The organism is Allobosea sp. FG18 (genome assembly GCF_057809495.1).
The window spans coordinates 1-57,314 of the sequence record NZ_JBMDKB010000012.1 but is presented as its reverse complement, the minus strand read 5'-3'; the positions used below and the strand labels follow the sequence as shown (position 1 = coordinate 57,314).

Below are 57,314 nucleotides of genomic sequence, written 5' to 3'. Positions count from 1 at the left end.
GGCTTGAAGTCGACGAACTTGTAGGCGCCGGTGCCGACGGGCTTCAGGTTGGCCGGAGCCTCACGGGACTTCGCGCCCTTGTACTCGCCGAAATGGTGCTTCGGGATGATCATCCCGGCGACGCCGACGAAGGGGTCAGCCCAGAACGGGGTCGCTTCCTTGAAGATCACCTTGATGGTGTGGCTGTCGATCTTCTCGACCTTGATGTTGGCATAGGAGCCGGTGGTGTAGGCGGCCGTCGCCGGGTCGGCGGCATATTCCCAGGTGAAGACGGCGTCATCGGCTGTGAACGGCTTGCCGTCATGCCATTGCACGTCCTTCTTCAGCTTCCAGATCACTTCCTTGCCGTCGGCGGAAAGACCGCCATTGGCCTTGCTCGGGATTTCCGCGGCGAGCTGCGGAATGAGGTTGCCTTCCTTGTCCCAGCCGGCCAGCGGCTCGAAGAAGATGCGCGAGGCGATCTGGTCCTTGGTGCCCGAGGCGAAGTGTGGGTTCAGCAGCGTCGGAGCCTGCCAGAGCAGGATCTTGAGCGGCCCGCCGCCGCCGGCCTTGGTCGGCTTGTAGCCGTCGGCCGGCTGGGCCATCGCAACGTCGTTCCAGGCGAGGATCTGGGTCGCCATCGGCGCCGTGATACCTACGGCCGCCATCTTCTGGATGAAGCATCGTCGCGACAACGAGCCGTCCTTCACACCCGCGACGAGGCCGCGGATTTCCTGTTCCTTCATGGGTTTCCCTCCACTTTTCAGCAAACTGGTGCCCCGGCATTCGTTGCCGTGTTTTCGTTGGCGCGTCAGCAATGCATGGCCGGGCGCGGGCGTCCAGTCGGCGAATGGCCGGAGCATGCCGGCAATGCCGGCAATGCGTATCGTCATCCGGCAGGGGTCGCTGCGTCCTAAGATGTCCCGGAGTGACGCGTTGCCGGCGCAAGCAGTCGACCCGATGCAGAGAATGCGCGGATGTGCGCAATTTTACGCTCCGGATTGAATGCAATTTGAGGGTTCCGGCCCGATGGTCTTCCCGCGAACAGTTGGCTGCGGGGTTTGATGTTCACGCGATACTTAACGTTCGTCTTCCTGGTGGGGCTGAGCGCGCTGTTCTTCACCAGCGGACGCTCGGCACCGATAGGCGGCGAGAGCCGGAAGGATCCGCTCAACAGCATCGCCACGGCAGAGCGGGGGGCGGCTCCCGATTCTGCTGGTCCGGTGCCGGGTCGGGCAGGGGCCGAGACCGTCGATCTCGACAGCATCGATGGCGCGTCGTTCGGCGGCTACGATCACAATGGCAGCGTGATGTGGACCGCGTTGGCCGACGGTTTGATCGTCTATGCCGAGCCGAAGGCATCGATTCGGGATGTGGTGAAGCCGGGCAGCGTGCTCTTCCGCGGCAGCCCGTTCCTGCAAGGCGGGCGCCTCGAAGGCACCGCCTACGCCTTCAAGAAGGGCTGCGCGCCGGCGCCTTATGCGGTGCGCGGCGGCTATTCGCGTGACAACGCCACGATCACGTTGCGCGGTGCTGGGCCAGTCAGGCAGGGCTGCGAGGTCGTGGGCTATTCGGAGAGAAGCCCGCACGCGGTGTTGAAGTTCACCAGCATGATGAGCCCGTGACGCTGAGGCGGGCGCGCGACCATCATGCTTCCGCTGTGGCCGGAATCTGAGGAGATGGCGGAAGCGGTGTCCGCATTAGTGTGTTTTCGCTGATTGTCTGCTCTTGCTGATACTTGTCGATATATGACGTAAAATCAGAGATTTAGCTGCGTTTTCAAATCAGATTGCTATCTTCTCGGCTCATTCAATCGAGCGCCCTCGTTAGGGCTGGGGCCGTCAGCGACAGCTTGTGGGGGGCAACCTCGGTCGCTTCGCAACTGCCTCCCGGGCTTCTGGAAACGGCGCGGACGGCATTCACCGCGGGGTTCAGCAGCGCGGCGATGTTCAGCGCCGCGAGTGTCGCCATTCTCGCCGTTCTGGCCGCCGTTTCATTGCGGCGCATTGGTGCCATCGAGGGCGGCGGATAGCACCATTTCCATGCGCCGATCGCCGGCCCATGGCTAGAGCCGCGGAACCGCCGCGAGCAGGCGGCGCGTATAGGCATGCTGCGGAGCGTCGAACACCGCGTCGGCCGGTCCTGTCTCGACGATGACGCCATCCTTCATCACCGCGATCCGGTCGCTCATGTGCCGGATCACGCCGAGGTCATGGGAGATGAAGAGCATCGCCAGCCCGAGCCGATGCTGAAGCGCGATCAGCAGATCGAGCACCTGCGCCTGCGTGGTCACGTCGAGCGCGGACACCGGCTCGTCGCAGATCAGGAGATCGGGCTCGCTCGCCAGCGCCTGCGCGATCGAGACGCGCTGCCGCTGGCCGCCCGACAATGTCGCCGGCCGCCGGTCGAGGACCTCCGTCGGCAGGTTGACGAGCCGGAGCAGCTCTTCGACACGCGCTTGCCGGTCACCCTTGCCGAAGGCGGTGTGAAGCCGAAGCGGCTGCTCGATGATCCGCCGGACGGTATAGCGCGGATCGAAGGAATTCAGCGGGTCCTGCACGATCGTCTGGATATGCCGGCGCAGTGGCCGGCGCTGGCGCTCGGACAGGCTGCTCCAGGCCGAGCCACGGAACAGGGCCTCGCCCTGGTCAGGCTTTCGCAATGCGAGCGCGACCTTGCCGATCGTGGTCTTGCCTGAACCCGATTCTCCGACGATGCCGAGGGTCTCGCCGGGAAACACCGTCAGTGAGACGCCGTCGGCCGCGCTGGTCACGCCCCGATCCGGGCGGGTGAACCGCACCGCGATATCGCGCAGCGCCAGGATCGGCTCTCCTCCCTCGGGCTGTTGCGGCTTCCCTGGCCGGGTCCCTTGCGTCGACAGCCAGCGTCCGCGTGTCGCGGCGCTCGGCACGGCCGACAGAAGGCGCTGCGTATAGGCATGGCGCGGCTTCCGCAGGACCTCCCGCACCGGGCCTGTCTCGACCAGCTCGCCGTTCTGCATGACCGCGATACGGTCGGCGAGCTGCGCGGCCACCGCCAGATCATGCGTGATGAGCAGAATGCCATGCCCGGCCCTGGCGAGCGCCTGGAAGACGTCGAGGATCTGCTGCTGGATCGTGACGTCGAGCGCCGTGGTCGGCTCGTCGGCGATCAGCAGCCGCGGCCTTGCGGCCAGCGCCGAGGCGATGAGCGCCCGTTGCCGCAGCCCGCCCGAAAGCTCGTGGGGGTATTGCGCAGCCCGGACAGCCGGGTCGGGAATGCCGACGCGCGCGAGCAGGGTTTCGACCTCCGCGCCGATTTCCGTGCGCGGAACCAGTCCGTGGGTCAGGAGCGGCTCGCCGACCTCCCGGCCGATCGTCCGCAGCGGATCAAGCGAGACCAGTGCGTCCTGCAGTACGAAGCCGATCTCCTGGCCCCGGATCTTCGACCATTGCCGCTCCGTGAGACCGTTCAGGGAATGGGTCTCGCCATCATGGCCCGAGAGGCGCAGTGTCCGGGCGCGCTGCTCTGCGCCCGGACCTGCCAATCCGACGAGTGCGCGGGCGGTGACCGATTTGCCCGAGCCGGACTCGCCGACGATCGCGAGGATCTCTCCGGCACCGATGGTGAAGGAGATGCCGCGCACGACCTCCCGCGGACCCTGCCGGCCCGGGAAGCTGATATGCAGGTCCTCGACGTCGAGGATGGTGGAGCGGGCGGCCGGCGCGGCCCGGACGAGGTCATGCAGCCCGACGAGCTGGACGTTCATGGCTGGCCTCCCTGTGAAAGCAGGAGCTGCAGGCGGCGCCCCAGGATCGTGATGGCGATGACCGAGGCTGCGACGACCGTTGCCGGCAGGAAGCTGATCCACGGTGCGGTATCGAGGAAGTTGCGCCCATCGGCCAGAAGCGCGCCCCATTCGGCGGCGGGCGACACCACGCCGAGCCCGATGAAGCTCAGGGCCGACGCCGAAAGCACGGCATTGCCGACGCCGATGGTGGCCAGGACGACGAGCGGCCGTATGGCATTCGGCACGACATGGCGGGCGATGATCGCCGGCGTGGCCTCGCCGAGCGAGACGGCATGCTCGACATAGCCGGACTGCCAGACGCGCAGCACTTGCGAGCGCACCAGCCGGGCATAGCCCGCGATGCTGGAAAGCCCGACGGCGAGGAGGGTGTTGGTCGGCCCCCGGCCGAGCACGGCGATGATCAGCAGGGCGAGCAGGATTTCCGGGAAGGCCAGCAGGATATCGATCAGCCGCACGAGCAGGCGCTGCAGGATGGGCGGGGCAAGGCCCGCCGCCGTGCCCAGGAGCACGCCGCCGGCGCAGCCGATCAGCGTCGCGCCGAGGCCGATGCCCAGCGATTGCGAGGTGCCGTGGATGACGCGGGTGAAGACGTCGCGGCCGAGCTGGTCGGTACCGAACCAGTGGGCGAGGCCGGGCGGCAGCAAGATCGCATCGGTATCGACGGCGTCAGGCGCCAGTGCCGTGAACCAGTGCGGCACTGCGGCAGCAGCCACGAGAAGCAGCACGAAGGCGAGGGGGGCGACGAGACCCGGTGCGCGCCAAGCATGCCCGGCACGCCCGCCGCCGTTGCGAACACGCGCGACGATGTCGAGGGCGAGGCTCATCGCGCGGCCCTCCGCAGCCGTGGGTCGATCAGCAGGTAGAGGGCATCGACCGCCAGGTTGATCAGCACCGAGACGAGAGCCGACAGCATCACCAGCCCGAGCAGCAGGGGCATGTCGCGCGTCTTGATCGCCTGCAGGGTGATCTGGCCGATGCCGGCCCTCCCGAACACGGTCTCGGTGAGGATCGAGCCGGCGAGGACGCCGGCGAAGAGCGTGCCGGTCAATGTCGAGACCGCGAGCGCGGCATGACGCAGCGCGTGGCGCAGCAGCAACTGCGTCTCGCTAACGCCGCGTGTCCGTACGGTCAGGGCGAAAGGCTGGAGCAGGGCTTCTTCCAGCCCGTCGCGCAGGACCTGCCCCAGCAGGGCCGCGAGCGGCAGGCTCAGCGCGATGGCAGGAAGTACGAGGGCGCGGAAGCCTTCGCCGCCGATGACCGGGAACCAGCCGAGATAGAAGCTGAAGACCGTCAGCAGCAGGAGGCCGACCCAGTAGACCGGCGTACTCAGCACGGCGAGCTCCAGGCCGGCGAGGGCGGTTCGCAGTCCCTTGCGTCGTCCTGCCGTGGCTAGCGCATTGACGAAGGCGAGCCCGAGCGCCAGCGCCATCGCGGTGCCTGCAAGCTGCAGCGTCGGCCCGGCCGCCTCGCCGATGACCTCGATGACAGGCTGCCGGTATTGATAGCTCTCGCCGAAATCGCCGAGCAGGGCCTGGCCGATGTAGCGCAGGTATTGCACGGGCAGCGGCTGGTCGAGGCCGAACTGCCGGATCAGCGCCTCCCGCTCGGCCGCGTCGACGACGTTCTCGCCGCCGGTGAGGACCGCGACGGGGTCGCCGGGGATCGCCTTGACGGCGACGAAGGTGATCGTGGCCGCGCCCCAGAGCACGGCGACGATCACCCCGAGGCGCCTGAGCCCCGCGGGCAGGGCGTTAGCGAGCCAGCCAGGCATCGTAGAGGTTCGGCTTTGCATTCGTCGCCCAGCTGACGCCCTGCAGCTTCTTCGAGGCGCCCAGCTGATAGGCGACGACGTAAAGCGGCACGGCATAGGCCTGGCCGATGATCTCGGCCTGAGCCTGGCCGTAGAGGCGCTGTCTCTCCTCGCCGGAGGCGCCGATCGCCTTGGTCAGGATCTCGTCGAGGCTCTTCACCCGCGCATTATTGGCGCCGTTCGGCGGGATATAGGCCGAATGGAAGACGGTCCGCAGGATGTCCGGTTCGGCTCGGACATAGTAGAGCGAGGTGAGATCATAGTCGTTCGCAGCCGTGCGGGCGGTGTATCCGCCGGCATCGACGGGATCGAGCTTGAGGTCGAAGCCTGCTTTCTTGACGGAGAACTGGACCGCCTGGGCCACGGTCAGGTCCGAGGCGCTCCACGCGGCGGCGTCGTAGACAAAGCGGAGGCTCAGGCGTTCGCCGCCCTTCGAGCGGATGCCGTCGCCGTCCTTCGCGGTCCAGCCGGCCTCGTCGAGCAGCTTCGCGGCCTTCTGCTGGTCAAAGCCCCATGTGCTCGCGATCTTCGGATCGTAATAGAGCGTCGAAGGGCCGAAGATGTTATCGGCTGCCTTGAGGCTGCCGAAATAGGCGGCCTTGACCGCATTCGGCGCATCGATCGCGCTCTGGAAGGCCTGACGAACCCGGCTGTCGGCGAAGGGGCCCTTGCTCGTGTTCAGGAACAGCGAGCGGTTCACGCCGGGGTTTTCGCGCGTCACGACCTGAAGGCGGCTGTCGCCCTGAACGGAGCGGAAATTCGCCGGCGGTACCTCGTCGATCGCCTGCACCTGTCCGCTGCTGAGCGCGCCGAGGCGAACCGAGGATTCCGGCAGGTAGCGGAACACGATGGCATCGAGATGGGCCGGGCCCTGATGCGCGGCATAGCCCGGTCCCCAGTTGTAGTCGGCCCGCCGGGTGAGCCGGCTGCCGCTGCCCTTGGTGAAGCTCTCGAGCAGGAAGGGACCGGAGCCGACGACGGTGTTGGTCGTGCTCTTAGCCTCGCGCAGATATGTCGGCGACTGGATGCCCAGATAGGGCAGGCTCAAGCCCTGCAGCAATGGCGCGAAGGCCTGCTTGTAGGAGATCACCACCGTCGCGGCGTCGGGCGCGGCGATGCCGGCCACCGGACCGAGCAGGGACTTCGCATAGCTCGATGTCGTCTTGGGATCGAGGATCCGCTCGAAATTGAACTTGACCGCCGCCGCGTCGAGAGGCGTGCCGTCGCTGAAGGTCACGCCGCGGCGAAGATGGAAGGTGTAGATCGTATTGTCGGCATTCACCTCCCAGCGTTCCGCCAGCCAGGGCGTGAAGCTGTTATCCTCGGCTTGGCCGACGAGGGAATCGACGAGGTTGCGGGTGATCAGCGCCGTGATCGAACTGCCGGTGATCGAGGGATCGATGATCGCGGTGTCGCTCGCCAGGCCGAAGGTCAGCGTGCCTCCGGCGACGGGCTTTCCGCCCGCCTGGTTGTCGGTGGCGAGGGCAGGGGCTCCGGCCGCGAGAAGGGCGATGGCTGCAATCGCCGCACGCAGATGAAGGCGCCGCGCCGTGGCTGCTTCTCGGGCGGTTTCTTGATGCTGTGGCTGGAGCACGCAGCGGGACGGGGAGAGTTCGGCCCGGTTCATGGAAGTACCTCGGGATGAGTTGGGGCATCGGCGCGGGCCAGCGATGGCCGCGGCCTGAAGCCCTTGGCATGTCGGAAATCGATGGTCGGTCGGGGTGCGCGGCGCCGCCGCTGCGCTATTCGCAGCGGCGGCGGCGGGGCTCGCCGGTGCGCGTCCAGTGCAGGAACGCCGACAGGCGCAACAGGGCGTGTACGATGACATTGAACGGGATGAGCATGGGCCTTCCTCAAGCAAAGGAGCCCACGGCAATGCGCGTGGTGCTTTTAGCATTGGTGACGCGGTGCAAGCTGCTCCAACAAATCCCGCGATCGGCATGATTTGACCCATGTCGATGGTAGTAATCATCGTTTGGCGCCAGCTTTCCGTCAATCGAATGTCTTTTCAAATACATTCGGGAACGGGCAAGATTTCGCTTTCGCCGAAGCCGTGAAGGGGTGGTTCGATCTCCGCGGCGGTTGAGAGGACTGCGTCGCGCGAAAGCTGGCTCGCCTCAGGCGCTGCGGGCCAGCGAGACAGCCGGCGGCAAGAGAGGCAGCTCCAGGTTCGAGCGGAAATCGCCTCCGACATAGTCGGTATCGATCAGCGCGCGCCGGCGCAGCTCCGGCAGCAGGCCGTTCAGGAGCAGGTCTTCCTGATCGGGATTGCCGAGCCCGTGGAGGGTGAGGATATCCAGCACGCCGGCCCGGAAGCGCTCCTCGATCGCATCGGCCAAGTATTCGGGCGTGCCCGCGACCGACCAGTGGCCGGTTTCCTGCGCCTCGATGATCAACTCACGAAGCGTCAGACCCTGCTTCGCGTAGCGGCTGAAGATTTCGACGCGCCCGCGGCGCCGGTTGGTGCTGGTGATCTCCGGCAGCAGGCTGTCGGGCAGGGGCTTGTCGAGCGGCAGGTCCGAGAGGTCGATATCGCCGCCGAGCATGTCGGCGAGCTTGAGGCGGCCGAGATCGTAATCGATGCGCTCGTGCTTCTCCTTCAGGCGTCGGGCGACATCCGCGTCGGATTCCCCGATGACCGAATGGAACGAGTTCATCACGAAGGGCAGGTGTTCTCCGCGCCCGAAGCTCTTGGCCCGGCGCCGCAGCTCGGTCACGAAGGCGATCGCGCCGTCCAGCTTCGGCTGCGAGGTGTAGACCACCTCGGCATAGCGCGCCCCGACATTGATCCCCGCTTCGGATTGGCCCGCCTGGAACTGCACGGGGCGGCCCTGCGGCAAAGGCGGTACGTTGAGCGGTCCCTGAACGGCGAAGTGCCGGCCGCGATAGTCGATGCGATGGAATTTTGCGGGATCGAGCGCGAGCGCGCCGGAGGCCTTGCGGGTGACGGCGTCCCTTTCATTCGCATCGTATAAGGCATTCACGACCTCGATGAATTCTGCGGCGCGGGCATAGCGCTCCTCGGGGCTGAGCAGGAGTGCCCCGAAATTCTCCTCGCCGACCGAGGAGGTGACCGCGTTCCATCCGGCGCGGCCGCCGCTGGCATGATCGAGCGTGCCGATCAGGCGCGCCAGATTGTAGGGATGATGGAAGGTCGTCGAAATCGTCGCGACGAGGCCGATATGCGACGTGACCTGGCTCAGCGCAGCGAGCGCGATGAGCGGGTCCTGTACTCCGGCCGTGCCGGCGAGCCCGGCCGGATCGATCTGGAGCAGGTCGGCGGTAAAGAGTCCGGTGATCTTCTCGGCCTCGGCCCTGCGGGCGAGCTCGGCCGCGCGCTTCGCCCCCGTGGCCGGGTCGGCATCGTTTGCAGCGGCGATGACATTGGAGGCGCCCATCAGAGTCTTGAGGCGGCGAGGGGATGACGACATGGCGATGTCCTTCTTCTGGAATGCGATCGGCTGCGCAGGCAGCTTTGGTTCAGGGGTTTTCGGTGCCGCTCAAGGCGCGGGGAGCGCCGGTGCCGCCGCTCGCTCGTCTCGCAGCAGAGGCAGCAGATTCAGGCCCTGGCGCTCGATCTCCGTGAGATAGGGCGTGTCGGACAGGATGAATTGGGTGATGCCGAGATCGCGGTATTTCTTTAGCGAGCTCGCGACATCGGCGGCCGAACCGACGAGCCAGGTCGTGCCCGCGCCGCCGCCGCCGACCTTGCCCGGTGCGGTATAGAGATTGTCGTCCAGCACCTCGCCGCGATCCGCCAGGTCGAGCAGGCGCCGCTGGCCGATCGCGACGAAATTCTGGTGGTCGTGCCAGCCAGCTCCGTTGTTTCCCGCCATGGCTGCGACCTTGGCCTCTGCATCGGCCCAGGCCTGCTCCGTCGTGTCCCGGACCAGCGTCGTGATGCGCAGCCCGAACTCGAGCGGCGCGAGCTCCCGGCCGAGTTCATCGCTCAGGGATCGGAGGCGGGCGATCCGCTGCGCGATCTCGGCGAGCGGCTCGCCCCAGAAGAGCTGGACGTCGGCCTCGGTCGCGGCGACGCGCTCCGCCGCTTCCGATGCTCCCCCGAAATAGAGCCTGGGATGAGCCCTGCCATTTCGCGGCTGCAGGCGCGGTTGAACGGTCGCGTTCGAGACCGAAAAATACGTGCCGCGGAAGCTGACCTTCTCCTGGGTCCAGAGCTTGCGGACGAGCTGCATGAACTCGCGGGTTCGCGCGTAGCGCTGGGCCTGGTCGCCTTCCGCATCGCCATAGGCGGCAAGGTCGTCCTGCCCCGATACGATGTTGATGCGGACGCGCCCGCCGTTCAGGTGGTCGAGCGTCGCCGCGGCCGAGGCCAGATTGGCAGGCCGCCAATAGCCGGGGCGGATCGCGATCAGCGGCTCGAACGTCCTGGTGCGAGCGGCGAGCGAGGCGGCGACGGTGAACGTGTCAGGCCGCCCCCAGCCCGTGCCGATCAGGGCGCCCTTCCAGCCGAAGCGCTCCAGCGCGAGTGCATGGCTGGCCAAGGCATCGAGGCTGTTGTGATCACCCGTGGCGGAATCGCCGCGATGACCGGGCTTCACGTCATTCGGTATGTACCAGAGGAATTCGCAAGCATCTGTCATGGGGCTGCGGTTTGATTGAATTGATCAATGCCGCAGCTTACGAGAATAGTGATTTATGCTGAAAGAGGAGGGGTTTCTTTATTTGGCTGCAAGGGTGGTTGTTTAATCTGTTTGCATTGTTGCTTGGAGATTGCAGTTTTTATGCAGATGATTCTCTTGTAGGGCGCCCTGCCGGAAACGCGCGAGTGCATTCAGAAAGGCTCCGGGCCGGAATCGTGGGACAGGCAGGGGCCGACGTTTATCCAGCTGGCACGATCTGTCAGGTACCGGGGCAGAAATTGCTCTGGAGCCGCCTCGGGAAAGGTCGTTCGTATTCAAAAAGACGGAGTATTTGAAGGCCTTTTTCGAGTAGCCCGCGATAACCTGGCGCCAATCCTGATATTCGAGAGATAGGGCGTTCGTTTCATTGGTATTCCTGGCCCGGTTCGTTGGCCTGTCCTGGATATTGCGGTTGCACTGAGATTCTCCGGTCCTCAGTCATTCCTCCGCTGCACAAACGCTGACCATCGCACAGGGCAACGACATCCTGTCGCTCGACCCGGCCAATCACGGTAATAACAGCACCGAGACGGCGCTGGTGAATCTCTACGACTATCTGGTCGACAAGGATTTCAGCCAGGGACAATTGCGTTTCACGCCGCGCCTTGCGGTGTCCTGGAGCAGCGACGACAACATCCACTGGACGATCAGGCTGCGCGACGACGTCTACTGGCATAACGGCGACAAGTTCACGGCGCAGGACGTCAAGTTCACGATCGAACGCTCCCAGCAGGACAAGAAGCTGATCAGCTCTGCCAAGTTCCGCCGCATCAAGACGGTCGAGGCGCCGGACGACACCACTCTCAAGATCGAGACCGACGGGCCGGACACGCTGCTGCTGCATGCCTTCGTCGGCAACGGCGCCGGCATCCTGCCCAAGGCCGCCTTCGAAAAGGCCGGCGGGCGGGAGGAGTTCTTCAAGCAGCCGGTCGGTACCGGCCCCTATCTCTTCAAGCGCTGGGTCAAGTCTGACCGCCTCGTCCTGGCGAAGAACCCGCGCTGGTGGGGCGGCACGCCGAAATGGGACGACGTCGTCATCCGCGCCATTCCCGAGACGAGCACGCGCGTGGCCGAGCTCCTGACCGGCGGCGTCGATATCGCCGTCAACATCCCGCCGGAGGACATCGCGCGCCTGAACGACAACAAGGGCACGCGCGCCATCACCTTCGACATCGCGCGCAACCTCGCCCTGCATGTCCGCACCGGCAAGGACCGTGTCACCGGCGATCCGCGGGTCCGTAAGGCGATCGACCTCGCCATAGACCGTGATGCGATCGTGAAGCAGGTTCTGGAGGGGCATGGCGCGCCGACGCGCGGCTTCTTCCCGCCTGCCATCCTCGGCTTCGCGCCGGACTTGAGCCGCGCGATCCGCTTCGACCCCGAGCAGGCGAAGGCCCTGCTGCGCGAGGCCGGCTTCTCCAGCAGCAAGCGCCCCGCGATCAGGATCAGCACGCCGAGCGGCCGCTATGTGAAGGACCGCGAGATCGTCGAGGCTGTGGCCGGCTATCTCGAGGATGTCGGCTTTCGCGCGCAGGTCGAGGTGCTCGACTGGACCGTCTACAACAACAAGCTGGTCGGGGACCCGGCGCCGCAGCTGCATTTGTCGCTGATCCTCGGCGCCGCCTTCGGCTTCGTGATCCAGCGTTCGCGCTTCTGCTTCCTCTGCATCTGGCGCGACTGGCTGGACCGGCGCGACCCGCGCGGCCTGCTCGGCATCGTCACGGCGCTGGCCGTGGGCATCACCGGCTACACGCTGATCTTCGGCGCCTGGCTGCCGGACCCGTCGGGCACGCGCCTGCCGCCGACGGCCCATATCGGGCCGGTCAGCCTCGCGCTCGTGCTTGCGGGGCTGGCCTTCGGGGCAGGGATGGCGCTCTCGGGCTCCTGCCTCAGCGCCCATCTCTACCGTCTCGGCGAAGGCTCGCCGACCGCGCCCTTCGCCCTGATCGGCGCCGTCGGCGGGTTCATCCTGGGCTTTCAAAGCTGGAATGGGCTCTATCTCTGGACGATCGCGGGAGCTCCAGTGCCGTGGCTGCCGCGCCATCTCGGCTATGGCGGTGCGCTGATCGCGTCGCTCGCCGTTCTGGCCTGGTTTGCCCTGCGCAAGGGCAGATTCCCCCAACAGCCGGAGCCCTCGCGCGATCCTCTCGTCGCCATCTTCCGGCAGCGCTGGCCGGCCTGGCTGGGCGGGCTGTCCGTCGGCCTGATCGGTGTTGCCGCCTATCTGCGCCTGTCCCCGCTCGGCGTGACCGCCGAGATCGGCTCGCGCTCGCGCCAGCTTGCCGGCGCCTTCGAGCTACTGCCTTCGCGGCTCGAACGGCTCGACAGCTTCCGTGGCTGCGCCACGGTTATCCGTGACGCCCTGCTGACGCCGAACGGCTTGTTCATCGCCGGCATCGTCGCAGCCGCGCTGATCGCGGCACTCGCCGCGGGCGAGTTCAAGCCGCGTTGACCGACGATCGGTCAGGCGCTACGCGGATTGACCGGGGGCGTCCTGCTGGGCTGGGGTACCGTCATTGGCCTCGGCTGCACCGTCGGCACGCTGCTCTCAGGCATCTCGGCCAGCGCGCTCTCGGGTTGGGTCTTCGCTCTGGCTCTCGGCGTCGGCGCTACGGCCACACTCAGGCTCGGGCGCCGGGCCGGATTACCGCTTTGAATCCAAAAAATCAGCCATGGCGTTGATGCTCGTCGGCGGCCTTGGTCGCTGTGACCTGACCGAGGGCCGGCAACAGCCGGCCCAGTTGATCCAAGCTTGTCTCAACCGATCCTGATGCGCAGCAGCGGGCCTACGGAGCCATCACGCCACGTCAAGGTTTAGGCTGCCCTCGAACGCCCGTCGCACCGCCGATGGAGCGGATCGCGGTCGGGATGAGTTCTTACCGTAGGACGGCGATGAAAGGACGAGCCGCCTGTCCAAGTGCGTCGTCAGCGATGATGAGCAAGCCAATCAGCGCAGGTAGTGGATATGCGGCCTTAGATGATGCGGAGATGTCTCGATGCGGGCCTCGACCGAAAAGACATCGCTCAGGAGGGCTTCGGTGATCACGGCATCCGGAGCACCGGACGCCACGATCTTGCCCTTCTGCATGACGATGACCGCGTCGCAGAACATGGCGGCGTGATTGAGATCATGCAGGGCGACGACGCTGGTGATCGGCAGGCTCGCGACAAGCTTCAGCACGCCGATCTGGTGCTGGATGTCGAGATGGTTGGTCGGCTCGTCCAGGATCAGCTCGGTCGGCGTCTGCGCAAGCGCCCTGGCGATATGCGTGCGCTGTTTCTCGCCGCCCGACAGGCTCTGCCAGCGATCGCCGCGCCGGTCCTGCAGGCCGGCGCGCAGGAGCGCCTCATCCACGGCGCGGTCGTCGGCATGGGTCCAGCGCGATAGCCAGGAGCGGTGCGGGAACCGGCCGAGCCGGACGATGTCGGCGATGCGGAGATTGGCGCTTGTGGTCGCGTGCTGCTCGACGAAGGCGACGCGGCGTGCCACGGCCCTGGCGCCCAGCGACGCGAGGTCGCTGCCGTCGAGCAGCACGCGGCCCGATTGCGGGCGCTTCAGGCCGGTCAGCAGGCGCAGCAGCGAGGTTTTGCCGGAACCGTTGGGACCGAGCAGGCCGAGCATCCGGCCGGGCTCCGCGGAGAAGGAGACGCCGTCGACGATCGTCTTGCTTCCGATTCGCCAGACCAGGTTCTCTGCCGTGATGCTCATGAGGCGCGCTGCAAGCGGTAGAGGATGATCGAGAAGAACGGCACGCCGACGAGCGCCGTGACGACGCCGATCGGCAGCACCTGCTGCGGGATCAGCGCGCGCGAAGCGACATCCGCCAGCACCATGAAGACCGCGCCGATCAGCATGCAGGCCGGTAGCAACCGCACATGAAGGGGGCCGACCAGCGCACGCGCCGTATGCGGCACGATCAGGCCGACGAACCCGATGGAGCCGACCATGCTGACGATGGTCGCGGTCATCATCGCGGTGAGGGCGAAGAGCACGATCCGGGCCCGGTCGACATTGACGCCGAGGGAGGCCGCCGTCTCGTCGCCGAAGGCGAAGGTGTCGAGCGTCCTGGCATAGCAGAGGCAGGCGATAAGCCCGATGCTGACGACGACGGAAACCAGCATGAATTCCGGCCAGCGCACGCCGCCGAAACTGCCGAGCAGCCAGAACATGACGTCGCGCGCCTGCTGGGCGTTGCCGGATGTCGTGACGATATAGGAGGTCGTGGCGTTGAAGAGCTGAGACGCCGCCACGCCCGCCAGGATCGTGCGATCGGCGCCGCCGCGCGTGCCGTTCGAGAGCAGGGCCACGAAGCAGAACGCCGCGAAGGCTCCGAGGAAGGCGCCTCCGGACAGCGACAGGACGCCACCGCCAAGGCCCAGGATGATGATGGCGACCGCGCCCGTCGATGCGCCCGCCGAGATGCCGAGCACATAGGGCTCCGCCAGCGGGTTACGCAGCAGCGATTGCATGATCGCGCCGGACAATGCGAGGCCGGCACCGCAGAAGGCCGCGACCAGCGCGCGGCTCAACCGGTAATCCCAGATCACCGTCTCGTAGACGCGGTCGATCTCAACCGCTGTCCAGCCGAGCCGGTTGGTGACCGCGGTGAAGGTCGTGCCGAGCGGGATCGGCAGGTCGCCGATGCCGGTGCTGAGCCCGATGGCAAGGCCGATCGCCAACAGCGATGCCAGCATCAGGCCGGCAAAGGCTGTCTTGCCTTCGAGGGCGCCGTTTCCGGAGGTCACTTGAGCTGGCCGAGCGCTTTCAATTGCTGCGCCACCTGCTCGGCGCCATAGATCGTGCGGACGGTCGGGTTCATCGCCTGGCCGTCCATGATCACGATCGCCTTGTTCCTGACGGCCGCGAGCTGGCTGACGGCGGGGTCCGTGGTCAGGAACTTGATCTTGGCCTCCGGCTTGTCGAGTTCCCAGCGGTTACGATCGAGGCTGGCGACGACGATGACGTCCGGCTTCGCGGCGATGATGCCTTCCCAGCCCAGCGTCGGCCACTCGGCCTCGGCGCCGATGGCATTGCGCCCGCCGAGCAGGTCCGCGATGAAGCCGGAGGCACCGTTCTTGCCGCCGAGATAGGCATCGGCGGAGGGGGAGGGGCTGGAGAACCAGAAGACATAGGAGAGCTTCTTGTCGCCCGGTGTCACGCTGGCACGGAGCGCCGCCTCGCGCGCCTTGAAATCGGCGATCAGGGCTTGGCCGCGATCCGCGACATCGAAGATCCGCGAGAGCTCGTCGATCTCCTGGTAGAGCACCTCCATGCTCCAGAGCTGGGCGCGGCTGCCATAGGCGTCCTTGCTGCCCTTGGTCTCCAGGCAGGTGCTGGGCGAGAGATAGCTGGGAACGCCGACGCGCTCGAAATCCTCGCGCTTGGCGACCTTGCTGCTCGGGCCAAGCAGCGTGGGCAGGGCCGCGGCGACGAAATCGGGCCGCTCGGCGAGCATGCTCTCGAAGGTGGGGAACTCCACGGTCAGGAGCTTCACCTTCGCATTGGCTTCGGCGAGTTGCGGCAGGACCTTGCTCGGCCAGAAGGCCGTGCCCACCATCCGGTCCTGCAGTCCGAGCAGCAGCATGATCTCGGCGCTGTTCTGGCCGAGCCCGATGGCGCGTTGCGGCGCTTTCTGGAAGGTGACCTTCGCCCCGCAATTATCGAGCGTCAGGGGGTAATTCGTCGGAGCTGCCGCAAGCGGATTCGTCAGAGCACCTGCGGCGCAAACCGCAAGCGCGACAAGGAGCGATTTGAAGTGGCTCACGCGCAATATCCGGGAAATGTTGTCTGTGCGGCGTGTTCTTAATGACCTCGCGCGGAAAGGGCCAGTCGAGGAGCCAACATTATAAATATTCTAAATTATTGAGTCGCTTTACTTCGGTTCACGCTGACTATCGACAGTTATCATTTCAGCCCCGGCCGCCCCAATGTCAGGCGACGATCGCGGTCGTGGCCGGAGCGCTTCATCGAGCGCAGCCAGCTCCTCGGCCATTTGGGCCCGAAGCCATAGCGCCACCCGTTCGACCAGAGGATTGAGCGGTCTTGATCGCGGCGCGATCAGGCTGTGGTGCTGCCCCGTGCGGATGATCAGGTCAGATGCGGGCACCAGGGTTCCCTTCAGCAAGGCGCTCGAGGCCACGCTGAGCCAGCCGAGCGCGATGCCTTCCCCGTTCAGCGCGGCCTGCAGGATGACGGAGTAGTCCGTGAATTCGTGCCAGACGCCTTTCGAGCTGCTGCGACGGGCGACATTGCCCCATTCCCGCGCCCATTTGGGCATCGCATGGTCCGTGAGCCACAAGAAGACATGCCCTGATCCGTCCCCCGTGTGATCGAGCGTGCCGCGCGCTTTCAGATAGGCCGGGCTGCAGACGGGGAAGATGATCTCCGGCGCGAAGAGCCAGCAATGATAGCGCGTGTCGTCTTCGATGATACGCGTCGCCAGATCCACATTGTCGGGAATGCCGCGCAGGACCCCTGGGATGAGGTCGAAGCGGATATCGATCTGCGGAAAGGCCGCATGGAATTCGCCCAGCCGCGGCAACAGCCAATGGGCCACGAACGAGCTGGACATGGACAGCGTGACGACGGGCTTCGTCGCAGTCTGCCGCTGCCGGATCGCCTGGATCGCATCGGCGATGCGCCCGGCGGCTTCTCCGACGACGCCGAAGAGATCGCGGCCGTCCGCGGTCAGTTCGAGCCCGCGCGCCCGCCGCTCGAAGAGCCGGGCGCCTACCGCTGCTTCCAGCTCGGCGACGCTGCGGCTGACGGAGGGCTGGCTGACGTTGAACTCCACGGCCGCGGCCGTGAAGCTGCCGGTGCGGGCCGCGGCCTCGAAAACCAGAAGTCCGCGCGCGGAGGGAATAAGGCGGGAGAGCTGAGCCATACGCTCAGCGTATGCTTCTCCCAAGGTTTTTCAATCTGGTCCGGTTCCAGATTTGCCACCACGATCGCTAGGCCTGCTCGATCCTGATGCGCTCTCGTGCTCGCAAAGTAGAAGACACCAGTTGCCCCGCTCCGGTTCGACCACAGGGAAGCCATTCGATGAGCGCAACGGTTGCCATCCCGGATCGGCCCCTCGGCACGCCGCGCGACCCGCTGCTCGAACCGTTCGCCATCAAGAAGCTCAGGCTTCGCAACCGCATCGTCAGCACCAGCCACGCCTCGATGCTGGACGATGGCGGCCTGCCGCTCGAACGATACCAGCGCTATCACGAGGAAAAGGCCCGTGGCGGCCTTGCCATGACGATGATCGGTGGCTCGGCGATGACATCGCCGGATTCGAGCTGGGGCGGCGGCCAGCTCGACCTTTCCAGTGACCGGATCATTCCGCATCTCACGGCACTGTCCAACCGCATTCACGGCCATGGTGCAGCCGTGATGTGCCAGGTGTCGCATCTCGGCCGCCGCGCGACCTCTTATGCCTCGAACTGGCTCCCGGCACTGGCGCCGTCGCGCGTCAGGGAAACGCGCAACCGCAATTTCCCGAAGGAGATGGACGATGCGGATATCGCGCGCATCATCCGGGATTATGCCGATGCCGCGTTGCGCTGCATGGAAGGCGGGCTCGACGGTATCGAGACGGTGACCGGCGGCCATCTCATCGGCCAGTTCCTGTCACCGCGCACCAACAAGCGCACCGACGGTCTCGGTGGCTCGCCGGAGAACCGGGCGCGTTTCGGGCTCATGATCCATGAGGCGATCCGCAAGCGTGTCGGCGACGAGGCGATCGTCGGCATCCGCTTCGTGATCGACGAAGGCGTGGCCGATGGTTCCGATTTCGAGGATTGCCTGCAGCTCGCGGGGATTTTCGAGCGCGAAGGCCATATCGACTATTTCAACTGCATCTACGGCCGCATGGACACAGATCTCGCGCTGGCTGAGGACAACATGCCCGGCCTGTTCCAGCGCAACGCGCCCTATCTCGCTTCGGTGGCGGAGTTTCGGCGCGAGACGAATCTGCCCCTGATCCATGCCGGCGGCATTCGCGATGTCGCGACGGCGCGCCACACCATCCGCGAGGGCGTCGTCGACCTCGTCGGCATGACCCGCGCCCATATCGCCGACCCGCATCTGGTCCAGAAGATCAGGCGCGGGGAGGAGGAGCGGATCAGGCCTTGCGTCGGCGCCTCCTACTGCCTCTACAAGAAGGTCAACTGCATCCATAACGCCGCCAGCGGGCGCGAAACCGTGCTCGGCCATGAGGTCGCGCTGGCCTCGCGGCGGCTGAAGGCCGTGGTGGTCGGCGGCGGGCCGGCAGGCCTCGAAGCCGCCCGTGTCTGCGCCGAGCGGGGGCATTCGGTCGTGCTCTTTGAGGCTGCCGCGAAGCTCGGCGGGCAGTTGCTCGTTGCCACCGCTGCCGAGGAGCGTCGCGACCTGATCGGCATCGTCGACTGGCGCGTCGCGGAGCTGGAGCGGCTCGGCGTCGATGTCCGGGTGAACTGTTATGCGGAGGCCGACACCGTTCGTGTCGAGGCACCGGATCTTGTGATCGTCGCCACCGGCGGCATTCCGGATACCGACTGGTTCGAAGGCTCGGAGCTGTGCGACAGCGTCTGGGACGTGCTGACCGGCACGGTGCCGGGCAAGAGCGATGTGCTCGTCTATGACGGAACCGGGCGTCAGGCAGCGGCGTCCTGCGCCTTGCAGATCGCCCGGCAAGGCCGGTCGGTCAGTCTGGCTACGCCCGACGACGCGCTGGCCATCGAGATGTCCTATATCGACAAGTCGAGCTTCCGGAAGCGCTTCGCCGAACTCGGCATCCGCGCGCTTGTCGATGTCAGGCTGGAGAAGGTCGAGCGCCGGGGCAACGCCTTGCAGGCCACGTTCCGCAATGAGCTGACGGGGGCGGAAAGCCTGGTCGAGGCCAGCCAGATCGTCGTGGAACACGGCACATTGCCGGCCGTCGGGATCTATCACGAATTGCGGCAGTTCTCGGACAATGACGGTGTGACCGATATCGCGTTCATGCTGGGGAGCGAGGAGGCGGCAACCCCCGCGCCGGGGAGCTTCCTCTTGCACCGCATCGGCGACGCCGTATCGAGCCGCGATCTCTATTCGGCGATCTACGAGGCCTACCGGCTCTGCTCCAAGCTCTGAGCTGCCGGCGATTTCAAGCCGCGGCGGGGCTGCGGCCGCTCTCTGCGTTGGCGAAGCGCTCGATCCGGAAGTCGTGGAGCGGGATATCCGTCGTGCCCGTCGCGATCAGTTCGGCCATCGTGTCGCCGACGCCCGGGCCGATCTGGAAGCCGTGCCCGCTGAAGCCGAAGGCATGGAACAGCCCCGGCGTGGTGCCGGACGGCCCCATGACCGGCAGCATGTCGGCCAGATAGCCCTCGCAGCCCGACCAGGTGCGGATCACCGAGACCTTCTCCAGGGCCGGCAGGAGCTGCCTGAGAGCGCGGAGCTGCGCCGGCAGCCGTGCGGGATCGGCCTTGGCGTGACCGGGATCGAGGGGCACGTCGACACGTTCGGCCGCGCCGCCGAAGACGATGTTGCCGCGCTCGACCTGACGGAAATAGGCGTCCGTCCCGTGGCGGCGGGTCCAGATGCCGACAACCGGCAGGATGCGATGGGGCAGGGGCTCGGTGACACCCATTTGCGGGCCGCGCGGGGTGAGGGGAACCGGCTCGCCGAATTGCGCGGCGATCCGCATCCCCCAGGCGCCGGCAGTGTTGAGCAGCTTCGCTGCCTCTAACACCCCCTTCGACGTAGAAACGCGGAAGCCGGATTCTGTCTTCTCGATGCTGCCGACTTCGCATTCCTCGACGATTTCCGCGCCGAGCCGCCTTGCGGCCTCTGTGAAGGCCGGCGCGATCAGGCGCGGATTGCCGGAGCCATCCTGCGGGGAAAAGGAGGCCGCGATCGCTCCGGGACCGAGGCCGGGAAAACGCGCCCGGATCTCGTTGGCGCCGAGTTCCTCGAGTTCGAGCCCCCAGGGCCGCGCGGTATCGGCATAGGCGCGCATATCCGCCAGCGCGTCCTCTTCGAAAATCAGCCGGAGGTGGCCGGTCGCGCGGAACTCGACGTCGCGGCCGAGCAGGCGCTCCGCATCGCCCCAGAGTGCACGCGAGCGATGCGCTAGCGGCAGTTGCGTGAGGTGACGTCCGGTCCGGCGGATATTGCCGAAGGAGGCGACGGTGGCGCCCGTTCCGACGCGGTTGCGTTCGATCAGCGTGACCTTGAGGCCGCGCCGTCTCAGGAAGAAGGTTGCCGCGGTCCCCATCAGGCCGCCGCCGAGCACGATCACATCCATGTCCAGCCTCTTGCCGCAGAGGCGGCAGATCTCCATGCGATCGAACCTGACGTGGGCATGCAGAGCCGTCAAAGACGCGATGGCCGGCAGGCCATAAGTCCAGCCTATGGTCCTGCCCCGCATGTCTCTTGGACCGCGTCGCGGCTTCCATGCCAGCTTCCAGCCACCAGCAAGAGGAGCGGACATGGACGGCGGAACTGTGCCGAGTGCGGACTGGAAGGTCGGCGTCGATATCGGCGGCACCTTCATCGATTTCTGCGCGCTCGAGACGCGTTCGGGTCAGGTCGCGTCGTTGAAGGTCTTGACGACGCCGGACGATCCGGGCGCCGAGCTGATGACAGGTCTCTCGCTGCTGGCCGAGCGCGAAGGCCTCGATCCGACGGCGGTCACCCGCTTCGTCCATGGCACGACGGTCGGCGTGAACACCATCATCCAGCGCAAGGGCGCGCCGCTGGCGCTCTTCACCAATGCCGGCTTCGAGGACGTGATCGAGCTGGCGCGACTGCGCATGCCCGAGACCTATTCGTTGTTCTGCAGCCGCCCCGAGCAGCTCATCACCCGCGACCGGGTGTTCGGCATCCCGGCCCGGATGCGCTCGGACGGGCGCGAGACGGTAAAGCCCGATCTCGCTGTCGTTGCAGCGGCTGTTGCTTCGGCAAAAGCGCGCGGAGCCGTCGGCATCGTCATCGCCTTCCTGCACGCCTGGCGCGACGGCGCGCAGGAGGAAGCCGTGAAGGCGGAGATCGCGCGGCTGGCTCCGGAACTCTTCGTGTTCACCTCGGCCGAGGTCTGGCCGGTGATCCGCGAATACGAGCGGACGACGACGGCGATCCTCAACGCCTATGTGCATCCGCGCATCGCCGGCTACCTGACCGCGCTGGAGCAGCGGCTGGCGGATCGTGGCGTGCCGGCACGCGCGCTCCTGACCAAGTCGAACGGCGGCGTGATGAACGCTGCGGAGGGCAAGCGCGCCTGCGTCTCCATGCTGCTCTCCGGCACGGCTTCGGGCGTCATCGGCGCGACCTGGTTCGCCCGGCAGGCTGGCGAGAAGCGCGTGCTGACGCTCGACATCGGCGGCACCTCCGCCGATTTTGCCCTGATCATCGACGGCGAGCCCCAATACGGCACCGGCGAGATGATCGGCGAATTCCCGCTCTATATCCCCTCCGTCTCGGTCAGCTCGATCGGCATCGGCGGCGGCTCGATCGCGACCGTCGACGGGCAGGGCGTGCTGCGGGTCGGGCCGGAATCGGCCGGCTCGACGCCTGGACCGGCCTGCTACGGGCGCGGTGGCGAGCAGGCGACCGTCACCGATGCCATGGTGGTCTGCGGTTGGCTTGGCCATAGCGAGATGGCCTACGGCCAGCTGAAGATGGATGCTGGCCTTGCCCGCGCCTCCGTCGGGCGCCTGGCCGCGAAGCTGGGCCGGTCCCTCGACGACACCGCGCAGGCGATCCTCGACATCGCCGTCTCCGAGATGTTCGTCGAGGTTGAGAAGCTGTCGTCCCGAGCCGGTGTCGACCTCAAGGATTTCACGCTGATGCCCTTCGGCGGCGGCGGCCCGATGCTCGGCGCCTTCCTTGCGCGAGAACTCGGCATGACCAGGCTGCTGGCGCCGCGTCGGCCGGGTGTCGTCTCGGCGCTTGGCGGGCTCGTCGCCGATCTGCGCGGTGATTTCGTCCGCACGCTCTTCGCGGAGCTCACGGCTTCGGTGCTGCCGCAGTTGAAGGCGGCGGCTGCGGCCATGGTCCAGGAAGGGCGCAACTGGCTGGCGGCCCAGGGCCATGTCGGCCCGGCCGATCTCAGGTTCTCCGCGGATATGCGCTATGTCGGCCAGAGCTACGAGATCGAGGTTCCCCTGCAGCCGGCCTGGCTTGAAGCCGGTGACCCGGCGGCCATTGCCCGCGAGTTTCACCAGACACATCAGCGCATCTACGACTTCGACGACCCTGATGGCCGCATCGAGATCGTCAACCTGCGCCTCTCCGCCATCGGCGCTGGTCCTGCGCTCTCGTTTCCGGAAACAGCGGAGACCGATGCGCCCGCGAGCCCGGAATGCGAGCTGACGATCCATACGGGCGGAAACCGAAAGCCCGTCGGCCTCTACCGCCGCGCCGACCTGCCGCCCGGCAGCCGTTTCGCCGGCCCTGCCGTCGTCGCCCAGGAGGATACCACGGTTGCCATTCCTGCCGGTGCCACCGCGCGAGTCGACGGCCATCTCAACCTTCATCTGACTTTCGCGGAGTAATGCCGATGTTCGACCGGATGAAGCTTCAGGTGCTCGCCAACCATGCCCGCGCCGCTGCCGAGAACATGGCGCATACGCTGCACCGCACGGCCCATTCCGCCTTCGTCAAGGAGACGGAGGACTTCACGGTCATGCTGATCAGCCGCAGCGGCGACACCTTCGCGGTGCCGATGGAGCTGGGCGCGACCTGGTATCCCGGCCTGTCCTGGGCGCCGGCGCTGGCGATGGTCCAAGACTACAAGCCGGGTGACGTCGCCTTCACCAACGATCCCTATTCCTGCTTCGTCGCCACCCATGCGCCCGACACACATCTCTGGAAGCCGGTCTTCCATGAGGGCGAGATCGTCGCCTGGACGGGCGGCCATATCCACAACACCGACATGGGCGGTGCGGTGCCGGCCTCGCTCTCGCGGGCGCTGACCGAGATCCATCAGGAGGGCATCCGCTTCCCGCCGATGAAGCTCGTCAACGAAGGCGTCTTCGACGAGCAGATCCTCAGGATCATGACGACCAATGTCCGCAAGCCGGACCTGAACATCGGCGACATCAAGGCGCTGGTTGGCGCGCTCAACACCGGCGAGCGCAAGGTGCTGGCCATGATCGAGAAGTTCGGGCGCGAGGGGTTCCTCGGCGGCGTCGAGGCACTGCTCGACCAGGCCGAGGCGCAGGCGCGCGAGGTGCTGCGCGGCATGCCTGATGGCACCTGGGAGTTCGCCGATTATGCCGACGAGGATTCGGTCGAGGCCAATCCCTGCCGCCTGAAGCTCAAGCTCACCATCCGCGGTGACGAGGCGGTGCTGGATTTCACCGGCTCCGACCCGCAGCTCGCCTCCTCGCTCAATGTGCCGAGCGGTGGCAATCCGCGCCACACGATCCTGCTCGTCGGGGTCTATTACGTCCTTTACACGCTGAACCCGAAGATTCTGCTCAATACCGGGCTGACGCGCGCCTTCACCTGCATCGCGCCGGAAGGAACAGTGCTGAACCCGGTCTTCCCCGCGGCGGTCGGGATGCGCTCGCTGACCTGCGCGCGGTTGCGCTCGGTGATCTTCGGCGCGTTCTCGCAGGCGGTGCCGGAGCGGTTGCCCGCCGCGCCCGCCGGCAACAACTGCATCGTCAACGTCATGACCACAGACGAGCGCACGAGCCGGACCGTTATCGCCGCGGTCAACCCGGTGGTGGGCGGCGGTGGCGGCATGCCGCATCGCGACGGCACCAACGGCTCCGGGGCCGATGCCGCCTATCTCAAGAACACGCCGATCGAGATTACCGAGACCGAGACGCCGGTGGAGTTCGTCAAATATGGGCTGGCCAAGGACAGCGGTGGCGCCGGGCGCTGGCGCGGTGGGCTTGCCACCGAAATGGCGTTCCGTGTCTTCGCGCCGGACAGTCGCATCACCGCCCGCAACCGCGACCGCAGCTTCTTCCGGCCCTGGGGCGTGCTGGGCGGGAGGGCAGCGGGCCTTTCCGACATGGTGGTCAATCCCGGCCAGCCGGAGGAGCGGCGGCTCGGCAATATCGACACCGCCGTCCTGCAGCCCGGCGACGTGCTCGAGATCCGCTCGGCCGGCGGCGGGGGGCGAGGGCATCCCTTCGACAGGGAAGCCTGGCGCGTCGCCGAGGATGTCGTGCGCGGCTATGTCTCTCGGGAAGCGGCGGAGCGAGAGTACGGCGTCGTCATGCAGGGCGAAGCGTTGGATGAGGCCGCGACGAAGGCGCGGCGCGCCGACCGCTCGCCGGTACCCGGTCATTTCCATTTCGGCCCGGAGCGCGAGGGCTACGAAGCCCAATGGACGCGGGACGCCTATGACAGGCTGACGGCCTTGCTTGCCGGCCTCCCGATCCATTGGCGCTTCTTCGCCAAGACGGAGATATTCCGCCGCATGAAGGGCAGGGCCGGCGCGCGTGGCGTGGATGAGGCATTTGCCGCGGCCAAGCTGCGGTTTCCCGAGATGCCGGAGCCGCGGCTGGTCCATGCCGAGGCCGCCGAATGAGCATGGCCGCGAGCGCAGGGGCTGGCCGTCTGGTCCGATTGGCCGAAGTCGATCGCGTCCCGCTGCGTTTCTTCCTCGACGGAGCCGAGCGGCAGGCACTGACCGGCGACACCGTGCTCAGCGCTGTCCTCTCGGTTGCGTCGGCTTTGCGCCGCTCCGAATTCGGGCCTGAAGCCCGTGCCGGCTTCTGTCTGATGGGAGCCTGCCAGGATTGCTGGATCTGGCAGGAGAATGGCCCGCGGCTGCGGGCATGCTCGACGCCTCTCGCCGAGGGCATGCGACTCCTCTCCGGCGCTCCGGGCGATTGGCCATGAGTGCGGGAGAAAAGCCCCGCGTGGTCGTCGTCGGGGCCGGGCCGGCCGGCATCCGGGCCGCCGAGACGCTGGTCGCCGGGGGCCTGACACCCGTCGTCATCGACGAGGGCGAGCGCGCCGGCGGCCAGATCTATCGCCGGCCGCCGCAGGGCTTCACGCGCCCGCCTGAGGCCCTTTACGGTTCAGAGGCCGCAAAGGCGGTCGCGCTGCACCAGACGTTCGATACCTTGGCCGCGGCAGGTCGCATCGTTCATCATGCCCGCAGTTCTGTCGTCGCCATTGCAGACGGCCGGCTGCAGGTCCTCGACGGGGCGGGTTCGCGCTGGGTTCCCTATGACCGCCTGATCCTCGCGACCGGTGCGATGGATCGCGTCATGCCTGTGCCGGGTTGGGAGAATGCCGGCGTCTACGGGCTCGGCGCGATGCAGATCGCGTTGAAGGCGCAAGGGGCCGCCTTGGGGCGGTGCATCGTACTGGCAGGATCGGGGCCACTGCTCACCCTGCTCGCGGTGCAATTGCTGAAAGCCGGCGGGCAGGTCGCGGCGGTACTCGATACCGCATCCATGCGCCAGCAATTGCGCGGCTTCTCCGGTCTCTCGGCGCGGCCGCTCTTTGCCCTGCGTGGGCTGATGATGCGCCGGCGCCTGGCCGGGATCTATCATGCCGGCGTCCGGCTGGATCGCATCGAGGCGGATGAGCGTGGCCCGACGGCCGTGCTCTGGCGCGACGAAGCGGGGCGGAGCCAGCGCACGCCCTGCGATGCGGTCGGGCTCGGCTGGCATCTGCGGGCGGAGACCCGTCTCGCGGACCTGGCCGGCTGCGACTTCGCCTATGACGAGACCTGGCGGCAATGGCTGCCGAAGGCCGATGCCATGGGGCGGGCGGCATCTGGCGTCTATCTCGCCGGCGACGGGCTCAGGATTCTTGGCGCCGACGGAGCCGAGATCGCGGGGCGGCTCGCCGCCGCGGCCTGCCTGCAGGATCTTGGCCTGCAGGCGCCGGACATGGCCGCGGATCGGCGCAGGCTGGCCCGGTTCGGCCGCTTCGCGCGCGGCGTTGCCGCAGCCTTTCCCTGGCCGGCCGAGACGGCGGCTGGACTGCCTGACGAGACGGTGGTCTGCCGCTGCGAGGGCGTGACGGCCGGTGAGTTACGCAAAACCGTCGATTTCGGTGGCGGTGAGGTCAATCGCGCCAAATCGCTCGGACGTACCGGGATGGGGCGCTGCCAGGGGCGCTATTGCGAACTGGCCGCAGCGGAGATCGTTGCCGGCAGCGCGGGTTATGCCGATGCGGTTGCGGCGGGCCGGCTACGTGGACAGGCTCCGGTGAGGCCTGCCCCGATCTCCGCTCTGATTCAGGATGCTGCTACAGGCGGATAGCGCTGCCTGTTCAGGTGCCGCTTGAGCGATTGAGGTCCCGGCAAGCCGCGCGAAGGCAATCGCGCATCAATTCATGGCTGGCCGAGAGCGGCCGGTCGTTGCTGGTAAGGATGGCGACAGGCACTTCGATCCGGGGCTCGAACGGCCGGGTGACGACGCCGTTGAACTGTTCCCAGGGCAAGAGGCTGTCGACGATGGCAATGCCGAGCCCGTCGCGCACATAGGGCAGCGCCGTGATCGACAGGTCGATCTCGATCGCTGGCGCATAGGCGAAGTCCTCTGCTTCGGCAGAGGCGGCCAGCAGGCGCCCCGGCAAGGTATCGGCGCGGTAGGAGATCAGGGTTTCGTCGCTGATATCGGCGAAGCGGACGCGGTCGAGCGCGGCCAGCCGATGCCCGGCCGAGACGACGCAGACCAGCGTGGCGCGCCCGACCGTCTCGGCATGGATGCCGGCATGGGGCAGATTGTTCATGGCGATGCCGAGGGACACTTCGCCATTGCGCAGCATCTCGACGATGGAGGTCTGCGAGGCGATCAGCGAGCGCACCACGATCTCGGGGTGGGCTTCGCGGAACGTTGTCAGGGCGCGCGGCACGATCGACATGGAGGGCGGGGCCGAGGCCGCGAGCCGAACGAGCCCGGTGCGGCCATGGCGCATGTCGACCGTGCGGCGCCGTAATGCATCGAGCTCGCCGAAGATGTGCTCGGCCTGGGAGTAGAGCTCCTCGGCCTCCTGCGTCGGCACCAGCCGCCCGCGCACGCGGTTGAACAGCTTGAAGCCGAGCTGATCCTCGGCGTGCAGGAGGATCTGGCTCAGGGCCGGCTGCGAGATATTGAGCATCGCAGCCGCGCCGGTGACGGTGCCGCAGCGCATCAGCGTGCAGAAGACTTCGAGTTGGCGCGCCCGCATCTGTCGTCCCATCAACCGCGATAGCGCAGACATCGCCGCCGCCGGCGCCGATGTCCAGACGCAAGCGCCGCCGGGCTTTCTCCCGCTCTATCGCTGGTCCCAGCGATCCCGCATTTCGTAGAAGAGCACGGCGAGCGGCAGGAACCACGGCTTGCCATTGTAAAGCGGACAGCTGCGGAAGGGCAGGTCGGCATAGGCGCTCGGCGCATCCGTGCTGCCGAGCATGCGCTGCGCGATCTTGTGGCCGAACCAGCTCGCTCGCGCGATGCCGGTGCCGCTGTAGCCGCAGGCGAAGAAGACGCCCTCCTGCCCGCCGAGATGGGGCAGTGCGGGGACGCGCGCTCGAGACCCCACTTCTTCAGGATCGTGCCGAAGCGGCCGTCCTTCTTCATGCTCGCGCGGCTGGCATTGATCTTCGCCAGAAGCTCGGGATTGCCCTGCTTGACGGCGAAGTTGATCGGGCCCGGAACGGATGGCTTGTAGGACTTGACCAGTCGCAATTGCGGGAAGCGGCCCTGCGCGAGGTTCTAGGCCAGGATCGGATAGTCGCCGATGCCGGCGTCGAGGCGGCCGTTGGAAACGTCGCGCAGGATATCGGGCAGGCTGTCATAGGCGCTCACCTCGACCGGCGCGCCCGATGCCTTGAGGGCGTCGATATAGCGGGTGCCGATCTGGGCGCCGACCTTCTTGCCCTTGAGATCCTCGAAGCCGACATGGTCCTTGGCGTCGCCTGACGGGAGCACCAGGCCCTCGCCACAGGCGTAGGGCATCCTGGCTGAAGTCGACGACCTTGGCACGCTCCGGCGAGCCGTACACGGCGGCCGAGATGATATCGATCTTGCCGGAGGTCAGGGAGGCGATCAGCAGTCGAGAACTGCATCGGCCGAATCTCGACCTTGAAGCCGGAATCCTTGCCGATCTCCTCGATGACATCCACCATCATCCCATGCAGCATCCGTACCTGCTCGAGAGAACGACAAGACGAGTTCGTGTCGGTCCCATAAGACGGACTTATGCGGTCCGATGCGGGCAGAGACCCTCCTAGAATTCCGCCACCTTGCCGAAGGCGGAACCTTCCAGTCGCTCGGGCCGATAAGGCTTGGGGTCGACGATCGGTTTCGCGCCCGTGACGATATCCGCGATCATGTGGCCGGCGCCCGGGCCGATGCCGAAGCCATGGCCGCTGAAGCCGGCTGCGAGGATGAAGCCGGGTAGCCCGGCGAGTTCGCCGATGGCGGGCACGCCGTCCGGCGTCGAGTCGATGTAGCCAGCCCAGCGCGCCGCGACCGGCACGGATTTGAGGCCCGGCAGCAGGGCCTGGGCACGCGCATGGGTCTCGGCGATCTGGCGCGGGTCGGGCGTCGGGTCGAGGATGCGCCTCGCCTCCATCGGCGTCGGCGCGTCGAGCTTCCAGCGCGCAAGCGTTTCGTGGCCGGATTTCCAGCCTTCGAGCCCGCCGATGGCGAGGCTGCGCCAGCGCCGCAGGAACATCGGCACGAACTGGGATGCGAAGCGCAGTTGCTGCGGCGTGGGGTCGACGCGGGCTCCGCCGCTGATCGCCAGCGTGCAGCCGCCGTCACTCCGACGCGTCACCGAAACTGCAGCCGTATGCAGCGCATCCGGCAGGCCGACCGCGCCGGGCTCAACGGACAAAATCGACGACCGTACAGAGGATTGTGGAAAACGGATGCCGTATTGGTTGAGGAAAGAGGAGGCCCAGGCGCCGCCGGCATGAATGACCGTTCCTGTGCGGATCGTGCCCTTCTCGGTCACGACGGCCGAGACACGTCCGCCTGTCGTCTCGAGGCCTCGAGCGGCACAGAATTGATGCACGCTGCCGCCGGCCTTGAGGATGCCGCGCGCGATCACCGGTGCGGCGCGGGCGGGGTCGGCGGTGCCGTCGGTCGGCGAGAATACGCCGCCCCTCCAGCGCTTGCCGGTGGCGCTGCCACGATCCGAGGCTTCCTCAGCGGAGAGCATATGGGTGACGATGCCTGCGCCGGCGGCGAAGTCGCGCCATTTCGCCCAGGCGGAAAGCTGCACATCGTCATCGCTCAGATAGAGCAGGCCACAGCGCCGGAAGCCGAGATCCTCGCCAATCTCTTCAGCGAAACGGTCCCAGAGCGTGAGGCTTTCGGTCGCCATCGGCAGCTCGCGGGCATCGCGATTCTGCTGCCGGCACCAGCCCCAGTTGCGGCTCGACTGCTCGGCGCCGATGCGCCCCTTCTCGACGAGCGCGACCTTCAGGCCGCGGCGCGCGAGATAGTAGCCGGCGCAGACGCCGACGATGCCGCCGCCGATGACGACGACATCGGCACGATCAGGCAGGGCGGGGCTGGTTTCGATCTCGAATAGTGGCGCCGGCATCACGGTCTCCTTGCGGAGGCCAGACTATCTGCCGGTCGGCGGGCATGTGCGCCGCAGATCGGATCGCTGCGGCATTTTCTTCGGTTTAGGCAGGCCAATTCTGCCATCGCCTGCGCCCGGCACCTGTTAGACACTGCGCATCGTTCGCGGCATGATCTGCTGCGGAGCGTCGGGCCGGAAGGCGCGGCATGGCCATAAGTCGATCGAGGGGAACACCCATGAAGCTTGACCAGATCGACATCAAGATCCTCTACGAGCTGCAGAAGAACGGCCGGATCACCAATGTCGAGCTGGCCGAGCTGGTGAATTTGTCGCCGAGCCCCTGCCTGATGCGCGTCAAGAAGCTGCAGCAGGACGGCTACATCACCGGCTATTCCGCCCGCATCAATGTCGGCAAGCTCGGCCAGACTCTGACGGTCTTCACCGAGGTGACGCTCAAGAACCACCGGCAGATCGATTTCGCGCGCTTCCTGGCGGCAATCGAAAAGCTCGACCAGGTGATCGAGTGCCATCTGGTCTCGGGTGGCTACGACTATCTGGTCAAGTTCGTGACCAGCGGCATCATCGAGTACCAGACGCTGATGGAGCGGCTGATCGACCTCGATATCGGCATCGACAAGTATTTCAGCTTCGTCGTGCTGAAATCGCCGATCGTGAAGCCGCATATGCCGCTGACCAGCCTGTTCCCGGTCGCGACAACGACCTGAAGCAGGCTCAGCGCTTCGAGAAGGCGGCGACGAGTTCCGGATCGCGTTCGAGCTTGTCGAGCCAGCTCGGGTCGAGCTTGGGCACCGACGACATCAGCAGGCGTGCATAGGGGTGGCCGCCGGCCTTGCCGACCTGATCTGCCGGCAACTGCTCGACCTTCACGCCGCGATACATGACCGCGACCTCGTCGCAGATCGCCTGCACCGTCGTCAGGTCGTGGCTGATGAAGAGGTAGGACAGGCCGAGCTCGCGCTGCAGGTCCTTGAGCAGCTCGATGATGGCCGCGGCCACCACGGTGTCGAGCGCGGAGGTGATCTCGTCGCAGAGGATCAGCTCGGGATCGGCGGCGAGCGCGCGTGCCAGGTTCACGCGCTGCTTCTGCCCGCCCGACAGTTCGCTGGGCAGCCGGTGCTTCAAGGCGCGAGGCAGGTGCACCAGCTCGAGCAGCCGGTCGATGCGCGCGTCGCGGGCGGCCCCGCGCAGGCCGTGGTAGAAGCTGAGAGGACGGCCGAGGATGTCCTCGATCGACTTGGCCGGGTTGAGCGCGGTATCGGCCGACTGGAACACGATCTGCAGCTTGCGCAACTCATCGGCGCTGCGGTCCTGCGCGCGGGGCGCCATCGGCTTGCCGTTGAAGGCGATCGTGCCGGAAGAAGGCGGGATGATGCCGGCGATCGAGCGGGCGAGCGTCGATTTTCCGCAGCCGGATTCGCCGATGATGCCGAGATTGCGCCCGCGCTCCAGCTTGAAGCTGACCTTGTCGACCGCCAGGATCAGCGGCGTTCCGTCGGCCTGCAGCTTGCCGTAGCCCGCGCTGATGGATGAGAGCTCCAGCACAGGGCGGGAAGCCGAGCCTTCCGGGCTCGCCGCCTGTGCGGGGATGCGCCCCGGTGGCGCGAAGGCCGCGAGCAGTTCCTGCGTGTAGGGGTGTTTCGGCGCCGACAGGATCTGTGCGGTGGCGCCGATTTCCTGGATGACTCCGCCCTTCAGGACGACGATGCGGTCGGCGATCTGCGCGACGACGGCCAGATCATGCGAGACATAGACGCCGGCCATCCGGCTCTGGCGCATCACGGATTTGAAGGCGCGCAGAACCTCGATCTGGGTGGTGACGTCGAGGGCTGTCGTCGGCTCGTCGAAGATCACCACCTTCGGGTCGCCGATGAGAGCCATGGCCGCCGAGAGGCGCTGGAGCTGGCCGCCGGACACCTGGTGCGGATAGCGCCCGCCGATCGTTTCAGGCGAGGGCAAGGAGAGCGCACGGAACAGATCCACCGCCTTGGCTTCGGCCTGCGCGCGCGGCATCAGTTCGTGGATGCGGGTGATCTCGATCACCTGGTCCATGATGCGCTGCGCCGGATTGAAGGCAGCCGCCGCGCTCTGCGGCACGTAGGAGACCGCGACGCCACGGACCTTTGCCCGTTCCTTCTCCGACAGGGCAGCCATGTCGCGGCCGTCGACGCAGACACTGCCGCTGGTGATGCGGCAGCCCGTGCGGGTGTAGCCGAGCAGAGTCAGCGCGATCGTGGTCTTGCCCGAGCCGCTCTCGCCGATCAGCGCGACGATCTCGCCGGGCGCGATCTCGAAGCTCACGCCCTTGATGATCTCGACGCGACGGCCGGCATCGGTGGTCGCCTCGACCTTGAGGTCCCGGATTTCGACGAGAGGGCTCATCATTCGCTCCGGTCGCGGATTTTCTGCGGCAGGTTGTCGATCAGCATGTTCACCGCGATCGTCAGGCTGGCGATGGCGAAGGAGGGCGCCATCACGGCCGGCGCGCCGAAGGGCAGGCCGCCGATGTTCTCGCGCACCAGCGAGCCCCAATCGGCTTCCGGCGGCTGCACGCCGAGGCCGAGGAAGGACAGGCCGGACAAGAGCAGCACGATGAAGACGAAGCGCAGGCCGACATCGGCCAGCACCGGCCCGATAATGTTGGGCAGGATTTCCGCGCGGATGAGGTAGCTCAGCTTTTCGCCGCGGATCCGCGCCACGGTGACGAAATCCGTGGTGTTGACGTTGACCGCGAGCGCCCGGGCGAAGCGGTAGGAGCCGGGCGTATAGATGATGCCGAGGATCAGCATCAATACGGGAATCGAGGAGCCGACGCCGGCAACGGCAACGAGAGCGAACAGCTTGCTGGGAATGGAGCTCAACGCATCGACGAACCGGCTCAGCGCCGCATCGAACCAGCCGCCCGTCACGGCCGCCGCCATGCCGAGCGTGACGCCGATCGTGCAGGCGATCAGCGTGGCGGCCAGCGAGATGCCGACGGTGTAGCGCGCGCCGAAGAGGATGCGCGAGAGCATGTCGCGCCCGAGATAATCCGTCCCGAGCGGAAACTGCAGGCTCATCGGGCCGAAATAGTCGGTGTCGACGATGTCGCTGATGCCATGGGGCGTGACATAGGGCGCGAGGATCGCGATCAGCGCCCAGGCGAGAATGATGACGAGGCTGATCCAGCCCGTGAGATTGAACCGATACCCGGCCCGGCGCGGGCTGACGGTTGTCGCGTTGGTTGCGTCGATGGCCATGGTCAGCGCAATTTCGGGTTCGACAGGATGGCGATGATGTCCGCCGTCGTGATCAGGAGCAGGTAGACGACGCAGAAGATCATCGCGCAGCTCTGGATGAGCGGCAGGTCTCGCGTCGCCACGGCGTCGACCATCAGCTTGGCGATGCCGGGATAATTGAAGATCGTCTCGACGATGATGACGCCGCCCAGCAAATAGGAGAGCGACAGCGCGACGGCGTTGACGATGGGGCCGAGTGCGTTGGGTAGCGCATGGCGGAGTACGACCCGCGGGCGGGAGGCGCCCTTCAGCTGCGCCATCTCGACATAGGGCGTGTTGAGCGCCTCGACGACGGCCGCACGTGACATGCGGATCATCTGGGCCGAGATCACGAAGCTCAGGGTGAAGACCGGCATCGCATAGATGCGCAGCATCTCGCTGAAGGAGGTGATGTTGCGTGCGAAGGAGAGGGCGGGCAGCCATTTCAGCCACACGGCGAAAATCAGCACGCCGGCGGTCGCGATCATGAACTCCGGCACCGAGATCACCGTAATCGTCGCCATCGTGACCGAGCGGTCATAGAGCGAGCCGCGCAGCATGGCGGAAGTGATGCCGAGCGCGAGCGCGATCGGAACCGAGAAGAGCGCGGTCGCCGCGGCGAGCTGCAACGAGTTGCCCAGGCGCCCGGCAATCAGCTCCGCGATCGGCCGGTTATTGGCATAGGAGATGCCGAGATCGCCGGTCAGCATTCCGCCGAGCCAGCGGAAGAAGCGCAGGATCGCCGGGTCGTTGAGGTGCATCGCCGCGCGAAGCCCGGCCACCGCCTCCGGCGTCGCGGCCTGCCCGAGCAGCACCTCGGCGACATCGCCCGGCAGGATCTGGGTGGCGCAGAACACCACGAAGGAGACGATCAGCAGCGTCAGCAGCGCGACGAGCAGCCGTCCGCCCAGCAGGGACAACAGGTGAAGGTTCATCGACGCTCCCGCAGCAGACACCTCCGACCGGAGTGTGACACGAATTGCGGGCCGGACGCACGCGCCCGACCCGCAGGAGAAGCAGGGCTCAGCGGTCGAGCCAGACGTACTCGGCGAAGGCGTAGCCCATCATCCCGCCGAGCGGGTTCGGCAGCAGGCCCTTGAGCTTGTTCGAGATGGCATCGACATTCGAGATATAGACCGGGATCGCGGTGCCGGCCTCATTGGCGACCATCACCTGCATCTCGTCATAGATGCGCTTGCGCTGGGCCTCGTCGAGCGAGCCGCGCGCCTCCAGCAGCATCTTGTCGAATTTCTCGGACTTGTACTGGCTCTCGTTCCACGGCGCCGTGGATGCGTAGAGCAGCGAGAACAGGATGTCCGGGGTCGGCCGCGGGTTGATGTTGCCGAAATGGACCGGAGCCTTCAGCCAGTAGTTCGACCAGTATCCGTCCGAGGGAACGCGCTGGATGTCGAACTTCATGCCGATGGCATTGCCGGCCTGCTGGACGAGCACCGCCATGTCGACCGAGGAGCCGGCGGCATCGGAGGCGACGATCGGGATCGACTGGCCGAGGACGCCGGCCTTCTGGAAGAGCGACTTGGCCCGCTCGGGATCGAACGCCTTCGGCTTCAGATCCTTGTTGTGATAGCGGTTCATCGGCGGGATCGGCTGGTCGTTGGCGACCTCGGCGAGGCCGCGCAGCGCCGATTTCTGGATCTGCTCGCGGTTGAGCAGGTATTTCATGCCCTCCACGAAATCGGCCTTGTTGCCGGGCGCCATGTCCATGCGCATGTTGAGGTTCGTGTAGTTGCCGGTGGTGGTCTTCGACAGCACGACGCCCGGCTGGCTCTCGACCAGGCGCATCGAGCGCGGATTGATCGCCGCAGCGAGTTGGATATCACCAGAAAGCAGCGCATTGACGCGCGCCGTGTCGTCGGTGATCGCGAAGAATTCGAAGGAGTCGAGGTTCGCGCCGCCGGACTTGAAGTAGTTCTTGTTCTTGACCGCGATCGAGCGCACGCCGGGCTCGAAGCTCTCGCAGGTGAAGGCACCGGTGCCGTTCGCCTTGGCGAAGTTCGTGGTACCGTCGGCGATGATCATGAAATGGTGCGTCGACAGGATGGTCGGCAGGTCGCCGTTCGGCGCCGCGAGCGTGATCTCGACGGTCAGCGGATCGACCGCCTTGAACTCGGTCATCTGTTTGGCGAGCGAGTTCGACTTCGAGCCGACGGCCGGGTCGAGATGGCGCTTCAGCGAGAAGATGACGTCGGCCGAGGTCAGCGGCTTGCCGTCATGGAAGGTGACGCCCTTCTTGAGCGTGACGGTCCAGACCTTGGCGTCCTTGGTCTCGAACTTGTCGGCGAGCTCCATCTGCAGCTTGCCGTCCGCGTCCAGGAAGGTCAGGCGATTGTAGAAGGCGCAGCAGCGGACATAGTCCGTGGAGAGCGAGGCCTTGGCCGGATCGAGCGTGTCGGCGGTCGATGAGGACCAGCCGGCTGCCTTCAGGTTGCCGCCCTTCACGGGCGTCTGCGCGAGCGCGGAGGTGGCGCGCGCCAGCACGAGGCTGCTGGCGGAGGCGGCAAGGCCACCGGCCATCAGCATCTGCAGGAGGTCGCGGCGGCTGGCGCCGCGGCGGATCGCATTCTCGACGATGGCGTCGTCGGCATTCGTCCAGCTGGAAGAAATCTTGTCCGTCATGTGTATTCCCCTCTTTATGATTTGCGCCGTTGTTCCGGCGTTGGTCTTCTTCGCTACGGGTTCCTTCAGGCCACCAGACTGGCTTCGACGGCGTCGGCGAGCGCGCCCATCGAGGTGAAGTGGAAGTCGGGTTCGGTGAAGCGTTCCGGCTCGATCGTGCCGCCATAGCCGGGCTGGGCGTGGCGCCGCTGGATCCAGCAATTGGTCAGGCCGAGCTTCCGCGAGATTCCGATGTCGTGATACTGGCTCTGGGCGACATGCAGGATCTGGCCACGCGAGCCGCCATTCTTCTCGACGAAGGCGAAGACCTGCTCGAAGAACGCGGGATCGGGCTTTTCCGTGCCGGTGTCGTCGACGGTGAAACCGGCATAGAACGGGTTGCCGAGCGCGCGGGAGAAATGCTCGAAGGCCCAGCGCTGGGCGTTGGTCATCGCGATCAGCTTGTAGCGCTTCGACAGGCGCGCAAGCGCCTCGGCGCTGTCCGGGAAGGGGCGCCAGTCCTTGACGGCGCCGCGCAGGCGCTGGCCGTGGCTCTCGCCCGTCGGAAGGCCGAGTTTGGGAGCGATCACGCCGTAGACCCGAACGAGATCGTCTGGAAAGTGCTGGACGTCGGGCATGTAGCGGGCGGCGCGGTAGAGGTTCAGCGCCTCTTCCCCATCGAACGCAACACCGGCTTCGCGAGCGATGTCCGCGAGGCTGCCGACGAGGCCGCCCTCGAAATCGATCAGCGTGCCCACGACGTCGAACGTCATATAGCGGAAGTCGCCGAAACTCTTAGCCATAGCCTCTCCGCTTCCCCCGCCGGTCACAGGCAGGAATTCATGGTCTTCAGCGAGCGCCGTTTCATCGTCACCGGGCTGCTCGGCCACTGGTCGTGACGGTTGCGCTCTGTTCCCTTCGGCCGGTCTTCGCCGGCCATGAGGGAGTTTCTCACTGTTGGCTCGCCGGATACGCTGAATGTCGAAAACTGCGCGGCACAAAATTCCGAATTCGCAGCCTTCGCGGAATCTCGGCTTCAGGGAGCGGGCGCGGGATTGACCCAGCGTCCGCCCCGCTTTCGCAGAGCCCCCGGCGTCATGCCATCGCGGCACGTACGTCCGGATCGGCCAATGTCTCGTCGAGCGTCGCGCGGGTCCGTTCGACGATCGCGTCGATCTCGGCATCGGTGCAGCACAGCGGCGGGGCATAGCCCAGCACGCCGTTGCCGAAGGCGCGGATGACGAGACCCTTGTCCCAGGCGCGGTCGAAAACGCGCTGGGCCGGTGCGGCAGCGGCCGGCAGAGGCGTCTTCCTGACCTTGTCGGTCACGAGTTCGACGGCGGCCAGCAGGCCACGGCCACGCACCTCGCCTACGAGGGGATGGTCCCGGAGGCTTTCGAGGCCGGCCATCAGGCGCGTGCCGGCCTTGCGCCCATTGTCGAGCAGACCGTTCTCATAGAGACGGAGCACCTCGAGGCCGACAGCGGCGCTGACCGGATGGGCGGAATAGGTGTAGCCGTGGCCGACCGCCGCCGCGCCCGAGCCGTCCGCGATGACGTCGTAGACCTTCTGCGACATCAGCACGGCGCCCATCGGCACATAGCCCGAGGTCAGCCCCTTCGCGACGGTCATCAGGTCGGGGACGATCTCCTCGTCCTCGCAGGCGAAGAGCGGGCCGGTGCGCCCGAAGCCGGTGATCACCTCGTCGGCGACGAAGAGGATGTCGAGCTCGCGGCACAGTTCGCGCATCGCCTTGACCCAGCCGGGCGGCGGGACGAGCACGCCGCCGGAGCCCTGGATCGGCTCGCAATAGAAGGCTGCGACGCGATCCGCACCGCCGACGGCTTCGACCTTGCTCCTGAGCGCCGCCAGCGAGGCGGCGATGACGGCGGCCGGATCGGAGCCGACGGGATTGCGATAAGTATAGTGCGACGGAATCTTGTGCTGCCAGTCATAGGGCACGCCGAAGCCGGCATGGAAGACGGGCAGGGCGGTGAGGCCGGCACCGACGGTCGAGGAGCCGTGATAGCCCTGCTCCATCGAGATGAACTGGTCCTTCTGCGGCTTGCCGCGAGCCTGCTGGTAGTAGCGGATGAAGCGGACCGTGCTGTCGATCGCGTCGGAACCGCCCAGCGTGAAATAGACGCGGTTGAGATCGCCCGGCGAACGCTCGGCGAGCTCGGCCGCGAGCCGGATCGCGGGCTCGGAGCCGAGCCCGAAATAGCCCGTCGCATAGGCCAGCTCGCGCATCTGGTTCGCCGCGGCCTCGACGATGCTGTCATGGCCGTAGCCGGCATTCACGCACCAGAGCCCGGCGAAGCCGTCGATGAGCTGCTTGCCGGACGCGTCGGTGATGGTCGCGCCCTTCGCCGAGCGCAGCACGCGCACGCCGGCCTTTTCATGGCCACGATAGGAGGCGACCGGGTGAATCCAGTGTTCGCGATCGAGTTCGATCAGGGAATTGCTCAACATGGCGGTTCTCCAGCTTATCCGAGCGCCTGACTGGCGAGAGCGAAGGGTTTGGCGGGGCCGAGCGGCCACCGGCCTGCCCCGTTGCGGCGCATGACGATGCCGCCGCCGACGCCCGCGAGGCCGCGAGCGTGAAGCCATGGCGAAAGCGCGGGCCATTCGGCCGTGTCGACGCGCAGGAAGGCGCCGGGACGGCTGGCGATCAGGAAGCTCATGAGGCTCTGCGCCTGTTCCAAGGTGTTCGCGACGACCGGGCCGATCACCTCGCCGCGGCCGAACGGGCGCAGCGCCGCGTAGCCGGCGACCTGGCCGGCTTCGCGCAGAACGACCATCCGCCCGGCTTCGGTCAGGAGACTCAGCAGAGGCTGGCGATCCATCCCCAACGCTTGCAGATCGAGCGCGGTGACTGTGGGGAGGCTCTCGGGACCAATCCAATCCAGTTCCATGGCGCCGTTTGCGGCATCCGCCGGCGGCGGAGTGGGAATGCCCTGGTGCTGACGGATCTCGTGGGTCGCACTGAAACCCAGCTTCTCATAGAGAGGCAGGCCATCAGCGGTCGCGGTGAGGCGGCATTCGCGCGCGCCGCAGGCTTGCAGGGCGGCATCCATGAGCTTCCGGCCGAGGCCGCGTCCGCGCATGCTGGCCGCGACGATCACCATGTTGATGGTTGCGCGGTCGTCTCCGAACGGCGTCAGAAACGCCGTGCCGACCACGGCATCGCCCTGGAGCGCGACGAAGCCGTGACTGAGCGCGAGCAGCATCGCCCAGTCTTCGCGCCGGTGCGGCCAGCCCGCTTCGCGCGAGAGCAGAACGGCTCCATCGAGATGGCGTTCGTCGAAGGCGACGAGATCGATCGTTTCCTGGTCCATGATGCTTCGCTTCGTATCCGTTGCATCATGGATAGGGTGCGTGCCGGCGCAGTTGCTCCTGAGGAAGGCCGTCGGGCGATATCTTTGGCCGTAGGAATGCGCGGCGACCGCATGGAATGCCACGACGGGCGGGAAGAAGCCGGTGATTGGGAGGCGATGCGGGCCTTCCGCTGCGATGCAGGCGAAACTCTCTGCCACAGCCTCATCGGCAGACGGCAGTTTCTGCTTCCCGCCGCAGGCAATGCGGTGCTCGCGCCGTTCTGGCCGCCGCTATGATCTCCGGCAACGGATACAACCGTTTTGCCACAGGGGATTTCCGCGGATGACCGTCATCAAGCCCAAATTCGTGACCTTCGACTGCCATGGCACGCTGATCTACTTCGCGATGGATAAGGCCGCGCGCGCCTTGTACGGCGACAAGCTCGACGAGCCGGCGATGCGGACCTTCATCACGAATTTCTCGGCCTATCGGCTCGACGAGATTCTCGGCGACTGGAAGCCCTATGAGGAGGTCGTCTACAATTCGCTGGAGCGGACCTGCCGCCGAAACGGCGTCGCCTTCCGCCCCGAGGATGCGCGCTGGGTCTACGAGCAGGTGCCGACCTGGGGTCCGCATGCGGACGTACCGGAAGGCCTTGCCAAGGTGGCGAAGGAAATCCCGCTCGTCATTCTCTCCAATGCGGATAACGACCAGATTCCGCATAACGTCGCCCGGCTCGGCGCGCCCTTCCATGCGGTGTACACCGCCGAGCAGGCCCGATCCTACAAGCCGCGGATGAAGGGCTTCGAGTACATGTTCGACATGCTGGGCTGCGGCCCGGAAGACGTCTGCCACGTCTCGTCCTCGTTCCGCTATGACCTGATGACGGCGCATGACCTCGGGATCAGGAACAAGGTCTGGGTCAATCGCGGGCACGAACCGGCGAACCCCTATTACGGCTACACCGAAATCAAGGACATCTCGGGCCTGCCCGGCGTGTTCGGACTCTGAGGCCCCGGCCGATGCAGTTCAAATCCTATTGGCATGACACGGCCAGCAGTTTCACCGGCGCCGCCAGGGGGCCGGTCGAAGGCTCGTACGACGTGGCCATCGTCGGCGGTGGCTTCACCGGTCTCGCCGCCGCGCGCCAGCTCGCCATGGCCGGCGCGAAGGTCGTGGTGCTGGAGGCGGAAAGCGTCGGCTACGGAGCCTCGGGCCGCAATGGCGGCCATCTCAACAACGGCCTCGCCCATAGCTTCATCGCGGCCAAGGCCGCGCTGGGCACCGAACGCGCCGTGGCCCTCTACAAAGCCTTCGACGATTCCGTCGATACGATCGAGCGGATCGTCGCCGAGGAGGGCATCGACTGCTCCTTCCGGCGGGCGGGCAAGCTCAAGCTCGCCTCCAAGCCGGAGCACGTCGCCTCGCTCACCCGCAACTTCGAGGTGCTGCATCGCGACGCCGATCCCGACACGGCCATGCTGAGCCGGGCCGAGCTCGTGAGCGAGGTCGGCTCCGACGCGTTCCATGGCGCGATGCTCTCGAAGAAGAGCGCCATGATGCATATGGGCCGCTTCGTGACCGGGTTGGCCACGGCGGCCGCCCGGCACGGCGCGGTGATCCATGAGCACGCACCCGTGACCGAGCGGCGGCAGGAAGGCGGGCGGCATGTCCTCCAGACACCGCGCGGAAGCGTCTCGGCGAAGGACGTGCTGGTGGCGACCGGGGCCTATACCTCCGGGCCCTTCTCCTGGTTCCGGCGCCGGATCATCGCGGTCGGCTCATTCCTGATCGCGACGCGGCCGTTGAGCGAGGCCGAGGTCGCGGCGACCATGCCGGGCAACCGGACGGCCGTGACCTCGCTCAATATCGGCAACTATTTCCGCCTGGCGCCGGACAACCGGCTGATCTTCGGCGGGCGCGCGCGCTTCTCCGCCACGTCGGACCAGACCTCCGACGCCAAGAGCGGCGCCATCCTGCGCGCGAGCCTTGCCGGCATCTTCCCGCAGCTCAGGGATGTCGAGATCGACTATTGCTGGGGCGGGCTGGTCGACATGACCAAGGACCGCTATCCCCGTGCCGGCTACGAGGACGGCGTCTGGTATGCGATGGGCTATTCCGGCCACGGCGCGCAGATGTCGACGCATCTCGGCATGATCATGGCCGATGCAATCCTTGGTCGTCCCAACCGCAACCCGCTCGAGGGCCTCGCCTGGCCGGCCGTGCCCGGCCATTTCGGCAAGCCCTGGTTCCTGCCGCTGGTCGGGCTCTACTACAAGGCGCTCGACCGCATTCAGTAGGTCGTCGGCTTTGCCGTGAAACGTTGGAAGGCGCCGGGTATGCTCCGGCGCCTTTTTCTGAGCGGGTCAGCCGAGTCCGCCGATATGGAAGGCCTTGACCTCGAGATATTCCTCGATGCCGAGCCGCGAGCCTTCGCGGCCGAGACCCGATTGCTTGACGCCGCCGAAGGGCGCGACCTCCATCGAGATCGCGCCGGTGTTCAAGCCCACCATCCCGAATTCGAGCGCCTCGCCGACGCGCCAGGAGCGCCGCATGTCCTGCGTGAAGAAATAGGCGGCGAGCCCGAAGGGCGTGCCGTTGGCGATGCGGATCGCCTCGTCCTCGCTGCCGAAACGGAACAGCGGCGCGACCGGGCCGAAGGTTTCCTCACCGGCAAGCTGCATCTCGATGGTGGCATCGCCCAGCACGAGAGGCGTCGCATATTGGGCGCCCTTCGGCATGTCGGCCGCGGCGGCCAGGCGCCGGGCGCCCTTGGACAGAGCGTCGTCGACATGGCGCTCGATCTTCTCGATCGAGGCGCGGTTGATCATCGGTCCGATATCGACGCCGGCATCGGTGCCGGGGCCAACCTTCATCGCCGCGACGCGGGCCGCAAGCTTGTCGGCGAAACGATCATAGATGCCGTCCTGCGCGAGGATCCGGTTGGCGCAGACGCAGGTCTGGCCGCCATTGCGGAATTTTGAGACGAGCACGCCCTCGATCGCGAGGTCGAGATCGGCATCGTCGAAGACGATGAAGGGGGCGTTGCCGCCGAGCTCCAGGCTGAGCCGCTTGATGCCGTCGGCAGCCTGTCGCATCAGCAGTGCCCCCACCCGCGTCGAGCCGGTGAAGGAGATCTTGCGGACGGTCGGATTGCCGGTGAGCTCGGCGCCGATCGCGGTGGGCATGCCGGTGACGATGTTGATCACGCCGGCCGGGATGCCGGCCCGTTCGGCCAGAACGCCGAGGGCCAGCGCCGAGAACGGGGTCAGCTCCGACGGCTTGATCACGACGGTGCAGCCCGCCGCCAAGGCCGGTGCCACCTTGCGGGTGATCATGGCGTTGGGAAAGTTCCAGGGCGTGACGATGCCGCAGACGCCGACCGGCTCCTTCATCACGATGATGCGCCTGTCGGCGGTCGGGGCGGGGATCGTCGCCCCGTCGATGCGCCGGGCTTCCTCTGCGAACCATTTGACGAAGGAAGCGCCGTAGCGGATTTCGCCGCGCGCCTCCGCCAGCGGCTTGCCTTGCTCGTGCGTCAGGATCAGCGCGAGATCCTCGACATGCTCCAGCATCAGTGCATGCCAGGCCTCCAACAGAGCGGCGCGCTCGGCATTCGGCCTGGCGCGCCAGGCGCCGAAGGCCGCTGCTGCGGCCTCGATTGCGGCGCGCGTATCGGTGCCATCGGCATCCGGCACGGAGCCGATGGCAGCTTGCGTCGCCGGATCGATGACGTCGAGCGTGCGGCCTGAGGCGGCGGCCTGCCAGTTGCCGCCGACGAGGCAGGCCTGGCGCAGCAGGGTGGGGTCGCGAAGGGCTTCGATGGCCATGATTGCGGTCTCCGTCAGCCGAGTGCCGAAAGCACGGCGGCGGTAATGTCCTGGGTCTTGTGCCTGCCCGGTTCGGTGCCGATCCGGCGGGCCGTGGCGGCTTCGATCGCCGTCATCACGGCCTTTGCCGCGCCGGCTTCGCCGAGATGGTCCAGCATCATCGCGCCCGACCAGATCGCGGCGATCGGATTGGCGATGCCGAGATGGGCGATGTCGGGTGCCGAGCCATGCACGGGCTCGAACATCGAGGGCGCGCTGCGCTCAGGGTTGATGTTGGCGGAAGCGGCGAAGCCGAGGCCGCCCTGTATGGCCGCGCCAAGATCGGTCAGGATGTCGCCGAAGAGGTTGGAGGCGACCACTACGTCGAGGCTCTCCGGCGCCATCACCATGCGCGCGGCCATGGCGTCGATATGGTAGTTGGCGACCTCGACATCCGGATATTCTGCGGCGAGCCTTGCCGTGATCTCGTCCCAGAACACCATCGAGTACTTCTGGGCGTTCGACTTGGTCACCGAGGCGAGCTTGCCGCGGCGCTTGCGCGCCTGCTCGAAGCCGAAGCGCAGGATGCGCTCGACACCCTTGCGGGTGAAGATCGAGGTCTCGACGGCGACCTCGTCGGCCGTGCCGTTATGGACGCGTCCGCCGGCCCCGGCATATTCGCCCTCGGTGTTCTCGCGGATGCAGAGGATGTCGAAGGCGCTGGCACGCAATGGCCCCTCGACGCCCGGCAGCAGGCGGTGCGGGCGAATATTGGCGTATTGCACGAAGGCCTTGCGGATCGGCAGCAGGAGCCCGTGCAGCGAGACCGAATCCGGCACGCGCTGGGGCCAGCCGACCGCGCCGAGCAGGATCGCGTCGAAGCCGCGCAAGGTCTCGATGCCATCAGGCGGCATCATCGCGCCGGTCTTCTCGTAGAAGTCGCAGGACCAGGGGAAGCTCGTCCCTTCGAGCCTGAAGCCGCCACCATGCGCGGCGCGGCCGAGCACCTCCCAGGCGGCCTCGGTGACGGCGGTTCCGATGCCGTCACCCGGGATCAGGGCGATCTTGTAGGATTTCACGGGGAGGCTCCTCACAGCGCGATCAGGACGCTTTTCGATTTGCGGTTCGCGAGATAGGCCTCGCGCCCCAAGTCCTTGCCGAGGCCGGATTGCTTGTAGCCTCCGGTCGGCAGGATGTGGTCGCGCGAGCGGCCGTAGCGATTGACCCAGACCGTGCCGGCCTGCAGGCGGTTGACGGCGCGCAGCGCCCGCGACAGGTCGCGCGTGTAAAGGCCGGCGCAGAGCCCGTAGGTCGGGTGATCGGCGAGCCCTAGCCCTTCCTCTTCCTCGCGGAAGGTCTGGACGGTCAGGATCGGCCCGAAGATTTCCTCGGTCACGGCAGGCGAGGTGGCGTCGACCCTTTCCAGTACGGTGGGGGCGTAGAAATAGCCCACATGGTCGAGGCGTTCACCACCCAGCCGGCAGGTGGCGCCGCGCGCCACTGCCGCATCGACGATGCTTTCCATGCGGCCGATCTGCCGCTCCGAGATGATCGGCGAGTAGGCGCTCGCCGCATCCCAGGTTGCGCCCGGACGAACCGCGCTCATGCGTTCGACGATGAGCGCGACCAGCTGCTCCGCGACGCTCTCCGCGACGATCAGGCGCGAGCCGGCGACGCAGGCCTGGCCGGCATTGCCGAGGATGCTGCGGGCGATGGCGGCTGCTGCCTGCGGCAGATCGGCATCGGCGAAGACGAGCTGCGGGCTTTTTCCCCCGAGCTCCAGCGTCATCGGCTTGATGCCGGTGCGGGCGATGTTCTCCATGATGGCGGCGCCGGCTGCGGTCGAGCCGGTGAAGCTGACCTTGGCGATATCGGGATGGCCCGTGATTGCGGTGCCGGTCGTGCGGCCATCGCCGAGCACGATGTTGATCAAGCCCGCGGGCAGTCCGGCCCTTACCGACAGCTGTGCCAGGTAGAGCGTCGCGAACGGCGTCATCTCGGAGGGCTTGAGCACGACGGCATTGCCGGCCGCGAGTGCGGGGCCGAGCTTCCAGCCGGCCATGTTGAGCGGGAAGTTCCAGGGCGTGATGGCGCCGACGACGCCATAGGGCTCAGTCGCGATCATGCCGAAACTGTCGGCGCCGGTCGGAACGAGATCACCGCCTTCCTTGTCGGCGAATTCGGCGAAGAAGCGGATCTGCTCAGCCGTGACGGGGACGTCGCCAGCCATCAGCTCGGAGATCGGGCGGGTCGAGGCGATCGCTTCCAGCCGCGCCAGCGTTTCCGCTTCCGCCTCGATGAGATCGGCCCAGCGGTGCAGCGCACGGGCCCGCTCGCGCGGTGCCAGACGGCCCCAGCCGCTGCTCGCAAGCGCCTGTTTGGCAGCCGCCGCCGCGCGGTCGACGAGCTCGGCATCGGCGACGGGGCAGGCGGCAAAGGCAATCGCATCGGATGGACGATGCAGATCGATGCCGTCCCTGGCGTCGACCCATTCGCCGGCGATGAAATGGCCGCGCGGCAGCGTGACCGAAGCGGGATCGAAACTCAGCGACAAGGGCGCATCTCCGAATGGTGGCCGCCCAAGCCTAGTTCTGCCCGGTCCGAAGTTTGCGCCTGTGAGGGCGGCTCGACCGACCGGAAATCCTGTTTGCGGGGCTCCGCGCGGCCGATTCTTCGGCGGGCTCGGATCAGCCGACGATCACGTAGATCTTCCGGACGGTCTCGATCGTCTTCCAGACGCCGACGAAGCCGGGCTTCATCACGAAGCTGTCGCCGGCGCGGAAGGTGCGCGGCGGCTGGCCTTCCTCGGTCAGTTCGATCACGCCCGAGAGGATGTAGCAGAATTCCACCGTTTCGCCCTTGATCGAGCGGGTTTCGCCGGGTGTCGCTTCCCAGACGCCGGTGCGCACGGGCTCGTTGCGGGACTGGTCCTGGGCCCAGGTCTTGAACGAGGGATCGCCGGAGATCAGACGGTCAGCGGCAGCCTTGGCGTGCTTGGGCTCGCCGGTAGGAGCATGGTCGAGCTTGATGAGGAGGGACATGAAAAGCCTTTCGTTCGGGGCTGGAGAAATTCAGTAGCCACGGCTGCGATCGACGAGGCCGATCGGCGGCAGACCGGAGCGATGACGACGCAGGTTCTCGATGACCGCCTTGGCCGCCGGCGCGGCCTCGACCTTGCTGGCGATATGCGGCGTCAGGATCACGCCGGGATGGCTCCACAGGCGGTGACCGGCCGGCAGCGGCTCGGGCTCGGTGACATCGAGGACGGCGCCCGAGAGGTGACCGCTATCGAGGGCATCGAGAAGCGCGGCATGGTCGAGATGCTGGCCACGGCCGACATGCACGAGGCCGGCGCCGGCAGGCAGCTGCGCGAAGAGCCCGGCATTCAGAATGCCTGATGTTTCCGGGGTCAGCGGCAACAGGCAGATCAGGATGTCGGTTTCGGCGAGCAGGGCGGAGAGGCCGGCCTCTCCATGCAGGCAGCGAATCCCATCGATCGTGCGCGGCGAGCGGCTCCAGCCGGAGATCGGGAAGCCGAAAGGCTTCAGGCGCTCGATCACCGCCGATCCCATCATGCCGAGCCCCAGCACGCCGATCCGCCTGTCGGTAGCGGATACGAGATCGTAGGGCTCCCAATGCGCTGCTCTCTGCTGGGCGAGGTAGAGCGGCCATTGCCGGTGCAGCGCGAGCACGCCGAGCGTAACGTATTCCTGCATCATCCGGGTGATGCCGTCCTCGACCATGCGGACGACGAGAACCTCGGCCGGCAAGCCATCCGTGTTCATCTGGTCGATGCCGGCCCCGATCGAGAACAGGATATCCAGATTGGAGAAGCGCTCGAGATTCTCCGGGGCCGTCCAGGTGATCAGGTAGCGGATATCGGCGGGATCGTAGGGATCGCTGCTTCTGATGAAGCGGATATCGGGCAGTTCCTCGGCAAAACGCGCTGCGAACACCCGCGCCCGCTCGTCAGTCGAATTGAAAAGGAAGGTCAAGGCGAGCTCCGTAAGACCGGGAGATCAGGGTGTTTCGCGCGCGAACTGCACGCAGAGCCGTTCGAGCATGCCGACGCAGTCCGCGAGCTCGCCACGCGTGATGTATTCGTTCGGCTTGTGGGCACGGGCGATGTCGCCCGGCCCGCAGATGATCGCGTCGATCCCCGCCGCCTGATAGAGACCGGCCTCGGTGCCGTAGCTCACCGCCGCCAGCGGGGCTTCGCCGGTGACCCTGGTCATCAGTCGAGCGATCGGAGCATCCGCGGAAAGAGACAGCGGGGGGTAGCCGGCAATCGGCTGCCAGCTCGTCCCGAAGCCCTCCGTCTTCAGGCCTTCGAGCGCCTCGCGAACCGGTTCGAGCAAGGCTGCCGGCGAAGCGCCGGCGATGGCACGGGCCTCGATCTCGATGATGCAGCTCTCCGGGATGATATTCACGGCGTCGCCGCCGCGGACCGTGCCGATCTGGACGGTGGAACAGGGGGGCTCGAAAACGGGATCGAGCGGGCCCCTACTCAGTTTTGCCGCCGTGCCTTCTGCGGCCGCGATCACCCGCGCCATCGCATAGATGGCGTTGAGGCCGAGATCGGGGCGGGAGGAATGGCCCGAGCGGCCTTGAACCTCGACGCGCGCGGCGGCCTTGCCCTTATGGGCGAGGATCGGCCGAAGGCCGCTCGGCTCGCCGATGACGGCCGCCACGGGGAGGGCGCAGAGCGAAGGCAGCGCTTCGAGGAGATGAGGAACGCCGCGGCAACCGGCCTCCTCGTCATAGGAGAAGGCGAGATGGATCGGTCGGGCGGGCTTCAGGGCAATGAGCGACCGGACGATCGCGAGCGCCGCCGCGAGAAAGCCCTTCATGTCGCTCGTGCCGCGGCCGAGCAGCTTGTCGCCGTCCAAGCGCAACTGGAACGGATCAGCGCTCCATAGCGGCTCCTGTGCCGGGACGACGTCCATATGGCCGGACAGGACCAGGCCGGGAACGTCGCGCGGGCCAATCGTCGCGAAAAGGTTCACCCGGTCGCCTTCGGGGCCGATGAGGAGATGCGCTTCGATGCCGAAATCGCCGAGATACTGCGCGATCCAGCCTGCGATGGCGGCGTTTGGCTGCCCCACCACGGAGGGGAACCCTATTAGGGTCTTCAGGATCTCTTCCGGCGTCACGGACGGCTCCGGTTCCAGCTGCGTCGCGACAGGATAAGGGCGGCGCGCCAGTGATCGGATCGTTTCGTCGCCCTCTGACGCAGTTCCCTGCTGAAATGCCCAGGAAGAACGGTGCTTCCTGTTGCAGGATTGGTTTACAACTATCGGTAACCCGGCTGGAGCCCATGGCCGGGCAGAGCCGTGGACACGGCGGAGGCCGCGCTTTGGAGACGATCGCTCGACTGCATATCGACACGTTCGAGCTCACCTTGCGCGACATCAAGCGGGTCGATCCCAAGCTGCTGCACGCGCTTTCCGTCTCGGTGGGATGGCCGCATCGGGACAGCGATTGGCAGATGCTGCTCGAGCTCGGGCAGGGGCTCGCCGCCGTCGACGAGATCGGGCGGGTGGTCGGAACCGTGATGTGGCTGCGTTATGACGCGGATTTCGCCATGATCTGCATGCTCATCACCCTGCCTCGCCTGCAGGAGCAGGGGGCGGGGAGCTGGCTCATGGAAAAGGCGCATGAGCTGAACAAGGGCGCCGTCTTCGGCCTCAACGCGACGCGAGAGGCAAAGCGACTCTATCGCTCGCTCGGATACGGCTACGAGCAGAAGATTCTGCGATGCCAGGGAGAAGCAACGCCGGAGGCGCTGGTTCCCGGAATGACGGCATCTTCGGCGAAGGTGGACGGCGCGATTCGCCCTCTCGCCGCCGAGGATCACGGCAGCCTTCTGAGGCTCGATCAGGCCGCGACCGGCCATGACCGCTCTGCCGTCTTCCAGGCCCTATTGCCTGCGTCGCGAGGGCAGGTCCTCGTCCGCAATGACGAGATCGTGGCCTTCGCCTTGTGCCGGCCTTTCGGCCGGGGGCACGTCATCGGCCCGATCATCGCCGCGAGCGAGGATGATGCAATCGCCGTCTCGCGTCCCCATGTCGAGGCTCATGCGGGAAGCTTTCTGCGTGCCGACACTCCGGCCAGCAATACCGTCTTCACGAACTTCCTGGTCGGGAGCGGCATGCAAATCCACGACAGCGCCACGTCGATGGGGCTGGGGCGGCCACCGTTTACGCCGAGATCGGCGACCGGCCCGCGCCGAATAGCGCTTGCCAGCCAAGCAATCGGCTAAAGCCGTCGAAGCGGAGAGGACCGCCCCCGGTGCGTGGCCACGAAATTTCGCTTTCGAGTGATCGCCAATGTCCGCGTGGGGCGCAAATCCGAATCGCTTACCTCCGGAGGAACCAGAGGCTGACACAACAAGGGGGTTGTGAGCGGCAACAAATGTTGGGGTGGAAGCCGGCGCCTTAAGCGCTCCAGAGTTCAAATTCTATTTAAAAATCAATAAGATGCCGCAAAAACAATGGCGGAAGGGGTGGGATTCGAACCCACGGTGGGCTTGCACCCAAGGCGGTTTTCAAGACCGCTGCCTTAAACCACTCGGCCACCCTTCCGGCGAGCGTTCAATGCCGGTCGATGAGGCGATTTGCAAGCGGAAGATGCAGGCTAGCGCGAGCAAAGGCGAGGGCGCTGCCTTGATGCGCGAACTGTGACGGCGCGTCGCGGATGAGCCGGTTTCGAGGCCTCTTCGAGCCCTGCATGGACCGTGTCCTGATGGCCACGCTGCACAGAAAAATGGCGACCGCGATCGCCTCGGCGTTGACATGTGCCCTTTTTCAAACGCTCCTGTCGCCGCCTAACGGCGCAGGGATGGCCTGTTCAATGGTCCGCTTTCCGGCGGATTTTAGCAGCTTAACGATCCCTTAATGGAATTGGCCGAAAACTCGGCTCTGTTGCCTATGGCGGCGAGCCGACAGAATAGTTTTTGGCGCAGAAAGCGGAATTGGCGGAATGACACGAGACGCTCGCTTTTCGGCCCGGGAGCCCGCTTCCACCACGTCCGGACCGATGCCTGCGTCTTCTTCCATGCCTGCCGTCGTCCGTATGGGGTGCGTCGTTCTCGTCGGGCTGTTCGCGGCCAACTGCGCCGGCAACCAGACCGCCGCCCGCCGCTCCAAGGAAATCGGCGCCTTCCCGCAATCGAAATACGGCGCCGCCAGCCAGCGCGTCGTGGCCGAGGGCGAAGAGGTGCCGAAGGGTGGCGGACGCCAGCTCGTCGGCAAGGCCTATTCCGTGGCCGGCAAGCGCTATACCCCGTTCGAGAAGCCGGTCGGCTTCACCCAGGTCGGCACCGCCTCCTGGTATGGCGAGGCCTTCCATGGCCGGCGTACCGCCAATGGCGAGGTCTATGATCGCTACAGCGTCTCCGCCGCGCACCCGACCATGCCGCTTCCGGCCTATGCCCGCGTCACCAACCTGATGAACAGCCGCTCGATCATCGTGCGCGTCAACGACCGCGGCCCCTTCCATGGCGGCCGCATGATGGATCTCTCGCAGACGACGGCCGATGCGCTGGCCTTCCGCCATCTCGGCACGGCGCGGATCAAGATGGAGTATCTCGGCCAGGCCTCGCTCGGCGGTTCCGACGACAAGCTCCTTCTCGCCACGCTTCGCACCGATGGCTCTGCGGCGCCGATCCCGGGCACGAGCGCCCGGACCATGGTCGCGAGCACAGAGCCCGTCCCCACCACGCGCACCCGCAGCGTCGATGTCGACGCGCAGCCGGCCGTCGAGCCCGAGCCGGCTCCTGTCGTCACGCCGGTCGTGCAGGCCTATGCGCCGCAGCAGCCGCGCATGATCACGCCCTCCACCCCGATTGCCGCGACTCTGGCCTCGACCGTCTCGACGCCGGTCGAAGCGCCGTCCATGCGCGCCGCTCCGCTGCCGCCGAACCGGCCGTTCGATCTCGATACCATTGCCAACGCGGCCAAGCCCGTCGCGGTTCCCGCGACGCTGCGCACGACCCTGCCGCCGATGCGCGCCAGCCTGTTCGCCGCCCCGGAAAAGGGCGCGGGCGAACGTCTTGCCAAGGCCCATCCGCTCAACAAGCTTGCGTCGCAGACCCTGCAGCCGCTCGCGCGGAACTGACCTCCGGCTTGACCTGATGGCGGGCGCTCTGCTTCACATCGAGGCATGAGCGCCTTTCGCCGTCAGCCAGGGTTTGTCGCGCCGCCGCAGGCGGTCCGCCGGCTGGCTGCGGGCCTTGTCTTCCTGCTCGGGCTCGTCTGCTTCGGCCCGATAGCCTTCGCCCAGAGTTTCCAGTCGCAGGCGCCCTTCGCCGTTCTGCTCGATTCCGAGACCGGGGCGGTGCTCTACGAGAAGGCTGCCGACGAATTGATGGTCCCGGCCAGCATGGCCAAGCTCGCAACGGTGCTCGTCGCTTTCCAGGACATCACTGCCGGCCGGCTCTCGCTCGATAGTGAGATCAGCATTTCCGAGAATGCCTGGCGCAAGGGCGGTGCTCCGTCCGGCGGCTCGGCGATGTTCGCCATCATCAACAGCCGGATCAAGCTCTCCGACATCCTGCAGGGCATCATCGTCCAGTCCGGAAACGATGCCTCGATCGCGCTGGCCGAGGCCATCGCCGGCGACGAGCCGACCTTCGGGCGGATCATGACCGAGCGGGTGAGGGGGCTCGGCCTGACGAAATCCGTCTTCCGCAACGCCACCGGTATGCCCGATCCACAGCAGCGGGTGACGGCGCGCGAGCTTGCCCTCCTCGCCGACCACATCATCAAGACCTATCCCGAACTCTACAAGATCTTCGGCCAGCGCGAATTCACCTGGAACAAGATCCGCCAGCAGAACCGCAATCCGCTGCTGACGATGGATATCGGCGCTGACGGACTCAAGACCGGCAATATCGACGAGTCGGGCTTCGGCCTCGTCGGCTCAGCCGTGCAGAACGGCCAGCGATTGATCGTCGTGGTCAACGGTATCAAGACGGCGCGCGACCGGGCGACGGAAGCGCGCAAGCTGCTGGAATGGGGCTTTCGCGCCTTCGAAAAGCGCCAGCTCTTCGCCGCCGGCGAGACCGTGGGCGAGGCCAGCGTCTATGGCGGCGAGAAGGGGCGCGTCGGGCTCAGGAGCAAGAGCACTGTGAGCCTGCTGCTGCCGCGCGGCAGCACGGAGCGGCTGGCGGCCCGGATCATCTATCGTGGCCCGCTGACCGTGCCCGTCCAGGAAGGTGCGGAGGTGGCGCGGCTCGTGGTGACGCGCGGCGACATCAAGACGCTGGACTTACCCCTCTACGCGGCCGAGAGCGTGCAGGCCGGCACCTTGCAGTCACGCGCGCTCGACGCGCTGCTCGAGGCGACGACCGGCTGGGTCCGCAAGGCCTTGAGCCGGAGCTGAGCAGGTCGCGTGAGCAGGGGACGTTTCATCACGCTCGAAGGCGGGGAGGGCGCCGGCAAGTCGACGCTGGCGCGCGCGCTCAGCGAGCGGCTCGACGCGGCCGGCTTTACAGCCCGGACGACGCGCGAGCCCGGCGGCTCGCCCAAGGCGGAAGCCATCCGCGAGATGATCCTGGCGGGGCAGGCGCGGGACTATGGCCCCTTCGCCGAAGCGTTGATGTTCTCGGCCGCGCGGATCGACCATATCGACAGCCTGATCCGCCCGGCGCTGGAACGCGGCGAATGGGTGATCTGCGATCGCTTCATCGATTCGACGCGGGTCTATCAGGGCGTGCTCGGCAAGCTCGACAAGGCCGTGCTGGCCGAGCTGGAAACCGTGACGATTTCCGGCCTGATGCCGGAATTGACGCTGATCCTCGATCTCGATCCCGAGATCGGCTTGGCCCGAGCCGCCAAGCGCCGCCGGCCGGGCGAGGCGATCGACCGTTTCGAGGGCGAGACGCTGGCCTTCCATCGCAATCTGCGCCAAGCCTATCTGGATATCGCGAGCGCCGAGCCGCAGCGCTGCGCCGTGCTCGATGCGACATTGCCTCCCGAGGCGCTCGCCGAGGCGGCGTGGCATATCCTGCGCGAGCGCCTGCCCATCGATCCGGAAGTCTGATGCTACCGACCAGCGACGAACCCGACCGGCTGCCGAATGCGCCGCATCCGCGCGAGACGCTGGCGCTCGTCGGCCATTCCGCGCGCGAACGGACCTTCCTCGACGCGCTGGCGTCCGGCCGGATGCATCATGCCTGGCTGCTCGGTGGGCCCGAAGGCATCGGCAAGGCGAGCTTCGCCTATCGCGCCGCGCGCTTCCTGCTGGCGGTGGGCGATCCGCAGGCGAGGGCGGCCCGCAGCGCCGATCTCGCGATGCCGGAGCACGATCCGGCGACGCGGCGGGTGATGGCGCAGTCGCATCCCGACCTGCATGTGCTGCGCCGGATTCAGAAGCCGGACGGCAAGAGCTACACGAGCAACATCCCGGTCGATTCCATCCGGCGCGTGATCGATCGCTTCGGGTCGAGCGCGGCCGAGGGCGGCTGGCGCGTCTGCATCGTCGACTCGGCCGAGGACATGGAGCGCTCGGCCGCCAATGCCTTGCTCAAGCTCCTGGAGGAGCCGCCGCCGCGGGCGCTGTTCCTGATCGTCGCTCATGCCCCCGGCCGGATGCTGCCGACGATCCGCTCGCGCTGCCGGCTTCTGACCTTCGATCCGCTGTCCGAAGCCGATGTAGGCGAAGCCGGCAAGCTCGCGTTGGAGCGCATGGAGATGCCCTTCGACGGCTCGGCCCTGCGCCGGGCCTCCGGCCTGTCCGAAGGCTCCGTGCGGCGCGCGCTGACCTATGTCGATCCCGAGACGCTGGCGCTGGTCGAGGCGGTGAGGGCGCGGCTCGACGCTCTCCCGCAGATCGATCTCGCCGCGCTGATGGCGCTGGCCGAGGATGTCGCCGGCAAGGCGGGCGAGCGCGACTTCGCGGTGATGATCGAAACCATACAAGGCTGGATCAGCGACCATCTCCACGCGCATGCTGCGGCGCAACCGGCGCGCCTTGCACCGCTGGCGGAGGTATGGGAAAAGCTTGGACAGCAGGCGCGCGAGGTCGAGACCTATAATCTCGACCGCCGCCCGCTGGTGATGACCCTGTTTCATGATCTGTCGTCTGCGGTGTCCCGCTCGCGCGCAGCGTGAAGCGAAGCTTTCGGACAGACGATGGCCACGGCCCCGAAATTCTACCTGACGACCGCGATCCACTACACCAACGGGCCGCCGCATATCGGCCACGCCTATGAGATGGTGGCGTCGGACGCGATCGCGCGCTTCAAGCGGCTCGACGGCTACGACGTCTTCGCCATGACCGGCACCGACGAGCACGGCCAGAAGGTGCAGCGCACGGCGGCGCAGAACGGCCTCTCGCCGAAGGAATTCGTCGACAAGATCGCGGCGCGCTTCGAGGAGATGGAGCAGCGCCTCGGCTGTTCCTTCGACCGGTTCATCCGCACCACCGATGCCGACCACCTGCCCTCGACCCAGGAGCTCTGGCGTCGCATGGAGGCCAATGGCGACATCTATCTCGCCAAATATGCCGGCTGGTACTCGGTGCGCGACGAGGCCTTCTACGGCGAGGAGGAGACCACCCTTCAGCCCGACGGCACGCGCCTGGGCGGGCAGGGTACTCCGGTCGAGTGGGTCGAGGAGGAGAGCTATTTCTTCCGCCTCAAATCCTATCAGGACCGGCTCCTGAAGCTCTACGAGGATGTGCCCGACTTCATCTCGCCGGAGACGCGCAAGAACGAGGTCGTCTCCTTCGTGAAGGGCGGGCTCGAGGATCTCTCGATCAGCCGCACGACCTTCGACTGGGGCCTGCCCGTGCCGGGCGACCCGAAGCACGTCATGTATGTCTGGGTCGACGCGCTTAACAACTACGTCACCGGGACGGGCTTCCCCGATCCGGAAAGCCCGCGCGCGCATTACTGGCCGGCCGATGTCCACATCATCGGCAAGGACATCGTGCGCTTCCACGCGGTCTACTGGCCGGCCTTCCTGATGTCGGCGGGGCTGCCGCTGCCGAAGCGCGTCTTCGGCCACGGCTTCCTGCTGAACAAGGGCACGAAGATGTCGAAGTCGCTCGGCAACGTCGTCGATCCCTTCGGCCTCGCCGAGACCTATGGCGTCGATCAATTGCGCTATTTCTTCCTGCGCGAGGTCTCCTTCGGCCAGGACGGCAATTACAGCCATGACGCCATCGTCGGGCGCATCAATGCCGACCTCGCCAATGACCTCGGCAATCTCGCGCAGCGCTCGCTGTCGATGATCGCCAAGAACTGCGAGGGCAGGGTGCCGCCGCGCGGGACGCTGAACGAGGCCGACGAAGCCATGCTCGCCATGGCCGACGCGGCGCTCGCGAAGGCGCGCGAGGCGATGAAGGATTTCGCCCTTCACACCGTGCTGGCCGATCTCTGGGCTCTCATTGCCGAGGCGAACCGCTATTTCGCCAATAACGAGCCCTGGCGCCTGACCAAGACCGACCCGGCCCGCCGTGACACCATCCTCTATGTCACGATCGAGGTGCTGCGCGAGGTCGCGATCCTGGTGCAGCCGGTCATGCCGGTGGCCGCGGGCAAGCTGCTCGACCTGCTCGGCGTCGCGCCCGAGGCCCGCAGCTTCGCGGCGCTCGGCGCGGAGCATCGTCTCGTCAGCGGCACTGCTTTGCCTGCGCCGAGCGCGATCTTTCCGCGCTATGTCGAGCCCGAGGACGGCCAGGCCGCCTAAGGCGGGTGCGAACCACCCTTGTCATTCCGGGGCTTCGCGAAGCGAAGAACCCGGAACCCACGACCGAGCGAGCTGGTTCCAAGAGAGGCCCAAGCTGTTTCACCCAGTCGTGGGTTCCGGGTTCGCGCCTTCGGCGCGCCCCGGAATGACAAGGGCGGTGCTCGAAACCGCTGTGATCACATGTCAACAGCACCTAAGGTTTTGTGATGCTGATCGATACGCATTGCCATCTCGACTTCCCGGATTTCGCCGAGGAGTTGCCGGCCTATGTCGCGCGAGCGGAAGAAGCCGGCGTCGGCCGGATGGTGACGATCTCGACGCGGGTCGCGCGCTACGCCGAGTACGCCGCGCTGGCGGAACGTTTTCCGTCGGTCTGGTTCTCGGTCGGCACGCATCCGCATCAGGCGCATGAGGAGCTCGACGTCACGGCCGAGCGCCTCGTGGAATTGTCGCGCCATCCGCGCTGCGTCGCCATCGGCGAGGCCGGGCTCGACTATCACTACGATTCAAGCCCGCGCGCCGCGCAGGCCCAGGGATTGCGCACGCATATCGCTGCGGCGCGCATCACGCAGCTCCCGCTCGTCATCCATTCCCGCGAGGCCGATGACGACATGATCGCGATTCTGCGCGAGGAGATGGGGAAGGGCGCCTTCCCCGCCATTCTGCACTGCTTCACCGCTGGCGAGGCGCTGGCGATGGCGGGTGTCGAGCTCGGGCTCTACGTGTCCTTCTCGGGCATCCTGACCTTCAAGACCTCCGAGAACCTGCGCCGGATCGCCCGGATGGTGCCGCGCGAGCGCCTGCTGGTCGAGACGGATGCGCCCTATCTCGCGCCTGTGCCGTTCAGGGGCAAGCGCAACCAGCCGGCCTATGTCGTTGAAACGGCGAAGGTTCTCGGCGAGACGATTGGCGTGTCTTTCGACGAGATCGCCAAGATCACCACGGAGAACGCGCGGCGCTGCTACTGGAAGATGGACCACGCCGCGCCGGTCGCGCAGGTGGCCTGACCCGGCGCCATGACGCTCACCGTCACCATTCTCGGCAGCGGATCCTCCGGCGGCGTGCCACGGCCGGGCGCCGGCTGGGGCGCCTGCGATCCCGCCGAGCCGAAGAATCGGCGCCGGCGCTGTTCGATCCTGGTCGAGCGCATCGGCCCGGATGGAACGACGCGCGTGCTGGTCGATACCTCGCCGGACCTGCGCGAGCAGCTTCTCGCGGCCGAGGTCCCGGCGCTGGACGGCGTGCTGATGACGCATGACCATGCCGACCATACCCATGGCATCGACGACCTGCGCGCGCTCGTCCTGCATATGCGGCAGCGCATCCGCGTCCATGCCGACAAGACGACGCAAGCCTCGCTGCGTTCGCGCTTCGGCTATCTCTTCGAGACGCCGCCGGGCAGCTATTATCCGCCGATCATCGATCTCGACGAGATCAGCGCCGGCCGGCCGCAGACCATCGACGGCGCAGGCGGGCCGATCACGGCCTTGCCGTTCCGGGTCGAGCACGGACCGAACTATGAGGCGCTGGGCTTCCGCTTCGGCGATCTCGGCTATCTGCCGGATGTCAGCCTGATCCCGCCGGCCGCGATGGAGGCCATGGCCGATCTCGACGTACTGATCCTCGACTGCCTGCGTGAGACGCCGCATGTCAGCCATTTCCATCTGGCCCAGTCGCTGGAAGCGATCGCGCACCTGAAGCCGCGCCGCGCGATCCTGACCAACCTCCATGTGGATCTGGATTATGCCAGCCTGAGCATGCGCTTGGCCGGGATTGCAGAGGTGGCATACGACGGGATGACGATCTCGGTTCCGGCCTGAATATCCAGCATCTCAGGCGGCATTCGCATCAGAGTTAGTTCCATAATATACCTTATGCGAAGGCGAGGTACTTTCAAAACTGGTGCGAAGCGACGAGTCTCTGATAGTACTG

Annotated in this window: 48 protein-coding genes, 1 tRNA gene and 1 pseudogene (1 of these 50 running past the window's edge); 19 read left to right on the top strand and 31 right to left on the bottom strand. The window is 66.6% G+C overall.

The genetic code is table 11. From position 1 onward, the window contains the following. Positions 1-725, bottom strand: partial view of a peptide ABC transporter substrate-binding protein gene (locus ACODTJ_RS14715; RefSeq protein WP_454656905.1) — the beginning only. Its footprint begins 1,063 nt before the window's first position; 725 of the gene's 1,788 nt are visible here — the first part of the coding sequence; the start codon lies at positions 723-725; the stop codon falls past the left edge of the window. Between the two features lie 318 nt (positions 726-1,043). Between ACODTJ_RS14715 and ACODTJ_RS14710 the strand changes: the two genes are divergently transcribed. After that, complete coding sequence (locus ACODTJ_RS14710) at positions 1,044-1,604, top strand: hypothetical protein (protein WP_454656906.1); 561 nt, start codon at positions 1,044-1,046, stop codon at positions 1,602-1,604. 184 nt (positions 1,605-1,788) lie between these two features. On the opposite strand, the gene ACODTJ_RS14705 is transcribed toward ACODTJ_RS14710, so the two are convergent. The 7 genes from ACODTJ_RS14705 to ACODTJ_RS14675 form a co-directional block, all read right to left on the bottom strand. After that, a complete protein-coding gene (locus ACODTJ_RS14705; protein ID WP_454656907.1) occupies positions 1,789-1,950 on the bottom strand; it encodes a hypothetical protein in 162 nt (53 codons plus the stop codon). Between the two features lie 94 nt (positions 1,951-2,044). Next, a complete protein-coding gene (locus tag ACODTJ_RS14700; RefSeq protein ID WP_454656908.1) occupies positions 2,045-3,727 on the bottom strand; it encodes a dipeptide ABC transporter ATP-binding protein in 1,683 nt (560 codons plus the stop codon). Next, complete coding sequence (locus ACODTJ_RS14695; protein WP_454656909.1) at positions 3,724-4,593, bottom strand: ABC transporter permease; 870 nt, start codon at positions 4,591-4,593, stop codon at positions 3,724-3,726. Before ACODTJ_RS14695 ends, ACODTJ_RS14700 begins: the two co-directional genes overlap by 4 nt. Beyond that, positions 4,590-5,540 carry an ABC transporter permease gene (locus ACODTJ_RS14690; protein ID WP_454656910.1) on the bottom strand — a complete coding sequence of 317 codons (951 nt, stop codon included), beginning with the start codon at positions 5,538-5,540 and terminating at the stop codon, positions 4,590-4,592. Before ACODTJ_RS14690 ends, ACODTJ_RS14695 begins: the two co-directional genes overlap by 4 nt. Beyond that, positions 5,521-7,206, bottom strand: coding sequence for an ABC transporter substrate-binding protein (locus ACODTJ_RS14685; protein ID WP_454656911.1), 1,686 nt, complete (start codon positions 7,204-7,206; stop codon positions 5,521-5,523). Before ACODTJ_RS14685 ends, ACODTJ_RS14690 begins: the two co-directional genes overlap by 20 nt. A 490-nt stretch (positions 7,207-7,696) precedes the next feature. After that, positions 7,697-9,010 carry an NtaA/DmoA family FMN-dependent monooxygenase gene (locus tag ACODTJ_RS14680; protein ID WP_454656912.1) on the bottom strand — a complete coding sequence of 438 codons (1,314 nt, stop codon included), beginning with the start codon at positions 9,008-9,010 and terminating at the stop codon, positions 7,697-7,699. Between the two features lie 69 nt (positions 9,011-9,079). Continuing rightward, positions 9,080-10,183 (bottom strand): LLM class flavin-dependent oxidoreductase, encoded by a 1,104-nt coding sequence (locus ACODTJ_RS14675; protein WP_488849232.1) that lies wholly within the window; start codon positions 10,181-10,183, stop codon positions 9,080-9,082. A 577-nt stretch (positions 10,184-10,760) separates the two neighbouring features. Between ACODTJ_RS14675 and ACODTJ_RS14670 the strand changes: the two are divergent. Continuing rightward, positions 10,761-12,878, top strand: a pseudogene (locus tag ACODTJ_RS14670) (ABC transporter substrate-binding protein). 291 nt (positions 12,879-13,169) lie between these two features. Here the strand turns inward: ACODTJ_RS14670 and ACODTJ_RS14665 are convergent. The 4 genes from ACODTJ_RS14665 to ACODTJ_RS14650 all read right to left on the bottom strand — a co-directional run bounded on the left by ACODTJ_RS14665 (position 13,170) and on the right by ACODTJ_RS14650 (position 17,106). Further along, entirely contained in the window at positions 13,170-13,931 is a 762-nt protein-coding gene (locus ACODTJ_RS14665; RefSeq protein ID WP_454656914.1) for an ABC transporter ATP-binding protein, read from the bottom strand. Further along, the gene (locus tag ACODTJ_RS14660; RefSeq protein ID WP_454658994.1) at positions 13,928-14,917 is read right to left on the bottom strand and encodes a FecCD family ABC transporter permease; all 990 of its coding nucleotides are present in this window, start codon (positions 14,915-14,917) and stop codon (positions 13,928-13,930) included. Before ACODTJ_RS14660 ends, ACODTJ_RS14665 begins: the two co-directional genes overlap by 4 nt. A 47-nt stretch (positions 14,918-14,964) precedes the next feature. Next, positions 14,965-15,987, bottom strand: a complete 1,023-nt coding sequence (locus ACODTJ_RS14655) for an ABC transporter substrate-binding protein (RefSeq protein WP_454656915.1) — start codon at positions 15,985-15,987, stop codon at positions 14,965-14,967. Between the two features lie 108 nt (positions 15,988-16,095). Beyond that, positions 16,096-17,106: a LysR substrate-binding domain-containing protein gene (locus ACODTJ_RS14650; protein WP_454656916.1), complete on the bottom strand. Its 1,011-nt coding sequence runs from the start codon at positions 17,104-17,106 to the stop codon at positions 16,096-16,098. A gap of 158 nt (positions 17,107-17,264) precedes the next feature. Between ACODTJ_RS14650 and ACODTJ_RS14645 the strand changes: the two genes are divergently transcribed. After that, positions 17,265-19,319, top strand: a complete 2,055-nt coding sequence (locus tag ACODTJ_RS14645) for an oxidoreductase (protein ID WP_488849229.1) — start codon at positions 17,265-17,267, stop codon at positions 19,317-19,319. A gap of 13 nt (positions 19,320-19,332) precedes the next feature. On the opposite strand, the gene ACODTJ_RS14640 is transcribed toward ACODTJ_RS14645, so the two are convergent. Then, positions 19,333-20,475: an NAD(P)/FAD-dependent oxidoreductase gene (locus tag ACODTJ_RS14640; RefSeq protein ID WP_488849282.1), complete on the bottom strand. Its 1,143-nt coding sequence runs from the start codon at positions 20,473-20,475 to the stop codon at positions 19,333-19,335. A 184-nt stretch (positions 20,476-20,659) separates the two neighbouring features. On the opposite strand from ACODTJ_RS14640, the gene ACODTJ_RS14635 reads away from it, so the two are divergent. From ACODTJ_RS14635 to ACODTJ_RS14620, 4 genes are read left to right on the top strand one after another with little or no spacing between them, the layout of a single operon-like run. After that, positions 20,660-22,723: a hydantoinase/oxoprolinase family protein gene (locus tag ACODTJ_RS14635; RefSeq protein ID WP_454656919.1), complete on the top strand. Its 2,064-nt coding sequence runs from the start codon at positions 20,660-20,662 to the stop codon at positions 22,721-22,723. Between the two features lie 5 nt (positions 22,724-22,728). Continuing rightward, positions 22,729-24,717: a hydantoinase B/oxoprolinase family protein gene (locus ACODTJ_RS14630; protein ID WP_454656920.1), complete on the top strand. Its 1,989-nt coding sequence runs from the start codon at positions 22,729-22,731 to the stop codon at positions 24,715-24,717. Further along, positions 24,714-25,031 carry a (2Fe-2S)-binding protein gene (locus ACODTJ_RS14625; RefSeq protein ID WP_454656921.1) on the top strand — a complete coding sequence of 106 codons (318 nt, stop codon included), beginning with the start codon at positions 24,714-24,716 and terminating at the stop codon, positions 25,029-25,031. Before ACODTJ_RS14630 ends, ACODTJ_RS14625 begins: the two co-directional genes overlap by 4 nt. Beyond that, complete coding sequence (locus ACODTJ_RS14620) at positions 25,028-26,410, top strand: FAD/NAD(P)-dependent oxidoreductase (RefSeq protein ID WP_454656922.1); 1,383 nt, start codon at positions 25,028-25,030, stop codon at positions 26,408-26,410. Before ACODTJ_RS14625 ends, ACODTJ_RS14620 begins: the two co-directional genes overlap by 4 nt. A gap of 10 nt (positions 26,411-26,420) precedes the next feature. On the opposite strand, the gene ACODTJ_RS14615 is transcribed toward ACODTJ_RS14620, so the two are convergent. The 4 genes from ACODTJ_RS14615 to ACODTJ_RS14600 all read right to left on the bottom strand — a co-directional run bounded on the left by ACODTJ_RS14615 (position 26,421) and on the right by ACODTJ_RS14600 (position 29,687). Beyond that, positions 26,421-27,320, bottom strand: a complete 900-nt coding sequence (locus tag ACODTJ_RS14615) for a LysR family transcriptional regulator (protein ID WP_454656923.1) — start codon at positions 27,318-27,320, stop codon at positions 26,421-26,423. Between the two features lie 87 nt (positions 27,321-27,407). Beyond that, a complete protein-coding gene (locus tag ACODTJ_RS14610; protein ID WP_454656924.1) occupies positions 27,408-27,674 on the bottom strand; it encodes a hypothetical protein in 267 nt (88 codons plus the stop codon). Positions 27,675-27,847: 173 nt separating this feature from the next. Further along, positions 27,848-28,090: a type 2 periplasmic-binding domain-containing protein gene (locus ACODTJ_RS14605; protein ID WP_454656925.1), complete on the bottom strand. Its 243-nt coding sequence runs from the start codon at positions 28,088-28,090 to the stop codon at positions 27,848-27,850. Positions 28,091-28,361: 271 nt separating this feature from the next. Continuing rightward, on the bottom strand, positions 28,362-29,687 hold the full coding sequence (locus ACODTJ_RS14600; RefSeq protein ID WP_488849226.1) for an NAD(P)/FAD-dependent oxidoreductase: 1,326 nt from the start codon (positions 29,685-29,687) through the stop codon (positions 28,362-28,364). Positions 29,688-29,905: 218 nt separating this feature from the next. Here ACODTJ_RS14600 and ACODTJ_RS14595 point away from each other — a divergent pair, with 218 nt between their 5' ends. Further along, a complete protein-coding gene (locus tag ACODTJ_RS14595; RefSeq protein ID WP_454656927.1) occupies positions 29,906-30,394 on the top strand; it encodes an Lrp/AsnC family transcriptional regulator in 489 nt (162 codons plus the stop codon). A gap of 7 nt (positions 30,395-30,401) precedes the next feature. Here ACODTJ_RS14595 and ACODTJ_RS14590 read toward each other — a convergent pair whose 3' ends face one another. From ACODTJ_RS14590 to ACODTJ_RS14560, 7 genes are all read right to left on the bottom strand, one after another. Beyond that, positions 30,402-32,069: an ABC transporter ATP-binding protein gene (locus ACODTJ_RS14590; protein WP_454656928.1), complete on the bottom strand. Its 1,668-nt coding sequence runs from the start codon at positions 32,067-32,069 to the stop codon at positions 30,402-30,404. Then, the gene (locus ACODTJ_RS14585) at positions 32,069-32,926 is read right to left on the bottom strand and encodes an ABC transporter permease (protein ID WP_454656929.1); all 858 of its coding nucleotides are present in this window, start codon (positions 32,924-32,926) and stop codon (positions 32,069-32,071) included. The genes ACODTJ_RS14590 and ACODTJ_RS14585 overlap by 1 nt, the downstream gene beginning before the upstream one ends. 2 nt (positions 32,927-32,928) lie before the next feature. After that, a complete protein-coding gene (locus tag ACODTJ_RS14580; protein WP_454656930.1) occupies positions 32,929-33,879 on the bottom strand; it encodes an ABC transporter permease in 951 nt (316 codons plus the stop codon). Between the two features lie 88 nt (positions 33,880-33,967). Then, a complete protein-coding gene (locus ACODTJ_RS14575) occupies positions 33,968-35,581 on the bottom strand; it encodes an ABC transporter substrate-binding protein (RefSeq protein ID WP_454656931.1) in 1,614 nt (537 codons plus the stop codon). A 65-nt stretch (positions 35,582-35,646) separates the two neighbouring features. Then, entirely contained in the window at positions 35,647-36,363 is a 717-nt protein-coding gene (locus tag ACODTJ_RS14570; protein ID WP_454656932.1) for an HAD-IA family hydrolase, read from the bottom strand. 292 nt (positions 36,364-36,655) lie between these two features. Beyond that, positions 36,656-38,032 carry an aspartate aminotransferase family protein gene (locus tag ACODTJ_RS14565; protein WP_454656933.1) on the bottom strand — a complete coding sequence of 459 codons (1,377 nt, stop codon included), beginning with the start codon at positions 38,030-38,032 and terminating at the stop codon, positions 36,656-36,658. 14 nt (positions 38,033-38,046) lie between these two features. After that, positions 38,047-38,790 (bottom strand): GNAT family N-acetyltransferase, encoded by a 744-nt coding sequence (locus ACODTJ_RS14560; protein ID WP_454656934.1) that lies wholly within the window; start codon positions 38,788-38,790, stop codon positions 38,047-38,049. Here ACODTJ_RS14560 and ACODTJ_RS14555 point away from each other — a divergent pair. Genes ACODTJ_RS14555 through ACODTJ_RS14545 form a run of 3 tightly spaced genes read left to right on the top strand, consistent with a single transcriptional unit; the run spans position 38,770 to position 41,178 of the window. Continuing rightward, on the top strand, positions 38,770-39,174 hold the full coding sequence (locus tag ACODTJ_RS14555) for a hypothetical protein (protein WP_454656935.1): 405 nt from the start codon (positions 38,770-38,772) through the stop codon (positions 39,172-39,174). The genes ACODTJ_RS14560 and ACODTJ_RS14555 overlap by 21 nt on opposite strands. A 46-nt stretch (positions 39,175-39,220) precedes the next feature. Beyond that, positions 39,221-39,889: a haloacid dehalogenase type II gene (locus ACODTJ_RS14550; protein WP_454656936.1), complete on the top strand. Its 669-nt coding sequence runs from the start codon at positions 39,221-39,223 to the stop codon at positions 39,887-39,889. Between the two features lie 11 nt (positions 39,890-39,900). Then, positions 39,901-41,178 (top strand): NAD(P)/FAD-dependent oxidoreductase, encoded by a 1,278-nt coding sequence (locus tag ACODTJ_RS14545; RefSeq protein ID WP_454656937.1) that lies wholly within the window; start codon positions 39,901-39,903, stop codon positions 41,176-41,178. Positions 41,179-41,244: 66 nt separating this feature from the next. On the opposite strand, the gene ACODTJ_RS14540 is transcribed toward ACODTJ_RS14545, so the two are convergent. The 6 genes from ACODTJ_RS14540 to argE all read right to left on the bottom strand — a co-directional run bounded on the left by ACODTJ_RS14540 (position 41,245) and on the right by argE (position 47,840). After that, the gene (locus ACODTJ_RS14540; protein WP_454656938.1) at positions 41,245-42,708 is read right to left on the bottom strand and encodes an NAD-dependent succinate-semialdehyde dehydrogenase; all 1,464 of its coding nucleotides are present in this window, start codon (positions 42,706-42,708) and stop codon (positions 41,245-41,247) included. A 14-nt stretch (positions 42,709-42,722) separates the two neighbouring features. Next, positions 42,723-43,766 carry a tartrate dehydrogenase gene (locus tag ACODTJ_RS14535; RefSeq protein ID WP_454656939.1) on the bottom strand — a complete coding sequence of 348 codons (1,044 nt, stop codon included), beginning with the start codon at positions 43,764-43,766 and terminating at the stop codon, positions 42,723-42,725. Positions 43,767-43,777: 11 nt separating this feature from the next. Continuing rightward, positions 43,778-45,241 carry an aldehyde dehydrogenase family protein gene (locus ACODTJ_RS14530; protein ID WP_454656940.1) on the bottom strand — a complete coding sequence of 488 codons (1,464 nt, stop codon included), beginning with the start codon at positions 45,239-45,241 and terminating at the stop codon, positions 43,778-43,780. 133 nt (positions 45,242-45,374) lie between these two features. After that, the gene (locus tag ACODTJ_RS14525; RefSeq protein ID WP_454656941.1) at positions 45,375-45,728 is read right to left on the bottom strand and encodes a cupin domain-containing protein; all 354 of its coding nucleotides are present in this window, start codon (positions 45,726-45,728) and stop codon (positions 45,375-45,377) included. A 30-nt stretch (positions 45,729-45,758) separates the two neighbouring features. Next, positions 45,759-46,682 (bottom strand): 2-hydroxyacid dehydrogenase, encoded by a 924-nt coding sequence (locus ACODTJ_RS14520; protein WP_454656942.1) that lies wholly within the window; start codon positions 46,680-46,682, stop codon positions 45,759-45,761. 24 nt (positions 46,683-46,706) lie between these two features. Then, on the bottom strand, positions 46,707-47,840 hold the full coding sequence (gene argE / locus ACODTJ_RS14515) for an acetylornithine deacetylase (protein WP_454656943.1): 1,134 nt from the start codon (positions 47,838-47,840) through the stop codon (positions 46,707-46,709). Between the two features lie 50 nt (positions 47,841-47,890). Here argE and ACODTJ_RS14510 point away from each other — a divergent pair, with 50 nt between their 5' ends. Next, positions 47,891-48,949, top strand: coding sequence for a GNAT family N-acetyltransferase (locus ACODTJ_RS14510; protein ID WP_488849220.1), 1,059 nt, complete (start codon positions 47,891-47,893; stop codon positions 48,947-48,949). 232 nt (positions 48,950-49,181) lie between these two features. Here ACODTJ_RS14510 and ACODTJ_RS14505 read toward each other — a convergent pair. After that, positions 49,182-49,271: transfer RNA gene (locus ACODTJ_RS14505), tRNA-Ser, on the bottom strand. A 472-nt stretch (positions 49,272-49,743) separates the two neighbouring features. On the opposite strand from ACODTJ_RS14505, the gene ACODTJ_RS14500 reads away from it, so the two are divergent. From ACODTJ_RS14500 to ACODTJ_RS14470, 7 genes are all read left to right on the top strand, one after another. Next, complete coding sequence (locus ACODTJ_RS14500) at positions 49,744-50,805, top strand: septal ring lytic transglycosylase RlpA family protein (protein WP_454656945.1); 1,062 nt, start codon at positions 49,744-49,746, stop codon at positions 50,803-50,805. 45 nt (positions 50,806-50,850) lie between these two features. Beyond that, complete coding sequence (locus tag ACODTJ_RS14495; RefSeq protein WP_454656946.1) at positions 50,851-52,071, top strand: D-alanyl-D-alanine carboxypeptidase family protein; 1,221 nt, start codon at positions 50,851-50,853, stop codon at positions 52,069-52,071. A 9-nt stretch (positions 52,072-52,080) separates the two neighbouring features. Next, positions 52,081-52,731, top strand: coding sequence for a dTMP kinase (tmk, locus tag ACODTJ_RS14490; protein ID WP_454656947.1), 651 nt, complete (start codon positions 52,081-52,083; stop codon positions 52,729-52,731). Beyond that, entirely contained in the window at positions 52,731-53,801 is a 1,071-nt protein-coding gene (locus ACODTJ_RS14485; RefSeq protein ID WP_454656948.1) for a DNA polymerase III subunit delta', read from the top strand. Before tmk ends, ACODTJ_RS14485 begins: the two co-directional genes overlap by 1 nt. 21 nt (positions 53,802-53,822) lie before the next feature. Continuing rightward, positions 53,823-55,382: a methionine--tRNA ligase gene (metG, locus tag ACODTJ_RS14480; RefSeq protein ID WP_454656949.1), complete on the top strand. Its 1,560-nt coding sequence runs from the start codon at positions 53,823-53,825 to the stop codon at positions 55,380-55,382. 206 nt (positions 55,383-55,588) lie between these two features. Next, positions 55,589-56,389 carry a TatD family hydrolase gene (locus tag ACODTJ_RS14475; RefSeq protein ID WP_454656950.1) on the top strand — a complete coding sequence of 267 codons (801 nt, stop codon included), beginning with the start codon at positions 55,589-55,591 and terminating at the stop codon, positions 56,387-56,389. A 9-nt stretch (positions 56,390-56,398) separates the two neighbouring features. Then, entirely contained in the window at positions 56,399-57,202 is an 804-nt protein-coding gene (locus ACODTJ_RS14470; protein ID WP_454656951.1) for an MBL fold metallo-hydrolase, read from the top strand. The last annotated feature ends 112 nt before the right edge of the window (positions 57,203-57,314 follow it).

Bases quoted from the DNA above. Each gene is read 5' to 3' on its own strand.
- ACODTJ_RS14710 (WP_454656906.1), top strand. From the start codon at position 1,044: ATGTTCACGCGATACTTAACGTTCGTCTTCCTGGTGGGGCTGAGCGCG.
- ACODTJ_RS14705 (WP_454656907.1), bottom strand. From the start codon at position 1,950: ATGGCGACACTCGCGGCGCTGAACATCGCCGCGCTGCTGAACCCCGCG.
- ACODTJ_RS14700 (WP_454656908.1), bottom strand. From the start codon at position 3,727: ATGAACGTCCAGCTCGTCGGGCTGCATGACCTCGTCCGGGCCGCGCCG.
- ACODTJ_RS14695 (WP_454656909.1), bottom strand. From the start codon at position 4,593: ATGAGCCTCGCCCTCGACATCGTCGCGCGTGTTCGCAACGGCGGCGGG.
- ACODTJ_RS14690 (WP_454656910.1), bottom strand. From the start codon at position 5,540: ATGCCTGGCTGGCTCGCTAACGCCCTGCCCGCGGGGCTCAGGCGCCTC.
- ACODTJ_RS14685 (WP_454656911.1), bottom strand. From the start codon at position 7,206: ATGAACCGGGCCGAACTCTCCCCGTCCCGCTGCGTGCTCCAGCCACAG.
- ACODTJ_RS14680 (WP_454656912.1), bottom strand. From the start codon at position 9,010: ATGTCGTCATCCCCTCGCCGCCTCAAGACTCTGATGGGCGCCTCCAAT.
- ACODTJ_RS14675 (WP_488849232.1), bottom strand. From the start codon at position 10,183: ATGACAGATGCTTGCGAATTCCTCTGGTACATACCGAATGACGTGAAG.
- ACODTJ_RS14665 (WP_454656914.1), bottom strand. From the start codon at position 13,931: ATGAGCATCACGGCAGAGAACCTGGTCTGGCGAATCGGAAGCAAGACG.
- ACODTJ_RS14660 (WP_454658994.1), bottom strand. From the start codon at position 14,917: ATGCTGGCATCGCTGTTGGCGATCGGCCTTGCCATCGGGCTCAGCACC.
- ACODTJ_RS14650 (WP_454656916.1), bottom strand. From the start codon at position 17,106: ATGGCTCAGCTCTCCCGCCTTATTCCCTCCGCGCGCGGACTTCTGGTT.
- ACODTJ_RS14645 (WP_488849229.1), top strand. From the start codon at position 17,265: ATGAGCGCAACGGTTGCCATCCCGGATCGGCCCCTCGGCACGCCGCGC.
- ACODTJ_RS14640 (WP_488849282.1), bottom strand. From the start codon at position 20,475: ATGGATGTGATCGTGCTCGGCGGCGGCCTGATGGGGACCGCGGCAACC.
- ACODTJ_RS14635 (WP_454656919.1), top strand. From the start codon at position 20,660: ATGGACGGCGGAACTGTGCCGAGTGCGGACTGGAAGGTCGGCGTCGAT.
- ACODTJ_RS14630 (WP_454656920.1), top strand. From the start codon at position 22,729: ATGTTCGACCGGATGAAGCTTCAGGTGCTCGCCAACCATGCCCGCGCC.
- ACODTJ_RS14625 (WP_454656921.1), top strand. From the start codon at position 24,714: ATGAGCATGGCCGCGAGCGCAGGGGCTGGCCGTCTGGTCCGATTGGCC.
- ACODTJ_RS14620 (WP_454656922.1), top strand. From the start codon at position 25,028: ATGAGTGCGGGAGAAAAGCCCCGCGTGGTCGTCGTCGGGGCCGGGCCG.
- ACODTJ_RS14615 (WP_454656923.1), bottom strand. From the start codon at position 27,320: ATGCGGGCGCGCCAACTCGAAGTCTTCTGCACGCTGATGCGCTGCGGC.
- ACODTJ_RS14605 (WP_454656925.1), bottom strand. From the start codon at position 28,090: ATGCCCTACGCCTGTGGCGAGGGCCTGGTGCTCCCGTCAGGCGACGCC.
- ACODTJ_RS14600 (WP_488849226.1), bottom strand. From the start codon at position 29,687: ATGCCGGCGCCACTATTCGAGATCGAAACCAGCCCCGCCCTGCCTGAT.
- ACODTJ_RS14595 (WP_454656927.1), top strand. From the start codon at position 29,906: ATGAAGCTTGACCAGATCGACATCAAGATCCTCTACGAGCTGCAGAAG.
- ACODTJ_RS14590 (WP_454656928.1), bottom strand. From the start codon at position 32,069: ATGAGCCCTCTCGTCGAAATCCGGGACCTCAAGGTCGAGGCGACCACC.
- ACODTJ_RS14585 (WP_454656929.1), bottom strand. From the start codon at position 32,926: ATGGCCATCGACGCAACCAACGCGACAACCGTCAGCCCGCGCCGGGCC.
- ACODTJ_RS14580 (WP_454656930.1), bottom strand. From the start codon at position 33,879: ATGAACCTTCACCTGTTGTCCCTGCTGGGCGGACGGCTGCTCGTCGCG.
- ACODTJ_RS14575 (WP_454656931.1), bottom strand. From the start codon at position 35,581: ATGACGGACAAGATTTCTTCCAGCTGGACGAATGCCGACGACGCCATC.
- ACODTJ_RS14570 (WP_454656932.1), bottom strand. From the start codon at position 36,363: ATGGCTAAGAGTTTCGGCGACTTCCGCTATATGACGTTCGACGTCGTG.
- ACODTJ_RS14565 (WP_454656933.1), bottom strand. From the start codon at position 38,032: ATGTTGAGCAATTCCCTGATCGAACTCGATCGCGAACACTGGATTCAC.
- ACODTJ_RS14560 (WP_454656934.1), bottom strand. From the start codon at position 38,790: ATGCTGCTCGCGCTCAGTCACGGCTTCGTCGCGCTCCAGGGCGATGCC.
- ACODTJ_RS14550 (WP_454656936.1), top strand. From the start codon at position 39,221: ATGACCGTCATCAAGCCCAAATTCGTGACCTTCGACTGCCATGGCACG.
- ACODTJ_RS14545 (WP_454656937.1), top strand. From the start codon at position 39,901: ATGCAGTTCAAATCCTATTGGCATGACACGGCCAGCAGTTTCACCGGC.
- ACODTJ_RS14540 (WP_454656938.1), bottom strand. From the start codon at position 42,708: ATGGCCATCGAAGCCCTTCGCGACCCCACCCTGCTGCGCCAGGCCTGC.
- ACODTJ_RS14525 (WP_454656941.1), bottom strand. From the start codon at position 45,728: ATGTCCCTCCTCATCAAGCTCGACCATGCTCCTACCGGCGAGCCCAAG.
- ACODTJ_RS14500 (WP_454656945.1), top strand. From the start codon at position 49,744: ATGCCTGCCGTCGTCCGTATGGGGTGCGTCGTTCTCGTCGGGCTGTTC.
- ACODTJ_RS14495 (WP_454656946.1), top strand. From the start codon at position 50,851: ATGAGCGCCTTTCGCCGTCAGCCAGGGTTTGTCGCGCCGCCGCAGGCG.
- ACODTJ_RS14485 (WP_454656948.1), top strand. From the start codon at position 52,731: ATGCTACCGACCAGCGACGAACCCGACCGGCTGCCGAATGCGCCGCAT.
- metG (WP_454656949.1), top strand. From the start codon at position 53,823: ATGGCCACGGCCCCGAAATTCTACCTGACGACCGCGATCCACTACACC.
- ACODTJ_RS14475 (WP_454656950.1), top strand. From the start codon at position 55,589: ATGCTGATCGATACGCATTGCCATCTCGACTTCCCGGATTTCGCCGAG.
- ACODTJ_RS14470 (WP_454656951.1), top strand. From the start codon at position 56,399: ATGACGCTCACCGTCACCATTCTCGGCAGCGGATCCTCCGGCGGCGTG.